This window comes from Streptomyces cinereoruber (assembly GCF_009299385.1).
Lineage (GTDB): Bacteria > Actinomycetota > Actinomycetes > Streptomycetales > Streptomycetaceae > Streptomyces > Streptomyces bikiniensis.
On the sequence record NZ_CP023693.1, the window covers coordinates 3467068 to 3524517 of the forward strand.

General features: G+C 72.2%; 47 protein-coding genes, 3 rRNA genes and 1 pseudogene (1 of these 51 only partly in view). 18 read left to right on the plus strand and 33 right to left on the minus strand.

Going from position 1 to position 57450, the window contains the following annotated elements; all coding sequences use genetic code 11:
* The 6 genes from CP977_RS15405 to CP977_RS15435 form a co-directional block, all read right to left on the minus strand.
* Positions 1–443: the 5' end (the start) of an MFS transporter gene (locus CP977_RS15405; RefSeq protein ID WP_152370307.1), read on the minus strand. 760 nt of this gene lie to the left of the window's left edge; 443 of the gene's 1203 nt are visible here — the first part of the coding sequence; it begins with the start codon at positions 441–443; the stop codon falls past the left edge of the window.
* Positions 444–499: 56 nt separating this feature from the next.
* Positions 500–1147, minus strand: coding sequence for an HAD family hydrolase (locus CP977_RS15410; protein WP_062754471.1), 648 nt, complete (start codon positions 1145–1147; stop codon positions 500–502).
* Between the two features lie 78 nt (positions 1148–1225).
* A 5S ribosomal RNA gene (rrf, locus tag CP977_RS15415) occupies positions 1226–1342 on the minus strand.
* Positions 1343–1424: 82 nt separating this feature from the next.
* A 23S ribosomal RNA gene (locus CP977_RS15420) occupies positions 1425–4547 on the minus strand.
* Positions 4548–4833: 286 nt separating this feature from the next.
* Positions 4834–6359 (minus strand): 16S ribosomal RNA (locus CP977_RS15425).
* The 16S, 23S and 5S rRNA genes sit together here, the layout of an rRNA operon.
* A 649-nt stretch (positions 6360–7008) precedes the next feature.
* The gene (locus tag CP977_RS15435) at positions 7009–8013 is read right to left on the minus strand and encodes a GlxA family transcriptional regulator (protein ID WP_152370309.1); all 1005 of its coding nucleotides are present in this window, start codon (positions 8011–8013) and stop codon (positions 7009–7011) included.
* A gap of 75 nt (positions 8014–8088) precedes the next feature.
* Between CP977_RS15435 and CP977_RS15440 the strand changes: the two genes are divergently transcribed.
* Positions 8089–8676 carry a cysteine hydrolase family protein gene (locus CP977_RS15440; protein WP_152370310.1) on the plus strand — a complete coding sequence of 196 codons (588 nt, stop codon included), beginning with the start codon at positions 8089–8091 and terminating at the stop codon, positions 8674–8676.
* Positions 8677–8721: 45 nt separating this feature from the next.
* Here CP977_RS15440 and proC read toward each other — a convergent pair whose 3' ends face one another.
* The 5 genes from proC to CP977_RS15465 form a co-directional block, all read right to left on the minus strand.
* On the minus strand, positions 8722–9531 hold the full coding sequence (gene proC, locus CP977_RS15445; protein WP_062754465.1) for a pyrroline-5-carboxylate reductase: 810 nt from the start codon (positions 9529–9531) through the stop codon (positions 8722–8724).
* A gap of 85 nt (positions 9532–9616) precedes the next feature.
* Positions 9617–10354 (minus strand): ABC transporter permease, encoded by a 738-nt coding sequence (locus CP977_RS15450; protein WP_062754463.1) that lies wholly within the window; start codon positions 10352–10354, stop codon positions 9617–9619.
* The gene (locus CP977_RS15455; protein ID WP_229991700.1) at positions 10351–11214 is read right to left on the minus strand and encodes an ABC transporter ATP-binding protein; all 864 of its coding nucleotides are present in this window, start codon (positions 11212–11214) and stop codon (positions 10351–10353) included. Before CP977_RS15455 ends, CP977_RS15450 begins: the two co-directional genes overlap by 4 nt.
* A 55-nt stretch (positions 11215–11269) precedes the next feature.
* Positions 11270–11845 (minus strand): hypothetical protein, encoded by a 576-nt coding sequence (locus CP977_RS15460; protein ID WP_062754461.1) that lies wholly within the window; start codon positions 11843–11845, stop codon positions 11270–11272.
* 151 nt (positions 11846–11996) lie between these two features.
* The gene (locus tag CP977_RS15465) at positions 11997–12302 is read right to left on the minus strand and encodes an SH3 domain-containing protein (RefSeq protein ID WP_062754459.1); all 306 of its coding nucleotides are present in this window, start codon (positions 12300–12302) and stop codon (positions 11997–11999) included.
* Between the two features lie 137 nt (positions 12303–12439).
* Between CP977_RS15465 and CP977_RS15470 the strand changes: the two genes are divergently transcribed.
* On the plus strand, positions 12440–14572 hold the full coding sequence (locus CP977_RS15470; RefSeq protein WP_152370311.1) for a serine/threonine-protein kinase: 2133 nt from the start codon (positions 12440–12442) through the stop codon (positions 14570–14572).
* Positions 14573–14730: 158 nt separating this feature from the next.
* Here the strand turns inward: CP977_RS15470 and ilvD are convergent, their stop codons facing one another.
* From ilvD to CP977_RS15490, 4 genes are all read right to left on the minus strand, one after another.
* Entirely contained in the window at positions 14731–16584 is a 1854-nt protein-coding gene (gene ilvD / locus CP977_RS15475; protein ID WP_109186919.1) for a dihydroxy-acid dehydratase, read from the minus strand.
* A gap of 129 nt (positions 16585–16713) precedes the next feature.
* Complete coding sequence (locus CP977_RS15480) at positions 16714–17421, minus strand: TetR/AcrR family transcriptional regulator (RefSeq protein ID WP_079131150.1); 708 nt, start codon at positions 17419–17421, stop codon at positions 16714–16716.
* 16 nt (positions 17422–17437) lie between these two features.
* Positions 17438–18274 (minus strand): sugar phosphate isomerase/epimerase family protein, encoded by an 837-nt coding sequence (locus tag CP977_RS15485; RefSeq protein ID WP_183953370.1) that lies wholly within the window; start codon positions 18272–18274, stop codon positions 17438–17440.
* Between the two features lie 84 nt (positions 18275–18358).
* A complete protein-coding gene (locus CP977_RS15490) occupies positions 18359–19291 on the minus strand; it encodes a Ppx/GppA family phosphatase (protein WP_062754453.1) in 933 nt (310 codons plus the stop codon).
* Between the two features lie 40 nt (positions 19292–19331).
* On the opposite strand from CP977_RS15490, the gene CP977_RS15495 reads away from it, so the two are divergent.
* The gene (locus CP977_RS15495; RefSeq protein WP_062754451.1) at positions 19332–20192 is read left to right on the plus strand and encodes a DUF3109 family protein; all 861 of its coding nucleotides are present in this window, start codon (positions 19332–19334) and stop codon (positions 20190–20192) included.
* A gap of 4 nt (positions 20193–20196) precedes the next feature.
* On the opposite strand, the gene CP977_RS15500 is transcribed toward CP977_RS15495, so the two are convergent.
* Positions 20197–21978, minus strand: coding sequence for a BACON domain-containing protein (locus tag CP977_RS15500; protein WP_062754449.1), 1782 nt, complete (start codon positions 21976–21978; stop codon positions 20197–20199).
* A gap of 177 nt (positions 21979–22155) precedes the next feature.
* Here CP977_RS15500 and radA point away from each other — a divergent pair, with 177 nt between their 5' ends.
* The gene (gene radA / locus CP977_RS15505) at positions 22156–23559 is read left to right on the plus strand and encodes a DNA repair protein RadA (RefSeq protein ID WP_062754447.1); all 1404 of its coding nucleotides are present in this window, start codon (positions 22156–22158) and stop codon (positions 23557–23559) included.
* A 364-nt stretch (positions 23560–23923) separates the two neighbouring features.
* Positions 23924–25048 carry a DNA integrity scanning diadenylate cyclase DisA gene (gene disA / locus CP977_RS15510; RefSeq protein ID WP_030219534.1) on the plus strand — a complete coding sequence of 375 codons (1125 nt, stop codon included), beginning with the start codon at positions 23924–23926 and terminating at the stop codon, positions 25046–25048.
* A 46-nt stretch (positions 25049–25094) separates the two neighbouring features.
* Here disA and CP977_RS15515 read toward each other — a convergent pair whose 3' ends face one another.
* Positions 25095–25958 (minus strand): hypothetical protein, encoded by an 864-nt coding sequence (locus tag CP977_RS15515; protein ID WP_152370312.1) that lies wholly within the window; start codon positions 25956–25958, stop codon positions 25095–25097.
* Positions 25959–26181: 223 nt separating this feature from the next.
* Here CP977_RS15515 and CP977_RS15520 point away from each other — a divergent pair.
* The 6 genes and pseudogenes from CP977_RS15520 to cseC form a co-directional block, all read left to right on the plus strand.
* A pseudogene (locus CP977_RS15520) lies at positions 26182–26805 on the plus strand (phosphatase PAP2 family protein); the annotation flags it as partial.
* 408 nt (positions 26806–27213) lie between these two features.
* Positions 27214–28149 (plus strand): HhH-GPD family protein, encoded by a 936-nt coding sequence (locus tag CP977_RS15525; RefSeq protein WP_062754443.1) that lies wholly within the window; start codon positions 27214–27216, stop codon positions 28147–28149.
* 159 nt (positions 28150–28308) lie between these two features.
* A complete protein-coding gene (locus tag CP977_RS15530) occupies positions 28309–28881 on the plus strand; it encodes a SigE family RNA polymerase sigma factor (RefSeq protein WP_062754441.1) in 573 nt (190 codons plus the stop codon).
* Complete coding sequence (locus tag CP977_RS15535) at positions 28869–29660, plus strand: hypothetical protein (RefSeq protein WP_229991701.1); 792 nt, start codon at positions 28869–28871, stop codon at positions 29658–29660. The genes CP977_RS15530 and CP977_RS15535 overlap by 13 nt, the downstream gene beginning before the upstream one ends.
* A 67-nt stretch (positions 29661–29727) precedes the next feature.
* Complete coding sequence (gene cseB / locus CP977_RS15540; RefSeq protein WP_030219519.1) at positions 29728–30429, plus strand: two-component system response regulator CseB; 702 nt, start codon at positions 29728–29730, stop codon at positions 30427–30429.
* On the plus strand, positions 30426–31745 hold the full coding sequence (cseC, locus tag CP977_RS15545; protein ID WP_062754439.1) for a two-component system sensor histidine kinase CseC: 1320 nt from the start codon (positions 30426–30428) through the stop codon (positions 31743–31745). Before cseB ends, cseC begins: the two co-directional genes overlap by 4 nt.
* Before the next feature lie 69 nt (positions 31746–31814).
* On the opposite strand, the gene CP977_RS15550 is transcribed toward cseC, so the two are convergent.
* Positions 31815–33398 carry an MDR family MFS transporter gene (locus CP977_RS15550; protein ID WP_152370313.1) on the minus strand — a complete coding sequence of 528 codons (1584 nt, stop codon included), beginning with the start codon at positions 33396–33398 and terminating at the stop codon, positions 31815–31817.
* Positions 33399–33502: 104 nt separating this feature from the next.
* Here CP977_RS15550 and CP977_RS15555 point away from each other — a divergent pair, with 104 nt between their 5' ends.
* Entirely contained in the window at positions 33503–34060 is a 558-nt protein-coding gene (locus tag CP977_RS15555; RefSeq protein WP_062754435.1) for a TetR/AcrR family transcriptional regulator, read from the plus strand.
* A 20-nt stretch (positions 34061–34080) separates the two neighbouring features.
* On the opposite strand, the gene CP977_RS15560 is transcribed toward CP977_RS15555, so the two are convergent.
* A complete protein-coding gene (locus CP977_RS15560) occupies positions 34081–34788 on the minus strand; it encodes a M23 family metallopeptidase (protein ID WP_062754433.1) in 708 nt (235 codons plus the stop codon).
* A gap of 572 nt (positions 34789–35360) precedes the next feature.
* Between CP977_RS15560 and CP977_RS15565 the strand changes: the two genes are divergently transcribed.
* Positions 35361–38015: an NACHT domain-containing protein gene (locus tag CP977_RS15565; RefSeq protein WP_152370314.1), complete on the plus strand. Its 2655-nt coding sequence runs from the start codon at positions 35361–35363 to the stop codon at positions 38013–38015.
* A gap of 76 nt (positions 38016–38091) precedes the next feature.
* Here CP977_RS15565 and CP977_RS15570 read toward each other — a convergent pair whose 3' ends face one another.
* Positions 38092–40614: an ATP-dependent Clp protease ATP-binding subunit gene (locus CP977_RS15570; protein WP_152370315.1), complete on the minus strand. Its 2523-nt coding sequence runs from the start codon at positions 40612–40614 to the stop codon at positions 38092–38094.
* A gap of 486 nt (positions 40615–41100) precedes the next feature.
* Here CP977_RS15570 and CP977_RS15580 point away from each other — a divergent pair, with 486 nt between their 5' ends.
* Positions 41101–41691 carry an SCO3374 family protein gene (locus tag CP977_RS15580; RefSeq protein ID WP_062754427.1) on the plus strand — a complete coding sequence of 197 codons (591 nt, stop codon included), beginning with the start codon at positions 41101–41103 and terminating at the stop codon, positions 41689–41691.
* On the opposite strand, the gene CP977_RS15585 is transcribed toward CP977_RS15580, so the two are convergent.
* The 10 genes from CP977_RS15585 to CP977_RS15630 form a co-directional block, all read right to left on the minus strand.
* The gene (locus CP977_RS15585) at positions 41670–42005 is read right to left on the minus strand and encodes a histone-like nucleoid-structuring protein Lsr2 (RefSeq protein ID WP_062754425.1); all 336 of its coding nucleotides are present in this window, start codon (positions 42003–42005) and stop codon (positions 41670–41672) included. The two genes, CP977_RS15580 and CP977_RS15585, sit on opposite strands and share 22 nt — an antisense overlap.
* Before the next feature lie 245 nt (positions 42006–42250).
* Positions 42251–42796, minus strand: coding sequence for an amino-acid N-acetyltransferase (locus CP977_RS15590; protein WP_062754423.1), 546 nt, complete (start codon positions 42794–42796; stop codon positions 42251–42253).
* 9 nt (positions 42797–42805) lie between these two features.
* The gene (locus CP977_RS15595) at positions 42806–43237 is read right to left on the minus strand and encodes a BlaI/MecI/CopY family transcriptional regulator (RefSeq protein ID WP_079131147.1); all 432 of its coding nucleotides are present in this window, start codon (positions 43235–43237) and stop codon (positions 42806–42808) included.
* Positions 43238–43385: 148 nt separating this feature from the next.
* Positions 43386–43565, minus strand: a complete 180-nt coding sequence (locus CP977_RS15600; protein WP_062754418.1) for a hypothetical protein — start codon at positions 43563–43565, stop codon at positions 43386–43388.
* A gap of 14 nt (positions 43566–43579) precedes the next feature.
* Positions 43580–44152, minus strand: a complete 573-nt coding sequence (locus tag CP977_RS15605) for a hypothetical protein (protein WP_183953374.1) — start codon at positions 44150–44152, stop codon at positions 43580–43582.
* Between the two features lie 133 nt (positions 44153–44285).
* Positions 44286–45092, minus strand: coding sequence for a type III pantothenate kinase (locus CP977_RS15610; RefSeq protein ID WP_062754413.1), 807 nt, complete (start codon positions 45090–45092; stop codon positions 44286–44288).
* The gene (gene nadC / locus CP977_RS15615) at positions 45092–46123 is read right to left on the minus strand and encodes a carboxylating nicotinate-nucleotide diphosphorylase (RefSeq protein ID WP_152370316.1); all 1032 of its coding nucleotides are present in this window, start codon (positions 46121–46123) and stop codon (positions 45092–45094) included. The genes CP977_RS15610 and nadC overlap by 1 nt, the downstream gene beginning before the upstream one ends.
* Before the next feature lie 79 nt (positions 46124–46202).
* Entirely contained in the window at positions 46203–47879 is a 1677-nt protein-coding gene (locus CP977_RS15620) for an L-aspartate oxidase (protein WP_152370317.1), read from the minus strand.
* Positions 47876–49105 (minus strand): pantoate--beta-alanine ligase, encoded by a 1230-nt coding sequence (gene panC, locus CP977_RS15625; protein WP_152370318.1) that lies wholly within the window; start codon positions 49103–49105, stop codon positions 47876–47878. Before panC ends, CP977_RS15620 begins: the two co-directional genes overlap by 4 nt.
* Positions 49102–50067 (minus strand): Rossmann-like and DUF2520 domain-containing protein, encoded by a 966-nt coding sequence (locus tag CP977_RS15630; RefSeq protein WP_152370319.1) that lies wholly within the window; start codon positions 50065–50067, stop codon positions 49102–49104. Before CP977_RS15630 ends, panC begins: the two co-directional genes overlap by 4 nt.
* A gap of 125 nt (positions 50068–50192) precedes the next feature.
* Between CP977_RS15630 and CP977_RS15635 the strand changes: the two genes are divergently transcribed.
* Positions 50193–51398: a threonine aldolase family protein gene (locus tag CP977_RS15635; RefSeq protein ID WP_062754405.1), complete on the plus strand. Its 1206-nt coding sequence runs from the start codon at positions 50193–50195 to the stop codon at positions 51396–51398.
* A 55-nt stretch (positions 51399–51453) separates the two neighbouring features.
* Here CP977_RS15635 and CP977_RS15640 read toward each other — a convergent pair whose 3' ends face one another.
* Positions 51454–51732, minus strand: coding sequence for a hypothetical protein (locus tag CP977_RS15640; protein WP_229991702.1), 279 nt, complete (start codon positions 51730–51732; stop codon positions 51454–51456).
* Positions 51733–51879: 147 nt separating this feature from the next.
* On the opposite strand from CP977_RS15640, the gene CP977_RS15645 reads away from it, so the two are divergent.
* The gene (locus tag CP977_RS15645; RefSeq protein ID WP_062754403.1) at positions 51880–52968 is read left to right on the plus strand and encodes a DUF5937 family protein; all 1089 of its coding nucleotides are present in this window, start codon (positions 51880–51882) and stop codon (positions 52966–52968) included.
* Between the two features lie 44 nt (positions 52969–53012).
* Here CP977_RS15645 and CP977_RS15650 read toward each other — a convergent pair whose 3' ends face one another.
* Positions 53013–53693 carry a response regulator gene (locus CP977_RS15650; protein WP_062754401.1) on the minus strand — a complete coding sequence of 227 codons (681 nt, stop codon included), beginning with the start codon at positions 53691–53693 and terminating at the stop codon, positions 53013–53015.
* A 22-nt stretch (positions 53694–53715) separates the two neighbouring features.
* Complete coding sequence (locus CP977_RS15655) at positions 53716–54918, minus strand: sensor histidine kinase (RefSeq protein WP_062754399.1); 1203 nt, start codon at positions 54916–54918, stop codon at positions 53716–53718.
* A 246-nt stretch (positions 54919–55164) separates the two neighbouring features.
* On the opposite strand from CP977_RS15655, the gene CP977_RS15660 reads away from it, so the two are divergent.
* A complete protein-coding gene (locus CP977_RS15660) occupies positions 55165–56163 on the plus strand; it encodes an SAM-dependent methyltransferase (protein ID WP_152370320.1) in 999 nt (332 codons plus the stop codon).
* A gap of 131 nt (positions 56164–56294) precedes the next feature.
* Positions 56295–57437, plus strand: a complete 1143-nt coding sequence (locus tag CP977_RS15665) for an NADH-quinone oxidoreductase subunit D (protein ID WP_062754395.1) — start codon at positions 56295–56297, stop codon at positions 57435–57437.
* Positions 57438–57450 lie beyond the last annotated feature (13 nt).

Below are 57450 nucleotides of genomic sequence, written 5' to 3' on the forward strand. Positions count from 1 at the left end.
GCCCCGACGATCCCGCCGAGGCTGTACGAGGCGTGGAAGCCGAGCATGATGCTCCGCCCGTACGCCCGCTGGAGGCTCACGCCCAGCATGTTCATGGACGCGTCCAGGGCGCCCACGGCGAGCCCGAAGAACCCGAGGGCGACGGCGGCCTGCCACAGCTCCGTACCGGCGCCGACGGCGAGCAGGGCCAGGAGGACGAAGGGCTGCGACCAGCGCAGTACCACGGCCGGCCCCACCCGGGCGACGACCTTCTCGGTCACCACGCTCGCCACTCCGGCGAGGATCGGCACGGCGGCCAGGAAGGCGGGCAGCAGGGCGTCGGATATCCCGTACCGGTCCTGGATCGCGGGTATCCGGGTCACGAGCAGGGCGAAGGTGACCCCCTGCACGAAGAATCCGAACGCCAGGGATCCCCGCCCACGCCGCAACCGCGCATCCGTCATGGCGGCACAGCGTACGACCGAAAACTACCCCTGGGTAGGCCTGGGCGGCGGGGAGATCACATCCCCAGAATCATGGGGAGCTCGTCCATCCTCCGGAAGAACCCCCGGGCCCCGGCGAGCTTCTCCTCGGGGGTCATCGCGGTGAACCCGTACACGTCCATCCCGGCGGCCATCGCGGCCTGCACGCCGAGCCGGCTGTCCTCGACGACCACGCACCGCCCGGGCTCGACGCCCATCCGCGCGGCGGCGTGCAGGAACAGGTCGGGTGCCGGCTTGCCCCGGCCGACGTCCTCGGAGCTGAAGACGTTCTCGTCCCGGAACCAGGCGTCGAGCCCGGTCTTCCGGTGCCCGACCCTGATCCGCTCGTGACTCCCCGAGGAGGCCACGCAGTACGGAACACCGGCCGCGACGAGCCGCTTCAGCACGTCCTCGACTCCGGGCACGGCTTCCAACTCGGCCCGGAACGCGGCGAAGACGCGCGCGTGGAAGACGTCGTCGAAGTCCGCGGGCAACCGCTGCCCGGTCCGCTCCTCGACCAGGTCGTGGACGCGGTGCATGGCGGACCCCATGTAGTCCCGCAACGAGTCCTCGTACGAGGTGGGGTGTCCGAGCTCCGTCAGGTAGCCGGCCAACAGGGTGTTGGAGATCGGCTCGCTGTCCACCAGCACACCGTCGTTGTCGAAGATGACCAAGTCGTATCGCATGGCACCAGCGTAGAACTGGTCCGGAACGCAAAAATGCCTCAACCCCCGGACAATGTCCGGGGGTTGAGGCTAAAAATTGTTCGGCGGTGTCCTACTCTCCCACAGGGTCCCCCCTGCAGTACCATCGGCGCTGAAAGGCTTAGCTTCCGGGTTCGGAATGTAACCGGGCGTTTCCCTAACGCTATGACCACCGAAACTCTATGAAGTTCACGAACCGCCGCACCCCGCAGGGGGCGTGTTCGTTGCTTCAGAACTAACACAGTGGACGCGAGCAACTGAGGACAAGCCCTCGGCCTATTAGTACCGGTCAGCTCCACCCCTTACGGGGCTTCCACATCCGGCCTATCAACCCAGTCGTCTACTGGGAGCCTTACCCTCTCAAGGAGGTGGGAATACTCATCTCGAAGCAGGCTTCCCGCTTAGATGCTTTCAGCGGTTATCCCTCCCGAACGTAGCCAACCAGCCATGCCCTTGGCAGGACAACTGGCACACCAGAGGTTCGTCCGTCCCGGTCCTCTCGTACTAGGGACAGCCCTTCTCAATATTCCTACGCGCACAGCGGATAGGGACCGAACTGTCTCACGACGTTCTAAACCCAGCTCGCGTACCGCTTTAATGGGCGAACAGCCCAACCCTTGGGACCGACTCCAGCCCCAGGATGCGACGAGCCGACATCGAGGTGCCAAACCATCCCGTCGATATGGACTCTTGGGGAAGATCAGCCTGTTATCCCCGGGGTACCTTTTATCCGTTGAGCGACGGCGCTTCCACAAGCCACCGCCGGATCACTAGTCCCGACTTTCGTCCCTGCTCGACCCGTCGGTCTCACAGTCAAGCTCCCTTGTGCACTTACACTCAACACCTGATTGCCAACCAGGCTGAGGGAACCTTTGGGCGCCTCCGTTACCCTTTGGGAGGCAACCGCCCCAGTTAAACTACCCATCAGACACTGTCCCTGATCCGGATCACGGACCGAGGTTAGACATCCAGCACGACCAGAGTGGTATTTCAACGACGACTCCACCATGACTGGCGTCACGGTTTCACAGTCTCCCACCTATCCTACACAAGCCGAACCGAACACCAATATCAAACTGTAGTAAAGGTCCCGGGGTCTTTCCGTCCTGCTGCGCGAAACGAGCATCTTTACTCGTAGTGCAATTTCACCGGGCCTATGGTTGAGACAGTCGAGAAGTCGTTACGCCATTCGTGCAGGTCGGAACTTACCCGACAAGGAATTTCGCTACCTTAGGATGGTTATAGTTACCACCGCCGTTTACTGGCGCTTAAGTTCTCAGCTTCGCAACCCCGAAAGGTCACTAACCGGTCCCCTTAACGTTCCAGCACCGGGCAGGCGTCAGTCCGTATACATCGCCTTACGGCTTCGCACGGACCTGTGTTTTTAGTAAACAGTCGCTTCTCGCTGGTCTCTGCGGCCACCCCCAGCTCAGGAAGCAAGTTCCTTCACCAGTGATGGCCCCCCTTCTCCCGAAGTTACGGGGGCATTTTGCCGAGTTCCTTAACCATAGTTCACCCGAACGCCTCGGTATTCTCTACCTGACCACCTGAGTCGGTTTAGGGTACGGGCCGCCATGAAACTCGCTAGAGGCTTTTCTCGACAGCATAGGATCATCCACTTCACCACAATCGGCTCGGCATCAGGTCTCAGCCTTGATGTGTGACGGATTTGCCTATCACACGGCCTACACCCTTACCCCGGGACAACCACCGCCCGGGCTGGACTACCTTCCTGCGTCACCCCATCGCTTACCTACTACAAGTCTGGTTCGTCGGCTCCACCACTCCCCTTTGCCCGAAGGCTCCGGGGCGGCTTCACGGACTTAGCATCGCCTGATTCGATATTGGGCGTTTCAAAGCGGGTACCGGAATATCAACCGGTTGTCCATCGACTACGCCTGTCGGCCTCGCCTTAGGTCCCGACTTACCCTGGGCAGATCAGCTTGACCCAGGAACCCTTAGTCAATCGGCGCACACGTTTCTCACGTGTGTATCGCTACTCATGCCTGCATTCTCACTCGTGAACCGTCCACAACTCGCTTCCGCGGCTGCTTCACCCGGCACACGACGCTCCCCTACCCATCACAGCCTCCGTTGGGAGTACATGCTGCAATGACACGACTTCGGCGGTACGCTTGAGCCCCGCTACATTGTCGGCGCGGAATCACTTGACCAGTGAGCTATTACGCACTCTTTCAAGGGTGGCTGCTTCTAAGCCAACCTCCTGGTTGTCTCTGCGACTCCACATCCTTTCCCACTTAGCGTACGCTTAGGGGCCTTAGTCGATGCTCTGGGCTGTTTCCCTCTCGACCATGGAGCTTATCCCCCACAGTCTCACTGCCGTGCTCTCACTTACCGGCATTCGGAGTTTGGCTAAGGTCAGTAACCCGGTAGGGCCCATCGCCTATCCAGTGCTCTACCTCCGGCAAGAAACACACGACGCTGCACCTAAATGCATTTCGGGGAGAACCAGCTATCACGGAGTTTGATTGGCCTTTCACCCCTAACCACAGGTCATCCCCCAGGTTTTCAACCCTGGTGGGTTCGGTCCTCCACGAAGTCTTACCTCCGCTTCAACCTGCCCATGGCTAGATCACTCCGCTTCGGGTCTTGAGCGTGCTACTAAAAGCGCCCTGTTCGGACTCGCTTTCGCTACGGCTTCCCCACACGGGTTAACCTCGCAACACACCGCAAACTCGCAGGCTCATTCTTCAAAAGGCACGCAGTCACGAGACACAAGCAAGCTTGTGTCCGACGCTCCCACGGCTTGTAGGCACACGGTTTCAGGTACTATTTCACTCCGCTCCCGCGGTACTTTTCACCATTCCCTCACGGTACTATCCGCTATCGGTCACCAGGGAATATTTAGGCTTAGCGGGTGGTCCCGCCAGATTCACACGGGATTTCTCGGGCCCCGTGCTACTTGGGTGTCTCTCAAACGAGCCGCATGAATTTCAGCTACGGGGGTCTTACCCTCTACGCCGGACCTTTCGCATGTCCTTCGCCTATCCATACGGTTTCTGACTCGCCTCACAGCCGGCAGACTGTGAAAGAGAGATCCCACAACCCCGCATGCGCAACCCCTGCCGGGTCTCACACGCATACGGTTTGGCCTCATCCGGTTTCGCTCGCCACTACTCCCGGAATCACGGTTGTTTTCTCTTCCTGAGGGTACTGAGATGTTTCACTTCCCCTCGTTCCCTCCACATGCCCTATGTGTTCAGGCATGGGTGACAGCCCATGACGACTGCCGGGTTTCCCCATTCGGAAACCCCCGGATCAAAGCCTGGTTGACGGCTCCCCGGGGACTATCGTGGCCTCCCACGTCCTTCATCGGTTCCTGGTGCCAAGGCATCCACCGTGCGCCCTTAAAAACTTGGCCACAGATGCTCGCGTCCACTGTGTAGTTCTCAAACAACGACCAGCCACCCACCACCTCACCGCACGCGGTGAGTTCACTGGGGCCGGCATCCACGAAGGTGACGACCAGACGGCCGTACCCTCAGACACCCAACAACGTGCCAGGCACAGTCCGTTCCTCGAATCCCGTGTTCCACGCCGAAGCAGTACTAGCGGTTTCTCGTCCCTGACTGTGCCAACTAATCAACGTTCCACCCATGAGCTGACCGTGCAGAACGTTCGTCTGCATCCGGTGCTGTGCTCCTTAGAAAGGAGGTGATCCAGCCGCACCTTCCGGTACGGCTACCTTGTTACGACTTCGTCCCAATCGCCAGTCCCACCTTCGACAGCTCCCTCCCACAAGGGGTTGGGCCACCGGCTTCGGGTGTTACCGACTTTCGTGACGTGACGGGCGGTGTGTACAAGGCCCGGGAACGTATTCACCGCAGCAATGCTGATCTGCGATTACTAGCAACTCCGACTTCATGGGGTCGAGTTGCAGACCCCAATCCGAACTGAGACCGGCTTTTTGAGATTCGCTCCGCCTCGCGGCATCGCAGCTCTTTGTACCGGCCATTGTAGCACGTGTGCAGCCCAAGACATAAGGGGCATGATGACTTGACGTCGTCCCCACCTTCCTCCGAGTTGACCCCGGCGGTCTCCTGTGAGTCCCCATCACCCCGAAGGGCATGCTGGCAACACAGGACAAGGGTTGCGCTCGTTGCGGGACTTAACCCAACATCTCACGACACGAGCTGACGACAGCCATGCACCACCTGTATACCGACCACAAGGGGGGCACCATCTCTGATGCTTTCCGGTATATGTCAAGCCTTGGTAAGGTTCTTCGCGTTGCGTCGAATTAAGCCACATGCTCCGCTGCTTGTGCGGGCCCCCGTCAATTCCTTTGAGTTTTAGCCTTGCGGCCGTACTCCCCAGGCGGGGAACTTAATGCGTTAGCTGCGGCACCGACGACGTGGAATGTCGCCAACACCTAGTTCCCAACGTTTACGGCGTGGACTACCAGGGTATCTAATCCTGTTCGCTCCCCACGCTTTCGCTCCTCAGCGTCAGTAATGGCCCAGAGATCCGCCTTCGCCACCGGTGTTCCTCCTGATATCTGCGCATTTCACCGCTACACCAGGAATTCCGATCTCCCCTACCACACTCTAGCCTGCCCGTATCGGATGCAGACCCGGGGTTAAGCCCCGGGCTTTCACACCCGACGTGACAAGCCGCCTACGAGCTCTTTACGCCCAATAATTCCGGACAACGCTTGCGCCCTACGTATTACCGCGGCTGCTGGCACGTAGTTAGCCGGCGCTTCTTCTGCAGGTACCGTCACTTGCGCTTCTTCCCTGCTGAAAGAGGTTTACAACCCGAAGGCCGTCATCCCTCACGCGGCGTCGCTGCATCAGGCTTGCGCCCATTGTGCAATATTCCCCACTGCTGCCTCCCGTAGGAGTCTGGGCCGTGTCTCAGTCCCAGTGTGGCCGGTCGCCCTCTCAGGCCGGCTACCCGTCGTCGCCTTGGTAGGCCATTACCCCACCAACAAGCTGATAGGCCGCGGGCTCATCCTTCACCGCCGGAGCTTTCCACCCGCCGAGATGCCTCGGCAGGTCGTATCCGGTATTAGACCCCGTTTCCAGGGCTTGTCCCAGAGTGAAGGGCAGATTGCCCACGTGTTACTCACCCGTTCGCCACTAATCCACCCCGAAGGGCTTCATCGTTCGACTTGCATGTGTTAAGCACGCCGCCAGCGTTCGTCCTGAGCCAGGATCAAACTCTCCGTGAATGTTTACCGGATATCCGGTGAGACACTCGCGTTGAGCGGGACAGCCAGACCGGAATAAGGCCGGCTGTCCACAGCGTCCTCGCTGTGTGTGCCACCCCGAAGGGGTGGACTTTTTCAAAGGAACCTCGACCATCCGAAGATGGACGGGGTATCAACTAATCTGGCGTTGATTTTTGGCACGCTGTTGAGTTCTCAAGGAACGGACGCTTCCTTCGTACTCACCCTCTCGGGCTTTCCTCCGGGCTTTTCCCTTCGGTCCTGCGTTTCCGACTCTATCAGATCTTTCCGACCCGATTTCCTCGGTGCTTTCCGGCCCCTTTCGCTTTCGCTCCGGGCCCTTCCGGCGGTTCCGACTCTATCAGATCCTTTCGGCGTCTGATTCCCAGTCAGCGGGAGTTGTCTTTCCGGCTGTTGGGCCGTTCCGACGAGTGAGACTTTAGCGGATTCCCCGCCTCCGACGCTAATCGGGGGCCGGCGTCCAAACCTTCGAACGCGGATTCCTCATTTCGCAAAAACGCGCGGAAAGCATGACGGCGCGGCAAAGCGCTGTCGGCTTCTGTGGTTCTTGCGGAATGGCTGTCCGGGGCCGACCGGGGTCGGTGCTCACGTCGGACAACTCGGAGAACACTACGGAGGCGGGGAGGTCGTGTCAAGCCTGGTCCGGGGCCCGGTGGCGGAAGGCGTTGCGGTAGGCGCGGGGGCTGGTGGAGAGGTGGGAGGCGAAGTGCTGGCGCATGGTGACCTCGCTGCCGAAGCCGGCGCGGCGGGCCACCTCGGGGAGGGGGTGGTCGGTGAGCTCCAGGAGCTTCTGGGCGGCGGCCACGCGCTGGGTGATGAGCCAGTGCAGGGGGGTGGTGCCGGTGGTGGCCTGGAAGTGGCGGGCGAAGGAGCGGGGGGACATGCCGGCGACGGCGGCGAGGCCCGCGACCGTGTGGGGTTCGGAGAGGTGGGCCAGGGCGTGGGCGCGTACGGCGGCGAGGGCGTCGGCGTCGCGGTCGGCGCGGGGGGTCGGGTGCTCGATGAACTGGGCCTGGGTCCCCGTACGGAAGGGGGCCGTGACCATGGAGCGGGCCACCGTCGCGGCCGCTTCGGCGCCGTGGGCCGTACGGACGAGGTGGAGGCAGAGGTCGATGCCCGCCGCGGTGCCGGCCGAGGTCCAGATGCCGGAGTCCTCCACGAAGAGGGCGTCGGGTTCGACCCGTACCGCCGGGTGGCGGGCGGCGAGGGTGCGGGCCAGGTGCCAGTGGGTGACCGCGCGGCGCCCGTCGAGGAGGCCGGCTCGGGCCAGGACGAAGGCGCCCGCGCAGAGGGAGGCCACCGGGACGCCGGTGGAGTGGGCGCGGCGGAGGGCGTCGAGGACCGGGGGCGGGACGTCGGCGTCCGGGTCCTCGATGCCGGGGACGATCACGAGGTCCGTGGGGGTGAGGTCGTGCAGCCAGGTCAGGGGGCGGTCGGGAGTCAGGGTGAGGCCGCCCCGGAGGCGTACCGGGGTGTGCGGGTCGGTGGCCGCGCGGTGGAGGGCGAACGGGGGGACGCCGCGGAGGGCGCGGTCGCTGCCCCAGACCTCGGTGATGACGGAGACGTCGAAGGCGCGGACGCCCGGGAAGGCGAGGAGCGCGATGCGCTGGGGGTGGGGTTCCGGGGGCGGCGCCATGGGTGGCAGTAAACCATCGGTCGGTGGCATTCCACCCTCTGGGGCGCGAGGCCCGGCGGCGGAAGGATCGTCGGCATGGAGATCGCGGAGAACGCAGCGCTGGTGGTCGTGGACGTGCAGAAGGGCTTCGAGGAGGAGTACTGGGGGAGGCGGAACAATCCGGAGGCGGAGCGGAACATCGCCGTGCTGATCGATCTGTGGCAGGAGACCGGGCGGCCGGTCGTCTTCGTGCGGCACGACTCGCCGGAGGGGTCGCGGTCGCCGCTGCGGGCGGGGCACGGGGGGAACGACTTCAAGGACTTCGTGGAGGAGCGGCGGGGGAAGGGCTCCGGGCCCGAGCTGCTCGTGGTGAAGTCCGTGAACTCGGCGTTCTACGGGGAGCCGTCCCTGGACGCGTGGCTGCGGGGGCACGGGGTCGGGCAGATCGTGGTCGTCGGGATCCAGACGAACATGTGCAACGAGACGACGGCCCGGATGGGCGGGAACCTCGGATACGACGTGGTGTTCCCGCTGGACGCGATGCACACCTTCGACCTGGAGGGGCCGTACGGCTGGACGGCGGGCGCGGACGAGCTGACGCGGGCGACGGCCGTCTCCCTGCACGGGGGCGGGTTCGCGAAGGTGGTGGGCACGGAGGACGTGGTGCGGGGGGCCTCCGCCTGATCCCGAGCCGCCGGGGTTCGGTGGCCCCGGCGGCGGCGCGGGCCGTCAGCCGTTGCCGGAGGCGAGCTCGCGGCTGCGGTCGCGGGCCGCTTCGAGGGCGGCGATGAGGGCGGCCCGTACGCCGTGGTTCTCCAGCTCGCGGATGGCGCTGATGGTGGTGCCGGCCGGGGAGGTGACGGCCTCGCGGAGCTTGACCGGGTGCTCGCCGCTGTCGCGGAGCATCACGGCGGCGCCGATGGCGGCCTGGACGATGAGGTCGTGGGCCTGGGCGCGGGGCAGGCCGAGGAGGATGCCGGCGTCGGTCATGGCCTCGACCAGGAAGTAGAAGTACGCGGGGCCGGAGCCGGAGAGGGCGGTGGCGGCGTCCTGCTGGGACTCGGGGACGCGGAGGGTCTTGCCGACGCCGCCGAAGATCTCCTCGGTGTGGGCGAGGTGGTCGGGGGTGGCGTGGCTGCCGGCCGAGATGACGGACATGCCCTCGTCCACCAGAACGGGGGTGTTCGGCATGACGCGGACGACGGGGGTGCCGGCGGTGAGGCGTTCCTCGATGAAGGAGGTGGGGATGCCCGCTGCCGCGCTGACGACGAGGCGGTCGGCGGTGACGTGCGGGGCGAGCTCGTCCAGGAGGCGGCCCATGTCCTGGGGCTTGACGGCCAGGATGAGGGTGTCGGCGCGCTTGGCGGCCTCGGCGTTGGTGACGGTCTCGACGCCGTAGCGGGTGCGGAGCTCCTCGGCGCGCTCGGCGCGGCGGGCGGTGACCAGGAGGTTCGCGGGGCGCCAGCCGGCGCGGATCATGCCGCTGAGGAGCGCTTCACCGATCTTGCCGGTGCCGAGGACTGCGACGGTCTGGGTCATGGCTCTGTTCACCTCGCCGGAGGGGGTACGTGTCGTCATCCTCGCACCGGGGGTCGTGGTGGTGCGGTGGGTGTCCGAGGGGCGGTCAGGCCGTGCGGCGGCGGAGGGTGGCGGCGCCGAGGGCGAGGACGAGGAGGGCGGAGCCGGCGACGACGAGGACGTCGCGGACGAAGGCACCGGTGACCTCGGGGTGGCGGAGGACCTCGTTCATGCCGTCGACGGCGTACGACATGGGCAGGACGTTCGAGACGGCTTCGAGGGCGGGGGCCATGCGGTCGCGCGGGGTGAACAGGCCGCAGAGGAGGAGCTGGGGGAAGATCACGGCCGGCATGAACTGGACGGCCTGGAACTCGGACGCGGCGAAGGCGGAGACGAAGAGGCCGAGGGCGGTGCCGAGGAGGGCGTCGAGGAGGGCCACCAGGAGCAGGAGCCAGGGGGAGCCGACGACGTCGAGGCCGAGGAACCAGAGGGCGAGGCCGGTGGCGAGGGCGGACTGGACGACGGCGAGGAGTCCGAAGGCGAGGGCGTAGCCGGCGATGAGGTCGCCCTTGCCGAGGGGGAGGGCGAGCAGGCGTTCCAGGGTGCCGGAGGTGCGTTCGCGCAGGGTGGCGATGGAGGTCACCAGGAACATCGTGATGAGCGGGAAGATGCCGAGGAGCGAGGCGCCGATGGTGTCGAAGGTGCCGGGGCTGCCGTCGAAGACGTACCGGAGCAGGAAGAGCATCACGCACGGCACGAGGAGCATGAGGGCGATCGAGCGCGGGTCGTGGCGCAGCTGGCGCAGGACGCGGGCGGCGGTGGCGAGGGTGCGGGCGCTGCTCATGGCCGGGGCTCCTGGTTCTGGTGCTGATCCTGGTTCTCGCGGGAGGCGGCCGCGTCGACCAGGTGGAGGAAGGCCTCTTCGACGGTGGGGGTGTCGTTGCGGCGGCGGAGGGCCTCGGGGGTGTCCTCGGCGAGGATCTCGCCCTCGCGCATGAGGAGGAGCCGGTGGCAGCGCTCGGCCTCGTCCATGACGTGGGAGGAGACGAGGAGCGTGGTGCCGCGGTCGGCGGCGACGCGGTGGAAGAGGTCCCACAGGTCGCGGCGGAGGACGGGGTCGAGGCCGACGGTGGGTTCGTCCAGGACGAGGAGTTCGGGGGCGCCGAGGAGGGCGACGGCGAGGGAGACCCGGCTGCGCTGGCCGCCGGAGAGCCGGCCGGCGAGGGAGTCGGCGCGGGAGGTGAGGTCGACGTCGGCGACGGCCCGTTCGACGGCGGCGCGGCGCTCGTGGCGGTGGGCGCGGCCGGGGAGGAGGACGGCGGCGAAGTGGTCGAGGTTCTGCCGGACGGTGAGGTCGTCGTAGACGGACGGGGCCTGGGTGACGTAGCCGATGCGGGAGCGCAGGGCGGGGTCGCCGGCGGGGCGGCCGAGGACGGTGAGGGTGCCGCCGACCTTGGCCTGGGTGCCGACGATCGCGCGCATGAGGGTGGTCTTGCCGCAGCCGGAGGGGCCGAGGAGGCCGGTGATGCGGCCGGCCGGGACGGTGAGGTCGAGGCCGCGCAGGACGGTGCGGTCGCCGCGGACGGCGGTGAGGGAGCGGGCGGTGATCGCCGCGGGGGTGGGGTCGGTGGTTTCGAGGTCGTCGGCTTCGGTGTCGTCGGCTTCGGACCGGTCGCCGCTCCCGTCCGCCGAATAATTCATCATGTGATGAATAGTGGGCCTGGGGGTGCCGGCCGTCAAGCTTCCGGAAGGTGTCGGGTTACTTGCCGCGCTTGGGCTTCCTGCGGGCTGCCGGGTTGCCCGTGCGGGAGCCCCGGCGCTTCTCGTAGCGGGCGAGGGCCGCCTCGTACTCGGCGCGGTGCAGCTTCTCGCCGGGCGCCTCGGTCAGGCAGCGGGCGGCGTACGCGAGGAGCGAGCCGATGAAGCCGATCGCCTTGAGGCTGCGCAGGGAGTCCTCGCGGGCCGGGTCGTCCGGCCGGCGCTGGAAGCCCTCCCAGGTCTTGCGGCAGGCGATGGCGCTGCAGACCGCGAACATGACGATGACCAGGCCGTTGACGAGGCCGCCGGTGTTCGCGATCTGCAGGCCCTGGAAGGCGAAGCGCAGCACGAAGCAGGCCGCGACGGCGGCGGCGAGCGCACCGGCGGCCAGGCCGGCGCGGCGCAGTGCGTAGTGGCCGCTGTGGTCGACCCAGGTCGTGCCGAAGAAACGGATCTCCTCGGGGCGGGGTCCGGCGGAGGGGCCGCCGGTGGCGGCGGTCTTTCCGGCGGCGCTCCCGGCGGTCTTTCCGTCCGCCGTGCCGCCTGCCGTACGCGGGGTCTGCTCGTCGTCGCTCACGAGGTCGATTATCCCCGGGCGGCGTCCGGGCAGGTCGGGCGCGGCGCCGTGCCACGGAGCCGTCGCGGCCCGTGCGCGCGCGGGAGTCGGGGACGTGCCCCCGGGGGCGGTGCCGTCCCGGGGGCCCGTCGTGCCGGTGGCGGTCCCGGCGTCAGCCGCAGCGGGGGGCCATGTAGCCGTCGCTGCCGGTCCTCACGTACGCGTCCGAGACGAACTCGTCGCTCGCGATGTTGTCCCAGATGTTCGAGGTGCCGTACGGGCCGGCGACCCGTTCGCCCGGCGTCTGGCAGTAGATCGGCACGCTCGCGCCCAGCGGGAGCGTGCGCACGATGCCGTACTTCGTGCCCGGGCCGGAGCGCACGTTGACCCGGTAGCCGGGTGCGATCGGATAGCGCGTGACGCTCATGGAGACCACCTCGTCCGGTTCCGCGGTGGTGCTCGACTCTTCGACAGCCATGACGGCCTCCCCCGTTGGAATTCGCTCTCTGCGACGCGCAGGCTAGCAAGCCCCTCCGACATCGCACGCACCATGGAATAGGCTCCGTGCGTCGCGCACGCGCGCGGACTCGACGGGGAACCACACGGGGGTGGGCGATGCCGCCGTTGCGCGATGCCGGTGCCGACCGGGAAGCAGAAGGACCCGAGTACGCGGGCGCGTACCGCCTCCAGGCCCGTCTCGGCGCGGGCGGCATGGGCGTGGTCCACCTGGCCACCTCTCCCTCCGGGCTGCGGCTCGCGGTCAAGGTCGTGCACGGGCAGTACGCGGAGGACCCGGAGTTCCGGGCCCGCTTCCGTCAGGAGGTCGCGGCCGCGCGCCGGGTGAGCGGCGCCTTCACCGCGCCCGTCGTGGACGCCGACCCCGACGCCGTACGCCCCTGGATGGCGACGCTGTACGTCCCCGGCCCCACCCTCGCCGACCAGGTGAAGCGGAACGGGCCCCTCTCCCCCGCCGGGCTGCGCCGGCTGACGGCGGGGCTCGCGGAGGCGCTGCGCGACATCCACCGGGCCGGGGTGGTCCACCGGGACCTCAAGCCGAGCAACGTGCTGCTCACGGACACCGGGCCGAAGGTCATCGACTTCGGCATCTCGCGGCCGGTGGACAGCGACCTGCACACGGAGACGGGGAAGCTGATCGGGTCGCCGCCCTTCATGGCGCCCGAGCAGTTCCAGCGTCCCCGGGAGGTCGGTCCCGCGGCGGACGTGTTCGCCCTCGGGTCCGTGCTCGTGCACGCCGCGACCGGGCACGGCCCGTTCGACTCCGACAGCCCGTACATCGTCGCGTACCAGGTCGTGCACGACGAGCCCGATCTGACGGGCGTTCCGGACGACCTCGCCCCGCTGGTCGCGCGCTGCCTCGCCAAGGAGCCGGCGGAGCGCCCGTCCCCGGCCGAGATCATGGCGGCGCTGCTGCCGCCCTCGTACGAGGCGACGGCGTTCGTGCCGTCGCAGCGGCGGGCCCCCTCCGCGCCCGCTCCCGAGCCCCGGCCCCCGGCCTCCTGGGAGGCGGACACTCCGGTACGCATGACCACGAACCGGCCCCGGCGCCGGTGGCCGCCCCACCGGGCCGTCACGGCCGCCGCGCTCCTCGTCCTGGCCGGCGGCGCGGTCTTCGCCGCCGTCCCGTCCGGCGGGGGCGATCCCGCGCCGGAGCCGCGCCGGACCGGGGCCGCCGGGGCGTTCGCCGGGTGGCAGACCCCGCTGCAACAGGACGGCGACCCCGCCGCGCCCGCCTGCGCGTACGTCGGCGACGCCCTCTTCTGCTCGGGCCGGGGCATCGGCGTGGCGCGGCTCGACCCCGCGACCGGCCGCACGCTTTGGTCGCGGCCGGCGCCCCCCGGCGAGAAGCACTCCGCGCCCGTGCCGCTCTCCGGCGGCCTGCTCGGCGTCGTCTCCGACGACGACCGCCTGCGGGCGTACGGGACCGACGGCGCTCCCCGCTGGGACACGGGCGCGTCCGGACGCCACGGCGGCGTGCGGGGAGCGGGCGACACGGTCCTCACCGGCGGTTCGGGCACGGTGAGAGCCGTGGACGGCGCGACGGGGGAACTCCTCTGGGACCACGCGCTGCGCGGCCACTCCGCGCCGCGCCTCGGCCAGTACGCGCCGGAGACCGGCCTCCTGCCCGTCTTCGAGAACTCGGCCGGCGGGACCCACACCCTCGTCAGCGCCCTGCGCCCTAGGAGCGGCGGGATCGCCTGGCAGGAGCGCCTGGACGGAGACCTCGTCCCGGTGGGCACGGGTGCGGACGGCGTCCTCTTCCTGCGGTCCGTGAACCTCGACTCGCGCACCGACGCCGTCGTCGTCCACGACCCCGCCTCGGGGTCCACCCGGCGCGTCCCGCTGCCGTCCCTCCTCGACGAGCCCCGGTTCGCCGTGCGGGGCACGACCGTCTACCTGCTGACGCCGACGGGCCGGCTGACCGCCCTGGACACCGCCGCTCCCGGCGGCCGCGTCCGCTGGGAGCTGGAGACCGCCGCCGGCACCGTGTCCGTCCCCGTCACCGGCCCCGGCGACCGGCTCTACTTCTCCGCCTCCGACGGGCGGCTGCTCGCCGTCGACACCGCGCGCGGCGCCCTCCTCGGGCAGACCCGGCCCCGGCTGCGGGACGGCAGGCTCGGGTACGCGACGACCGTCCCCGCGCCGGTCGTCGCCGGGGACCGGGTGTTCGGGACGGCGCCGGACGGGTCCGTGTTCGCGGTGGACGCGGGCGATCCGGGGGCCTGGTGAGCCCCCGTCTCCGGTAGACCTCCGTACGCGTACGCGTGGAGGGGTCGGCCGCCTTCCGGGAGCCGGTGTACGGGTCGCGCTTCCGTACGCGTACGCGTGAGGGGGCCCGGAGCTTCGAAAAGCCCCGGGCCCCCTCGCGTACGTCCGTCCCGCCGGGATCAGCCCAGCTTGGTCACGTCCCGGACCGCGCCCTTGTCGGCGCTCGTCGCCATCGCCGCGTACGCCCGCAGCGCCGCCGAGACCTTGCGCTCGCGGTTCTTGGGCGCGTACACCCCGCCGAGGGCCTCGCGGCGGGCGGCGAGGACGTCGTCGCCGACGAGCAGGTCGATCGAGCGGTTCGGGATGTCGATGCGGACCCGGTCGCCGTCCTCGACCAGGGCGATGACGCCGCCCGAGGCCGCCTCCGGGGAGGCGTGGCCGATGGAGAGGCCCGAGGTGCCGCCGGAGAAGCGCCCGTCGGTGACCAGGGCGCAGGTCTTGCCCAGGCCCCGGCCCTTGAGGAAGGAGGTCGGGTAGAGCATCTCCTGCATGCCGGGGCCGCCCTTGGGGCCCTCGTAGCGGATGACGACCACGTCGCCGTCCTTGACCTGCTTGTTGAGGATCTTCTCGACGGCCTCCTCCTGCGACTCGCAGACGACCGCCGGGCCCTCGAAGGTCCAGATGGACTCGTCGACGCCGGCCGTCTTCACGACGCAGCCGTCGGCGGCGAGGTTGCCGTGCAGGACCGCGAGGCCGCCGTCCTTCGAGTACGCGTGCTCGGCGTCGCGGATGCAGCCGCCGGCCGCGTCCGTGTCGAGGGCCTCCCAGCGCTCGGACTGGGAGAAGGCGGTGGCGGAGCGGACGCAGCCGGGGGCCGCGTGCCACAGCTCGACGGCCTCCTCGGTCGGGGAGCCGCCGCGCACGTCCCAGGCGTCCAGCCACTCCTTGATGGAGCGGGAGTGGACGGAGTGGACGTCCTCGTTGAGCAGGCCGGCGCGGTAGAGCTCGCCGAGGATGGCGGGGATGCCGCCGGCGCGGTGCACGTCCTCCATGTAGTACGTGCGGTCCTTGGCGACGTTCGGGGCGACCTTGGCCAGGCAGGGGACGCGGCGCGAGACCTCGTCCATGTCGGGCAGGCCGTAGTCCAGCTCGGCCTCCTGGGCGGCGGCGAGCAGGTGCAGGATCGTGTTGGTGGAGCCGCCCATGGCGATGTCGAGGGCCATGGCGTTCTCGAAGGCGGCGCGGGTCGCGATCGAGCGGGGCAGGACGGAGGCGTCGTCCTCGTCGTAGTACCGGCGGGTGATGTCCACGACCGTGCGGGCGGCGTTCTCGTAGAGGGCGCGGCGGGCGGTGTGGGTGGCGAGGACCGAGCCGTTGCCGGGGAGGGAGAGGCCGATGGCCTCGGTCAGGCAGTTCATCGAGTTGGCGGTGAACATGCCGGAACAGGACCCGCAGGTCGGGCAGGCGTTCTCCTCGATGCGGAGGATGTCCTCGTCGGAGATCTTGGGGTTCACGGCGTCGGAGATCGCGTCGACCAGGTCGAGCGTGCGGACCGTGCCGTCGACGAGGGTGGCGCGGCCGGACTCCATGGGGCCGCCGGAGACGAAGACCGTCGGGATGTCGAGGCGCAGGGCGGCCATCAGCATGCCGGGGGTGATCTTGTCGCAGTTGGAGATGCAGATCAGGGCGTCGGCGCAGTGCGCCTCGACCATGTACTCCACGCTGTCCGCGATCAGGTCGCGGGAGGGCAGGCTGTAGAGCATGCCGCCGTGGCCCATCGCGATGCCGTCGTCCACGGCGATGGTGTTGAACTCGCGGGGGATGGCCCCGGCGGCCGTGATGGCCTCGGAGACGATCCGGCCGACCGGCTGGAGGTGGGTGTGGCCGGGGACGAACTCCGTGAAGGAGTTGGCGACCGCGATGATCGGCTTCCGGCCGATGTCCGCGCCGGGTACACCGGAGGCGCGCATAAGGGCGCGTGCGCCCGCCATGTTGCGGCCGTGGGTGACAGTGCGGGACCTCAGCTCGGGCATCGTCGCTCGCTCCTCGTGACGGGTGTGCTTGCCTTCGAGCGTACGCCGCCGGACCAAGATCTGGACAGCGCGTCCGCATGGCGGACAGGGTGTTCAGCTTTCGGTCAGGTGTCCGGGGAGGCGGACCCGTCAGCTCTCGGTCAGGTAGCGCTGGAGGGTCGGGGCCACCTGGGCGACGATCGCCTCCGGGTCGGCGGAGGCCAGCGGCTCGACCCGGATCACGTACCGCAGGATCGCGATCCCGATCATGTGCGAGGCGGCCAGCTCCGCGCGGAACTTCGGGTCCGGTACGTCGAGCTCGGCGGCGATCCGTTCCAGGAGCCGCCGCAGCACGAAGGTCCGCAGGACCGCGGCCGCCGCCTCGTGGGTCAGCGCGGAGCGCACGATCGCGAGGAGCGGGGCGCGGCTGGCCGGGTTCTCCCAGACGCCGATGAAGAAGCGGGCGAGGCGCTCGCCGATGCCGTCGCGGGGGCCGGAGACGATCGCCGGGACGACGGTCGCGGGCTCGAAGGAGACCTCGACGGCGGCGGCGAAGACCTCGTCCTTCGACCCGAAGTAGTGGTGCACGAGGGCCGGGTCCACCCCGGCCGCGCGGGCGATGCCGCGCACCGAGGCCTTGTCGTAGCCGCGCTCGGCGAACTGGTCGCGGGCCGCCTCCAGGATGCGGGCGCGGGCGCCCGGCCCGCTCTCCTCGGCGGTGCGGGAGGGGCGGCCGCGGCGGCGGGGGGCGGGGGCGGCCTGGGGGCCGGTACCGGATCCGGCCTCGGGTCCGGTACCGGTCTCGGGGCTCTGGCCGGTCGCGGGGGCGGGGCCGGCCCCGGGGTCCTGGGCGGTCACGGTTGCTCCGGTCCCGTCACGGGCGCGGGGTCCGGGAGGGGCGCCCGGCGGCGGAGGCGAGGTGGAGCCGGGTGAAGGCCAGGGCCTCCGCGAGGTCCGCCTCGCGCTCGGCGGCCGACATCGCGCGGCGGGTGTTGACCTCGATGACGACGTGCCCGTCGAAGCCGGTCACCGCGAGCCGCTCCAGGAGCTCGGCGCAGGGCTGGGTGCCGCGCCCCGGGACCAGGTGCTCGTCCTTGGCGGAGCCCCGGCCGTCGGCGAGGTGCACGTGGCCGAGCCGGTCGCCCATGCGGTCGATCATGGCGAGGGCGTCGGTGCGGGCGGTCGCGGTGTGCGAGAGGTCCACGGTGTAGTGCCGGTAGTCGTCCTTGGTGACGTCCCACTCGGGGGCGTACGCGAGCATCTCGCGGTCCTTGTACCGCCAGGGGTACATGTTCTCGACCGCGAACCGCACGTCGGTCTCGTCCGCCATCCGCCAGATGCCGCTCACGAAGTCGCGGGCGTACTGGCGCTGCCAGCGGAACGGCGGGTGCACGACGACCGTGGAGGCGCCGAGCTTCTCGGCCGCCGTCCGGGCCCGCTGGAGCTTGACCCACGGGTCGGTGGACCAGACGCGCTGGGTGATGAGGAGACAGGGGGCGTGGACGGCCAGGATCGGCACCCGGTGGTAGTCGGAGAGCCGGCGCAGGGCCTCGACGTCCTGGCTGACGGGGTCGGTCCACACCATGACCTCGACGCCGTCGTAGCCGAGGCGCGCGGCGACCTCGAAGGCCGTCGCCGTCGACTCCGGATAGACCGAGGCCGTCGACAGGGCGACCTTCGCATCCGGGACGCGCACCACTGGTTCTGCCACGCAGACAGGGTACGGGGCGGGCCGGGGCGCCGGAGGGTGGTTCGGGTCACGCCGGGCCGCCCCGGAGCCGTGAACGCCCTCCGCTCACTCCTCCGGCAGATGGTCCAGACGGCGCAGGATGACGCCCTCGCGCAGGGCCCAGGGGCAGATCTCCAGCTCCTCGACGCCGAGGAGGTCCATCGCGCCCTCCGCGACGAGCGCGCCCGCGAGGAGCTGGCCGGCGCGGCCCTCCGAGACGCCCGGCAGGGCCGCGCGCTCGACGACGGTCATCCCGGCCAGGCGCGGCACCCACTCCTCCAGGGACCTGCGGGTCAGGATCCGCTGGACGTGCAGGCCCTCGCCCGAGCCGGCCGCCCCCGCGATCCTGGCGAGCTGCTTGAAGGTCTTGGAGGTGGCGACGACGTGGTCGGGGCGGCCGAAGCGGCTGAACTCGCCGACCGTGCGGGCGATCTGCGCGCGCACGTGGCGGCGCAGCGCCTTCACGTCGGCGCTGTCGGCCGGGTCGCCCGGCAGCCAGCCGGCGGTCAGCCGGCCCGCGCCGAGCGGCAGGGAGACGGCCGTGTCGGGGTCCTCGTCGATGCCGTACGCGACTTCGAGGGAGCCGCCGCCGATGTCGAGGAGGAGGAGCTTGCCGGCGGACCAGCCGAACCAGCGGCGGGCGGCGAGGAAGGTGAGGCGGGCCTCCTCCTCGCCGGTGAGGACCTGGAGGTCGATGCCGGTCTCGTCCTTGACCCGGGCCAGGACGGCGTCGGCGTTGACGGCCTCGCGGACGGCGGAGGTCGCGAACGGCAGCACCTCCTCGCAGCCCTTGTCCTCGGCGGCGTGGAGCGCGTCCCGGACGGTCGCGACCAGCCGTTCGACGCCGTCGGGGGCGATCGCTCCCCGCGCGTCGAGGAGTTCGGCGAGGCGCAGTTCCGCCTTGTGGGAGTGGGCGGGCAGGGGGCGGGCGCCGGGGTGCGCGTCCACCACCAGGAGGTGCACCGTGTTCGAACCGACGTCGAGGACTCCGAGTCTCATGGGCGGAACGCTACTGCGCGCGCCGCATACGCTGGAGAGCGTGCCAAAGACGAAAAAGGCGAAGCAGGACAAAGACAGCGCCCGTGCGGTGGACGTGAGCGCCGCCAGGGCGGTCAAGGGCGCCGGGAAGCGGGGCAAGGACGTGGAACCGGACGAGAAGGGGCTGGACTTCGCGCGCGCGTGGGTCGAGTTCCCCGACCCGGCCGACGAGGAGCAGGTCTTCCGCTGCGACCTGACCTGGCTGACCTCGCGCTGGACGTGCGTCTTCGGCAGCGGCTGCCGGGGCATCCAGGCGGGCCGGGCCGACGACGGCTGCTGCACGCTGGGCGCGCACTTCTCCGACGAGGACGACGAGAAGCGGGTCGCGGAGCACGTGGCCCGGCTCACGCCGGAGCTGTGGCAGTTCCACGACGTCGGTACGGAGACGGGCTGGACGCAGCTCGACGAGGACGGCGACCGGCAGACCCGCCGCTGGGAGGGCTCCTGCATCTTCCAGAACCGTCCCGGTTTCGCGGGCGGCATGGGCTGCTCGCTGCACATCCTGGCCCTGAAGGAGGGCCGGGAGCCGCTGGAGACCAAGCCGGACGTGTGCTGGCAGCTGCCGGTGCGCCGGACGTACGACTGGATCGACCGGCCCGACGACACCCGGGTGCTCCAGGTGTCGATCGGGGAGTACGACCGCCGGGGCTGGGGCCCGGGCGGCCACGACCTGCACTGGTGGTGCACCTCGGCCACCTCGGCGCACGGCGCCGGAGAGCCGGTGTACGTCACGTACCGGCCCGAGCTCACCGAGATGATGGGCGAGGAGGCGTACGGGGTCCTTGCCGGGCTGTGCGAGGCCCGGCTCGCCTCGCAGCTGCCCCTCGTGGCCCCGCACCCGGCGGACCCGCCGCGGGCCTGAGGCCTCAGGGGGACGGGGCCGGTTCCTCCGTCTCCGGCGGCGGGGTCGTGCCCGGGTCCGTGGTCGGCGGCGGGGGCTCCTCGGTCGTGGGCGGCGGGGTGGTCGGCTCCTCCGTCGTGGGCGGCGGGGTCGTCGGCGGGGGTTCCTCCGTCGTCGGGGGCGGGGTGGTCGGCGGTTCGGTCGTCGGCGGCGGGGTCGTGGGCGGGGTGGTCGGCTCCGTCGTGGGCGGCGGGGGCGTCGGCCTCGGCGGCCGGGGGACGTCCGGGCCCGGGTGGAAGACGGGCCCCGTCCCGGACCCGGTGATGCGCACCACCGCCCCGGAGGGGTTCACCCCGACCCGGGCGCTCCACCCGTCCACCGGTTCGCGCCCGTGGTCGACGCGGACCTCGATCGTGATCCGCTCGCCGGGGCGGAGCGTGCCCGAGGCGCGGCTCACGTAGATCCAGGGCGCGTCCGTCCACAGCGACCAGGCGACGGGCGAGCCGCCGGCGGCGGTGAGCGTCAGGAGGGTCAGGTCGCCGTGGCCGCGCGCGGCGACCGTGACCCAGCCGGGGGCGGCCTCGCCGGGCTTCGGGGGCGTTCCGGGGCCGGTGGGGCCGCCGGGGCTGACCACCTCGACGGAGACGTCGGGGGAGCGGCTGCCCCGGGTGAAGCGGGGCTCGGGGGTGGCACGGGCGCTGCCCGCGTTCTCGTACCGGTCGTAGGGGCGCCCGTCCGGGCCGGCCCCGTCGTCCGTCTCGCGGGCGCTGACCCGGCCCCCGTCGTGGGCGGCGGTGTCGGTGGTGCCCCGGTAGGAGGTCCACAGGGCGAGGACGGGGGCGGCGACCACGGCCGCGACGACGGTGGTGGTCACCGCGCGGGCCCGCATCCGGTCGCGGCGGGCCGTGTGGTCCTTCGGGTCCATGGGGAAGCCGGTGGGCGCGAACCGGGGGGCGCCGGCACGCGCGCGGGGCACGTGCAGCATCGCCATGTACGCGGCGGCCCGGGGCGCCTCGACCAGCGGCAGCCGGTCCGGGGGGAGGGCCCCGGCTCCGGGCCAGGGCCCGGCGGCGCCCACCCGCTCGGCGGCGCGGCGGCAGCGGGGGCAGTCGTCCACGTGCCGGACGAGCTCGGCGCGCAGGGTGGCCGAGAGGAGCACCCGGTGGTCGCCGGTGAGCCGGGCGACGGTGGGGCAGCTGCCGGTCTCGACGACGGCGAGGGCGGCGCGGGTGCGCTCGACCTCGCAGCCGGCGGTGGCCAGGAGCTCGCGGGCGGCGAGCGGGTCGAGGGAGAGGACGGCGGCGACCTGGCGGTGGTTGAGGCCGTGGCGGACGGCGAGCTCCAGGGCCTCGCGCTGCTCGGGGGTGGTGCCGGCCGCCTCGGGCCAGGCGAGGAGGGCGAGTTCGGCGCGGTGCCGCTCGGCGGTCTCGGCGGAGACCCGGGGCGGCTCGGGCGGGGTGACGGCGGGGCGGCCGGTGTGGGCGCCCTGGCGCTTGCGGCGCTGCTCGCCGAGGGTGCGCAGACAGGCCCAGCGGGCGAGGGCGTACAGCCAGGCCGTGCGGCCGTCCTCGTCGGAGGGGCAGCGCCCGTGGTGGCGCTCGGCCACGGCGAGGACGTCGCCGAGGACGGCGGTGGCCGTGTCGTGGTCGCAGAGCACGGAGAGGCAGTACGTGAAGAGGCCGTCGAGGGCGGCCTCGTAGCGGGCGGGGGGCCGGCGGCCGAGCGTGCGCGGTCCCTGGCCCGTGGCGCGGTGCGCCCGGTGTGCGCCGGTGGTGCGTGCGGGGGTTTCCAGCCTGCTGCTCGTCACTGGGCGACCGTAGGCAGGAGCGGCGGCGTTCTTCGTACCGGTCGCGCACTTCTCATCCCTACGGGTGAAGGTATCGCTCGAAAGAGGACGGGGGTCCGGCGTCCGGTGGACGGGGTGTGCGGGCTCCGGTCGCGGGGCCGGGGCCCGTTGTCGGTGGCGGCGGCTACGGTGGGGCGCATGGCTGCCCGTACGAAATCCGCCAAAGAGCGCCCGTCCTACCGCTGCACCGAGTGCGGCTGGCAGACGGCCAAATGGCTCGGCCGCTGCCCCGAGTGCCAGGCCTGGGGGACGGTGGAGGAGTACGGCGCGCCCGCCGTCCGGACGACCGCCGCGGGCCGGGTCTCCACCGCCGCGCTTCCCATCGGGCAGGTCGACGGCCGGCAGGCGACCGCCCGCTCGACCGGCGTGGACGAGCTGGACCGGGTCCTCGGCGGGGGGCTCGTGCCCGGTGCCGTGGTGCTGCTCGCGGGCGAGCCGGGCGTCGGCAAGTCGACGCTGCTGCTCGACGTGGCGGCGAAGGCGGCGAGCGACGAGCACCGCACGCTGTACGTCACCGGCGAGGAGTCCGCGAGCCAGGTGCGGCTGCGGGCCGACCGGATCGGCGCGATCGACGACCACCTGTACCTGGCGGCGGAGACCGACCTGTCGGCGGTCCTCGGGCACCTGGACGCGGTGCAGCCGTCGCTGCTGATCCTGGACTCGGTGCAGACCGTGGCCTCGCCCGAGATCGACGGCGCGCCCGGTGGCATGGCGCAGGTCCGCGAGGTCGCGGGGGCGCTGATCCGGGCCTCCAAGGAGCGCGGGATGTCCACGCTGCTGGTCGGCCACGTCACCAAGGACGGGGCCATCGCGGGCCCCCGGCTCCTGGAGCACCTGGTCGACGTGGTGCTGAGCTTCGAGGGCGACCGGCACGCGCGGCTGCGGCTGGTCCGGGGCGTGAAGAACCGGTACGGGGCGACGGACGAGGTCGGCTGCTTCGAGCTGCACGACGAGGGGATCACGGGGCTCGCCGACCCGTCGGGGCTCTTCCTGACCCGGCGCGACGTGGCCGTGCCGGGCACGTGTCTGACGGTGACCCTGGAGGGGCGCCGGCCGCTCGTCGCCGAGGTCCAGTCGCTGACGGTGGACTCCCAGATCCCCTCCCCGCGCCGGACCGTCTCCGGTCTGGAGACCTCCCGGGTGTCGATGATGCTGGCGGTCCTGGAGCAGCGCGGGCGGATCAGCGCGCTCGGCAAGCGGGACATCTACAGCGCGACCGTGGGCGGCGTGAAGCTCTCCGAGCCGGCCGCCGACCTGGCGATCGCGCTCGCGCTCGCCTCCGCGGCGAGCGACACCCCGCTGCCGAAGAACCTGGTGGCGATCGGCGAGGTCGGGCTCGCGGGCGAGGTCCGGCGGGTGACGGGCGTGCAGCGGCGCCTCGCGGAGGCGCACCGCCTCGGCTTCACGCACGCGCTGGTCCCGACGGACCCGGGGAGGGTCCCGCCGGGCATGAAGGTGACGGAGGTCGCGGACATGGGCGACGCGCTGCGGGTCCTGCCGCGCGGGCGGCGCGCGAAGGCGCCGGAGGGCGCGGAGCAGTAGGACGGGGCGGGGGCGGGCCTGGACCCCGCGCCCCGGGGCGGTGGGGGCTTCCGCGAGGTGCCGGGGAGGCGCCCGGCGCGGGTCCGGACAAGGAGGCGGCAAGGGGTTGGCGCCGGTTCGGACAAGGGGGCGGCAAGCGCTCGACGCCGGTTCGGGCAGGGGGCCGGCAAGGGGTCGGTAAAGGTTCCGGCAAGGGGTGGGCATGGTGTCCCGTGGGGCTTCCCGTGAGGGGAAGGGTTGGTTTCGGTGCCGGGTGGGGACCCCTTTCGCACCACCCGCGTTCGGTCGGGGGCGGAGGGCGGCGGGGTGGTGTCGCTAGACTTTGCCCTGGTCTCGCCCATCCGTACGAGCCGGAGGAATCCAGTTGGCAGCCAAGGACGGGGCAGCAGCTCCCGGGAAGTCCGGCGCGGGCTCCGGCAGTGACGCGCTGATGCGGGCCGCTCTGAGCGCGGTCGCGCCGGGTACCGCCCTGCGCGACGGCCTGGAGCGGATCCTCCGGGGAAACACGGGCGGGCTCATCGTGCTCGGCCTGGACAAAGCGGTCGATTCGATGTGCACCGGCGGCTTCGTGCTGGACGTCGAGTTCACCGCCACCCGCCTGCGCGAGCTGTGCAAGCTCGACGGCGCGCTCGTCCTCGACAAGGACATCACCAAGATCCACCGGGCGGGCGTCCAGCTGGTCCCGGACGCCTCCATCCCCACCGAGGAGACCGGCACCCGCCACCGCACCGCGGACCGGGTCTCCAAGCAGTGCAACTTCCCGGTCGTCTCCGTCTCCCAGTCGATGCGCCTGATCGCGCTGTACGTGCACGGCGAGCGCCGGGTCCTGGAGGAGTCGGCCGCGATCCTGTCCCGCGCCAACCAGGCGCTCGCGACCCTGGAGCGGTACAAGCTCCGGCTCGACGAGGTGGCGGGCACGCTCTCGGCCCTGGAGATCGAGGACCTGGTCACGGTCCGGGACGTCACCGCCGTCGCGCAGCGCCTGGAGATGGTCCGCCGGATCGCCACCGAGATCGCGGAGTACGTGGTCGAGCTCGGCACCGACGGGCGCCTCCTCTCGCTCCAGCTGGACGAGTTGATCGCGGGCGTGGAGCCGGAGCGCGAGCTGGTGATCCGGGACTACGTGCCGGAGCCGACGGCGAAGCGCTCGCGGACGGTCGCGGAGGCGCTCACCGAGCTGGACGCGCTCACCCACACCGAGCTGCTCGAACTCCCGGTCGTGGCGCGGGCCCTGGGCTACAGCGGCTCGCCCGAGACCCTCGACTCGGCGGTCTCGCCGCGCGGCTACCGGCTCCTCGCGAAGGTGCCGCGGCTGCCGGGCGCGATCATCGAGCGGCTCGTGGAGCACTTCGGCGGGCTGCAGAAGCTCCTCGCGGCCAGCGTCGACGACCTCCAGGCCGTCGACGGCGTCGGCGAGGCCCGTGCCCGCAGCGTCCGCGAGGGCCTGTCCCGGCTCGCGGAGTCCTCGATCCTGGAGCGGTACGTCTGAGGACGTACGGGGCCGGTGCAGTCCTTGAGGACGTACGGAGGCCGGTTCAGTCCTTGGCGAGCGTGAACGAGGCCGGGAGGATCTTGACGCCCGGCATCGCGGCCTCCACCAGGTAGGTTCCGGGGCCCGCCCTGCCCGCCGGGGCGGTGGCGCACTGCGGGGCGCTGCGCCCGCGGTCCCACTCCACGGTGTGGGTGACGGTCGCCCCCGCGGGGAGGCTCAGCAGGAGCGGGGTGCCGGGGCGCGGGCAGTGGGCGGAGGACCAGACCTCGTCGTCCTTGGCGTCGCTGATCGTCAGGACCGCGCTGCGGGGCCCGAAGTCGGCCTTGCAGTCGGTGGCCGAGGTGTTCTTCGCGACGAGCTGGAAGCGGGGCTTCTCCCCCGTCTCGTAGGTGACCTTGACGGACTTGAGCGTCAACTGGACCGCTCCGGCAGGGCAGTTGGGGATCGGGGAGTCGGCCGGGAGCTGCCGGCCCGCGCCGGTGCCCGCGCCGCCGTCGCCGGAGCCGTCACCGTTCCCGTCGGGGACGCCCGGCCCTGCGGAGTCCGCACCCCCGGAGCCCGTGCCCGCGTCCGTACCACCGGAGCCGGAGCCGGAGTCGGAGCCCGAACCGCCCGGTTCCGCGCCGCCGTTGCCGCCGGAGGCCCCGTCCTCCTCGTCCGACTCGTCGCGCCCGCCGGGCTGTTGGCTGATCGCGGGACCCGAACCGGAGGGGCCGGGCGTGATCGAGGGCGGGGTGGGCGACGAGCCGTTGGCGGAGTCGTTCGGCTTCTCGCCGCCTCCGCCCCCGGACGTCACGGCCCACACGGTGAGCAGGGCGAGGAGTGCGATCAGGCACAGCGCCACCGCCCTCCGACGCCAGTAGATGGTGGAGGGAAGCGGCCCGACCGGATTGCGCAAAGATCCCACGACCCGAACCTTACGAGAGATCGCGCCCAACTCCCGCCCCACCCGCCGCCCGAGACCTCAAGTTTTGCCGATGATCACACCCTTCTTTCCGGGAACTTTTTCCGGGTCCGCGAGTGAAAACGGGTCCAACCGGAGCGAATCGGCACCCCCCACTTTCGTCGGGGGTCGTTCTGGCCGATGGCCCGGGGCGAGGCGCCCGGGATTCCGGTTAGCGTCGTGCCCCATGGACACCCTCCTCGACCTCTCCGACCGTCTGTACCTCGACGTCGCCGACCTCGCCCACGCCACGCCGCACTGGTTCCAGCTGCTCGCCGAGGTCTGGACCGAGGCCGGACTGCTGCTCTTCGGCGTGCTCTTCCTGGCCGGCTGGTGGCGCACCCGCGACGGTTCGAGCCGGGCGATGTCGCTCGCGCTGCTCGCCCCGCTCGCCACCGCCTTCGGCTACGTGGTGAGCGAGTCGGTGAAGTCGCTGTTCGACGAGGAACGTCCGTGCCGCGCGGTCGCCGGGGCGCCCGCCTCGCTGGTCACCTGCCCGCCCTACGGCGACTGGTCCTTCCCCAGCAACCACTCGGCCATCGCGGGCGCCGCCGCGATCGCGCTCGCCCTGTCCTGGCGCGGCATGGGCCGCTTCACCGTGCCGATGGCGCTGCTCATGGCCTTCTCCCGGGTCTTCGTCGGCGTGCACTACCCGCACGACGTGACGGTCGGCCTGCTCCTCGGCGCCCTGGTCGCCTTCCTGGTGATGCGGTTCGCCGAGCGGCCGGTGCGGTCCCTGGTCGAGACGGCCCGGTCGAGCCGGAACGCGCTGGTCGTGTGGTGCGCGGGTCAGGGACCCCGTACGCCCGCCCCCGCCCCGGCCGAGCCCTCCCTGTTCGACCCCGCTCCCCCGCACGGCACCGCCCCCGCCGCTCCGTACGGGTCCGCCCCCGCCTCCCCGTACGGGGACCCCGCCCCTTCGTACGGGTCCGCCCCCGCCACCCCCTACGGTTCCGCCACCCCCTACGGTTCCGCCCCCTCGTACGACCCGGCCCCTCCGTACGGCTCCGCGCCCGCGTACGGGTCCGCGCCCGCCCACGACCCCTCGGCCCCGTACGGGTCCGCCCCCGCTTCCCCGTACGGCGCCCCCGCCCCGTACGAGAACCCCGGCGCCTCCCCCGAGAACCCCGCCTCCCCCTACGGGGACCCCGGGCCGGGTCGGCACACGCCCTACGACGCGCGCTGATCCCTCCGGAACCGTGTCAGGATCGGTGGTGCCATGACTTCCATCGACACGCCCTCCGTCCCCGAGGCCCCCGGGATCCCCGGGGTGCCCGCCGTCCCCGCCGAACTGCACCGGCCCGTCCTCGCCTGGTTCGACCAGCACGCCCGCGACCTGCCCTGGCGCCGCCCCGAGGCCGGCGCCTGGGGGGTCATGGTGAGCGAGTTCATGCTCCAGCAGACCCCGGTCGTCCGGGTCCTGCCCGTGTACGAGCAGTGGCTCGCGCGCTGGCCCCGCCCGGCCGACCTGGCCGCCGAGGCCCCCGGCGAGGCGGTCCGCGCCTGGGGCCGGCTCGGCTACCCGCGCCGGGCGCTGCGGCTGCACGCGGCGGCCACGGCCATAACGGAGCGGCACGGCGGGGACGTGCCCAGCGACCACGGGCAGCTCCTCGCGCTGCCCGGCGTCGGGGAGTACACGGCCGCGGCGGTGGCCTCCTTCGCGTACGGGCAGCGGCACGCCGTCCTGGACACCAACGTGCGCCGGGTCTTCGCCCGGGCGGCGACCGGCGTCCAGTACCCGCCGAACGCCACCACGGCCGCCGAGCGGCGGCTCGCCCGCGCCCTGCTGCCCGAGGACGAGGAGACGGCCTCCCGCTGGGCCGCCGCCTCCATGGAGCTGGGCGCGCTCGTGTGCACGGCGAAGAACGAGGACTGCGGGCGCTGCCCGATCTCCGGACGGTGCGCCTGGCGGCTCGCGGGCAAGCCGGCGCACGACGGCCCGCCGCGGCGCGGCCAGACGTACGCCGGGACCGACCGGCAGGTGCGGGGGCGGCTCCTCGCCGTCCTGCGGGACTCGGCGGACCCGGTGGCGCGCGAGGCCCTGGACGCGGTGTGGGACGAGCCGGTGCAGCGGGCCAGGGCGCTGGACGGCCTGGTCGCGGACGGCCTCGTCGAGCCGCTGGACGACGGCTTCTACCGCCTGCCGCTCTCCTGAGTCCCCCTCTTCGAAACCCCTTCCGCCCCCGCTGTTACACAACCGATGGGTAGCCGTGCGTCCACCGACGGCTGCCCCGCACAGCCCCGTGACAACCGCTCCGTAGCGTCCTCCAGGACACGAGGGAACAAGCAGGTCACGGGGATGGAGGCGGTTCGGATGAGGCACGGTGAGGTGCTCGACTTCGAGGAGTACGTACGCACACGGCAGGACGCCCTGCTGCGCAGCGCACGCCGTCTCGTGGCCGACCCCGTCGACGCCCAGGACCTCCTCCAGACGGCCCTGGCCCGTACGTACGGCCGCTGGGACGGCATCGCCGACAAGTCCCTCGCCGACGCCTACCTGCGCCGGGTCATGATCAACACCCGGACCGAGTGGTGGCGCTCCCGCAAGCTCGAAGAGGTGCCGACCGAGCAGCTGCCCGACGCGAGCGTGGCCGACGCGACCGAGCAGCACGCCGACCGGGCCCTCCTGATGGACGTCCTGAAGGTGCTCGCGCCGAAGCAGCGCAGCGTCGTCGTCCTGCGCCACTGGGAACAGATGAGCACGGAGGAGACGGCGGCGGCGCTCGGCATGTCGACCGGTACGGTGAAGTCCACGCTCCACCGCGCGCTCGCCCGGCTCCGGCAGGAGCTGGAGAGCCGCGACCTCGACGCCCGCGCCCTGGGGCGGACCGGGGAGCGGGCGACCGTGCGAGGCGACGAAGGGGGGCGGGAGCGGTGCGCGGCATAGACGGCGGACCCGACGACGGGGCCGACGGCGGAAGACACGGCGGCCCCGGCGGGGGCCCCGCCTTCGACGGCCCCGGCTTCGACGGCTTCGGCGGCGGCGACCGGCTCCCGGCCGGGCGTCGCCGCCCTCGGCGTGCCGTCCGGGCGGCGGGCGCCGCGACGGTGGCCGGGCTCGCCGCCTTCGGCCTCTCCCTGGCGGCCTGCTCCACCGGCGGCACGGGCTCCCGCGACGAGGGCGCGGCCCGTACGGACGAGGTCGCCGCGACCGCCCCCACCTCCGCCGCCCCCTCGGGCACCCCGGGCCCCCGGTCGGCGGAGCGGGTGGACCCGATCGAGCTGCTGAAGGCCGATCCGAAGCTCAGCCGGCAGGTCAAGGCCGACCTGAAGCCGTGCGCGGCGGACTCGTACCCGGTGGACGCCTCGTACGGCAACCTCACCGACGCGCCCGCCCCCGACGTCGTCGTCAACGTGATGACCTGCGGTGACGGCATCGGCATCGGCACGTACGTCTACCGGAACCTGAGCGACGGGTACGAGAACGTCTTCGCGGCCGAGGACGCGGGGGTGTACTCCACGATCGACCGGGGCGACCTGATCGTCACCAAGCAGGTGTACGCGAAGGGCGACCCGGTCGCGTACCCCTCGGGCGAGGACGTGATCACCTACCGCTGGTCGGGCAACCGGTTCACCCAGCACGACTGGGTCCACAACGACTACAGCCGGTCGGTCGGCGAGGGCGAGGGCCTGGAGCCCGCGCCGAGCGAGCCCCCCGCGGGCTGATCCGCACCCGAAGAGACCCGGCCCCGAAGAGACACGTACGGCGCACGACCCCGAAGGAACACCCACGATGGCCGAAACCCATGTCCTGTTCGTCGAGGACGACGACGTCATCCGTGAGGCCACCCAGCTCGCCCTGGAGCGGGACGGCTTCCGGGTCACGGCCATGCCCGACGGCCTCTCCGGCCTGGACTCCTTCCGGGCGCGGCGGCCGGACATCGCCCTGCTCGACGTGATGCTGCCGGGCATGGACGGCGTCAGCCTCTGCCGCCGCATCCGCGACGAGTCCACGGTCCCGGTGATCATGCTGTCGGCGCGCGCCGACTCCATCGACGTCGTCCTCGGCCTGGAGGCCGGGGCGGACGACTACGTCACCAAGCCCTTCGACGGCTCGGTCCTGATGGCCCGCATCCGGGCCGTGCTGCGCCGCTTCGGGCACGCCGGCGGCGGCGAGGCCGGGGACGGGCCTGCGGACGGCGGGCTGCTGGTCTTCGGGGACCTGGAGGTCGACACCGAGGGCATGGAGGTCAGGAGGGGCGGGGCGCCGGTGGCGCTGACCCCGACCGAGATGCGGCTGCTCCTGGAGTTCTCGTCCGCGCCCGGCACCGTACTGTCCCGGGACAAGCTCCTGGAGCGGGTCTGGGACTACGGCTGGGGCGGCGACACCCGGGTCGTGGACGTGCACGTGCAGCGGCTGCGGGCCAAGATCGGCCAGGACAGGATCGAGACCGTCCGCGGCTTCGGCTACAAGCTCCGGGGTCAGGGCGGGTGAGGCCCTTTCCCCTGCGCACCGGGATCCGCTGGAAGATCGCCGTCGCCATCGCGGCGGTCGGCGCCCTCATCGCGGTCATCCTGAGCGTGGTCGTGCACAACGCCGCCCGCATCTCGATGCTCGACAACGCGCGCGAGGTGCAGATGGAGCGGCTGCTCTTCGCGCAGCGGCTGTACGAGTCGTCGAAGCCGAAGGAGCCCCGCTTCGGCACCAAGATCAACGATCCGGCGCTGCCGCGGGAGCTCGACCGGCTGATGCGGGACAACCGGCGCGGCACGTACGTGCAGGAGCACCGGCACGGCGGCCCGCCCGACGTGTGGGCGGCCGTGCCGCTCGCCAACGGCGACGTCCTCTCGCTCCACATCCCCTTCGCCGACCGCAGCGCGAAGATCATGGGCGATCTGGACCGGGCGCTCGTCATCGGCTCGGTCTCGGTGGTCTTCGGCGGGTGCGCGCTCGGCGTGCTCATCGGCGGCCGGCTCTCGCGGCGGCTGCGGAAGGCGGCCGTCGCGGCCGGCCGGGTCGCCCAGGGCAACACGGACGTGCGGGTGCGGGAGGCCGTCGGCGGGGTCGTACGGGACGAGACGGACGACCTGGCGTGGGCGGTGGACGCCCTGACCGACGCCCTGAACGAGCGGATCGAGGCCGAGCGGCGGGTCACCGCGGACATCGCGCACGAGCTGCGGACCCCCGTCACGGGGCTGCTCACGGCGGCCGAGCTGCTGCCGCCGGGGCGCCCGACGGAGCTGGTGCGGGACCGGGCGCAGGCGATGCGGACGCTGGTCGAGGACGTCCTGGAGGTGGCCCGGCTGGACAGCGCGTCGGAGCGGGCCGAGCTCCAGGAGATCGCGCTCGGGGAGTTCGTGGAGCGGCGGGTGCGGACCCTGGACCCGGAGGTCGTCGTCCGGGTCGTGCACGACTCCTGGGTGAACACCGACCCGCGCCGGCTCGAACGGGTCCTGGGCAATCTCCTCGCCAACGCGGCCAAGCACGGGAAGCCGCCGGTGGAGGTGACGGTCGAGGGCCGGGTGGTGCGCGTCCGCGACCACGGTCCGGGTTTCCCGGAGACCCTGCTCAGGGAGGGCCCGAGCCGGTTCCGTACGGGGTCGAGCGACCGCGCGGGCCAGGGCCACGGCCTGGGCCTGACGATCGCGTCGGGCCAGGCCCGGGTCCTCGGCGCCCGGCTGACCTTCCGGAACGTGGCCTCCGAGACGGCGCCGAACGGGGTGGGCGGGGCCGTCGCGGTCCTGTGGCTGCCGGACCACGCGCCGACGAACACGGGCAGTTTCCCGATGCTGCGGCTGCCGGAGCAGTAGCGGTCTCCGGTACGGCGGCGGGGCCGGTTCCTCTTCCGAGGGCCGGCCCCACCGTCGTACGCGCGCGTCTCAGACCTTCTCGGACACCTTCGCCTTCGCCGGGCCGTCCGCGTCCGCCTCGGGGGCGGCCTCCGGGCCCGCACCCCGCAGCGCCACCTCCTTGACGAGGAAGGCGAGGGCGAAGGAGAGGACGGCGACCGCCGCGGCGAGCAGGAAGGCGCTGTGGGTGCCGGCGGCGACCGCGTGCTGGTAGGCCTCGCGGAGCCGGGCCGGGAGCTCGGCGAGGCTCGCCGCGTCGAGCTGGGCGGTCCGCGCCGTCAGCTCCGAGCCGCCCCGGGCCGCCATCTCGTCCTGGACGCGGGAGGTGAAGAGCGCGCCCATGATCGCGACGCCGAAGGAGGAGCCGAGCGTCCGGAAGAGGGTGGTGGAGGAGGAGGCGACGCCCATGTCCTTCATCTCCACGCTGTTCTGGGCGACCAGCATGGTGATCTGCATGAGGAAGCCCATGCCGGCGCCGAGGACGGCCATCCAGATCCCGGAGACCAGGCGGGAGGTGCCGGTGTCCATGGTGGAGAGCAGGAAGAGGCCGGCCGTCATGAGGGCCCCGCCCGCGATGGGGAAGGCCTTGTACTTCCCGGTGTTGGTGGTGACCCGGCCCGCGACCAGCGAGACGACCATCATCGAGAGCAGCATCGGCAGGAGCAGCAGTCCGGAGTTGGTCGCGGAGGCGCCCTGGACGGACTGCTGGAAGAGCGGCAGGTAGAGGACCGCGCCGAACATCACGAAGCCGGCGATGAAGCCGATCAGGGACATCAGGGTGAAGTTGCGGCTGCGGAAGATGTGCAGCGGCACGATCGGGTCGCTCGCCCGGGTCTCCACCCACAGGAAGGCGAGGAGGGCGAGGACGCCGCCGACGGCGAGGCCGACGATGGTGGCCGAACTCCAGGCGTACTCGGTGCCGCCCCAGGTGGTGACCAGGACGATCGCGGTGATGCCGGCGGTCAGCAGCGCGGCGCCGGCGAAGTCGATCCGGGTGTCCTTGTTCCGCGGCTTCTTCGGCAGGTGCAGGACGGCGGTGACCATGGCGAGGGCGACGGCGCCGAGCGGCAGGTTGATGTAGAAGGACCAGCGCCAGCCCCAGTGGTCGGTGATGGTGCCGCCGACGAGGGGGCCGCCGATCATGGCGAGGGCCATCACGCCGGCCATCATGCCCTGGTAGCGGCCGCGCTCGCGGGGCGGGATGAGGTCGCCGATGATCGCCATCACGCCGACCATGAGGCCGCCGGCGCCGAGGCCCTGGACCGCGCGGAAGCCGATGAGCTGGCCCATGTCCTGGGCCATGCCGCTGAGCGCCGAGCCGATCAGGAAGATCACGATCGAGGTGAGGAAGACGCCCTTGCGGCCGAACATGTCGCCGAGCTTGCCCCAGAGCGGGGTGGAGGCGGCGGTGGCCAGGGTGTATGCGGTGACGACCCAGGAGAGGTGCTCCAGGCCGCCGAGCTCGCCGACGATCGTCGGCATCGCGGTGCCGATGATCATGTTGTCCAGCATCGCGAGGAGCATCGCGATCATGAGGGCGAGCAGGACGACACGGACGCTGCGTGCCGGTGGTGCCTCTCCCTCTACCGTTTGAACGTTCTGTCGCGTCGCCATGCCATTCCCTTACTTGCCGCCCGGCTAGTTACTACACTGAGGGACGGTAGGCCCGTAACTTGCCGGTCGTCAAGTAAGTTCTTTGGAAAGTGGAGGGCGCCCCCATGGCCCGAGGCAACACCCGTCAGCGCATCCAGGACGTGGCCCTCGAACTCTTCGCGGAGCAGGGCTACGAGAAGACCTCCCTGCGCGAGATCGCGGAACGCCTCGACGTCACCAAGGCGGCGCTCTACTACCACTTCAAGACCAAGGAAGACATCCTGATCGGGATCTTCCAGGACCTGACCAGGCCGATGGACGAGCTGATCGACTGGGCCGGGGAGCAGCCCCGCACGATCGAGACCAAGCGGGAGATCGTGCGCCGCTACCAGGTGGCGCTGCTCGCGGCGGCACCCCTCTTCCGCTTCATGCAGGAGAACCAGGCCGCCGTGCGCGAGCTGAGCGTCGGGCTCACCTTCAAGGAACGCATGATGGCGCTGACCCGCCTGCTGTACGACGACGACTTCCCCGTCAAGGAGAAGGTCCGCTGCGTCAGCGCGATCTTCACGCTCCACGCGGGCACGTTCTTCATGCTGAACGTCGAGGGCGACCCCGAGGAGAAGCACGAAGCCGTCCTCGAGGTCGCCCTCGATCTCATCGACGAGGCCCACCGGGCCTCATAGGTTCACAGCGGGTCGGCGGATCAGATGCCGACGCCGTGGGCACGCAGGAAGGCGGCCGGGTTCACGGCGGAGCCGTAGTTCGGGGTGGTGCGGATCTCGAAGTGCAGGTGGGGGCCGGAGGAGTTGCCGGTGTTGCCCGAGAGGGCGATCTTCTGGCCGGCGCCGACCTTCTGGCCGATCTTGACCTGGATCTTCGACAGGTGGGCGTACTGCGAGTACTTGCCGTTGGCGTGCTTGATCACGATGGCGTTGCCGTACGCGGGGCCGTCGCCGCCGCCGTACGGGCCGGCCTTCACGACGGTGCCGGCGCCGGCGGCCTTGACCGGGGTGCCGACCGGGACGGCGAAGTCCTGGCCGGAGTGCTTGTGGGCCCACATGGCGCCGCCCTGGTTGTAGCTGGCGCTGAGGGTGTAGGAGCTGACCGGCTTCACCCAGGCCGGAGCCTTCTTGGCGGTGACGGCCTTCTTGGTGGCGGTGGCCTTGACGGCGGTCGCCTTCACGGCGACGGTCTTCTTCGCGGCGGCGGCCTTCACCTGGGCGGCGAGGTGCGCCTGGGTCTCGGCCTGGGCGGCGACGGCGGCGGACGCGGTCGCGGCGGTCGGGACGACGGCCTTGCCCTCGGCGGCGAAGGCGGACCCTGCTCCGGCCACCAGCGACGCTCCCAGGCCGGCAGTGGCGAGAGCGACGGCGGCGACACGGGTGGCGGGGTTCATAACGCGCTTCGACATACGGGGGAAAACCTCCGGGGAGTACGGGACCCGACGCGCTTTCGCTGCGGCGTCGGGCTTGCTCATCCTTGGTAACCCGGACCCCCAGCCATCCCAAAACACCCCATCTACGACATGGCGTCGTAGCGATCACCCGGGAAGTTCAGCTCTTGACGACCGGGAGCGGGGGCTGCGAAATCGGACATAACCACCCAAGAAAACCGGTTTAACCGCACGTCTCGGGGCGCCGAACCGGCCAGGAGGCCGTTCCAGGACCGGGCCGGGACCCACAGGCACCCCCGGACCGCCTCTTCGTACCCGTACGTCCGAAATAAGCACCAATGTTCACCACTATTCCGGTTAGTACCCCTCGAAACCCCTGTGCGCCTTGTCACCAGAGGGGCGTTCCGGATGGGATCTGGGTCACGCGAAAAGCCATTCCCGGTGGGACCTGGGTCACGTGACGGGGGCCACTGAAAGGGGATCCGAAAGCGGGAAAAGGGGTCGGAAAGGGGCCTGGGTCACACCTCGGACGCCCCTCCGGACCCCTCCCCCACTACGCTGACCGCTTCGGGGAGACACAGGGGGTCACCATGGAACCGGCACTCATCGGCACACGCCTCGCCTCGGCCGCGATCGGCCCGCTCCTGAAGAAGCTCCTCGTGAGCGAGGGGCCCGGAGCGGGCCTCGTCCGCAAGGACGCCGAGGTGCGGCTCTCCGGCCTCGTCTCCTTCCGGGGCGAGAAGCGCACCCTCACCGAGAAGGACGTCCGCAAGCTGGCGGCCACCCTGGTCGAGCGCTCCCGGCGGGGGGACGGGGAGCCGCCGTTCCCCGCCGACGAGACCGGGGCCGTCACCGACGCCCTCGCCGCGAACCTGCTGGCCCTCGGCGACCTCGACATGGACGACGTCCAGGCCGTCCGCCTCGGCCACCGCGACCTCGCCCGCCGGCTGCGGGCCGCCGCCCCGGCCCCCGACGGCCTCTCCACCGACTCGGTCCTCTACCTGGAGACCATGACCGAGTGGGCCTGCCTCCACGTCCTGGAGTTCTTCACCAGCCGCTCCACCTTCATCGCCCGCAGCCTGGTGGAGCAGACCCGCGCCCAGGCCGAGCTCCTCGCGAAGATGGACGAGGTGATCCGCCGGACGCCGCCGGCGGAGACCCGGGACGAGGCCTTCGAACGCCGCTACCTGGCCCACCTCGCCAGGAAGCACGGCCGCCTGACCATCTACGGCGTCGACCTGCACCACTCGCCGGACGAGTGGCCGCTGGACACGGCGTACCTGTCCCTGGAGGCGACCGGCGGGGAGGGCGCGCCCGAGGCGCCCGGACGGCAGCGGGAACAGCCCTCCGTCCGCGCCGACCTCGCCCTCGCCCGCCACGACAAGGTCCTCCTGCGCGGCCTCGCGGGCTCCGGCAAGACCACCCTCGTCCAGTGGCTGACGGTCTCGGCGGCGGCGACCGGGGACCGGCCGGAGGGCATGGCGTACCTCCGGGGTCGCGTCCCCTTCGTCCTGCCCCTGCGCACCCTCACCCGCCACGGCGAACGGCTGCCCTCCCCCGACCGCTTCCTGTCCGCCGCCGGCTGCCCGCTCACCCCGCCCGAGGGCTGGACCGGCCGGGTCCTCGCGGCCGGCCGGGGCCTGGTCCTGGTCGACGGCATCGACGAGATCCCCGGGGCCGAGCGCGGCCGGGCCCGGGACTGGCTGCGCGACCTGCTCGACGCGTACGAGGGCAACCGCTGGCTCGTCACCTCGCGCCCCACCGCCGTACGGGACGACTGGCTGGCCCCGGACGGCTTCACCGAACTGACCCTCGCGCCCATGGCCCGCGCGGAGGTCGCCACCTTCGTACGCCGCTGGCACAAGGCCGCCGGGCCGGACGCGGCCGTGTACGAGCAGCCGCTCCTGGACTCCCTGCGCACCGCCGAGCACGTGGCCCAGCTCGCCACCAACCCCCTGATGTGCGGTCTGATCTGCGCCCTCCACCGCGACCGGCGCGGCTTCCTGCCCCGGGGCCGCAAGGCGCTCTACGAGGCGGCCCTGTCCCTGCTCCTGTCCCGGCGGGACCGGGAGCGGGACATGGGTACCCCGACCGGCCTCGTCCTGGACGAGGCCCCGCAGATCCAGCTGATCCAGCGCCTGGCGTACTGGCTGACGCTGAACGGGCGCACGCAGATGGACCGCGCGCACGCCGCGTCGATCGTCACCGAGGCCGTCCCGGCGGTCCCGGAGGCCTCGGCGTACCCCCCGGACCAGGTCTTCACCCACCTCCTCCACCGCAGCGGCCTCCTGCGCGAGCCGACGGCCGACACGGTCGAGTTCGTCCACCGCACCTTCCAAGACCACCTGGCCGCGAAGGCCCTCGTGGACCACTGGGACATCGGCGTCCTCGTCCGCCACGCCACCGACGACCAGTGGGAGGACGTGATCCGCATGGCGGTGGGCCACGCCCGGCCGCGCGAATGCGCGGAGATCCTGCGGGAGCTGCTGTCGGCGGCGGACGCGGCGGAGGACCGCCGGGTGCGGCTGCGGCTGACGCTGCTCGCGGCGACGGCGCTCGATCACGCGACGGAAGTGCCCCCGGCGATCCGGGAGGAGGTGCTGCGGCGGACGGAGGAGGTGATTCCGCCGCGGTCGCCCGAGGAGGCCCGGCAACTGGCGGAGGCCGGCCCCATGGTGCTGGACCTGCTGGCCGGACCGGAGGAGCTGACCGATGAGGAGGCGTACCACTCGGTGATCACCGCGACCCACATCACGACGGATGCGGCACTCCCCTACCTGGCGCGCTTCGTACGGCGCACTTCGCTGGAAGTCCGCTCGCAGCTCATCTGGTCGTGGCACCGCTTCGATCCCCGCTCCTATGCCGAGGAGATCGTGGCGCACCTCGACCCGAGCGATCTCATCTTCACCGTTCAGGACGATGACCAGGCCGAGGAACTGATCCGGCTCGGGCTGACCCCCTCGTACCTGAGCATCGAGAAGACGGTCTCCGAGGACCGGACGGCCATGCTCCTGTCCCTGTGCGACCCGGTCGTGCTGGGCCTGGAGCGCTCCGGTGGACTGTACGAACTTCCCCTCATGCCTCCGTCCGCCAGGCTGAGGCACTTGCATGTGTACGGCTCCGGTGGTGACGCCGTAGATCTGGAGCCGCTTGCCGCCCTGTCCCACCTGGAGACGGTGAGGGTCTACGGAAACGTAAGCGGCTCCGAGTGCCTCCCGCCTCGCGTCATGGTCACGCTCTTCTGAACGGAAAAGGGGCGGCCCCGGAACCGTTCAGGTTCCGGGGCCGCCCCTCACTACGCGCTACAGGCTCAGCGCAGCGTCACGCGTCCTTCGACAGGTTCGGCCCGGGGCCGCCCGCCGCCTCGACCGGCGGGACGTCCGGCAGGGCCGACTTCTCCTCGCCGCGGAAGGTGAACTTGCGCTCCTCGCCCTCGCCCTCCGTGTCCACGACCACGATGTGACCGGGGCGCAGCTCGCCGAAGAGGATCTTCTCCGAGAGCGTGTCCTCGATCTCGCGCTGGATCGTCCGGCGCAGCGGCCGGGCGCCCATCACCGGGTCGTAACCCTTCTTGGCGAGCAGCTCCTTCGCGGACTGGGAGAGCTCGATGCCCATGTCCCGGTCCTTCAGGCGCTCGTCCACGCGGCTGATCATCAGGTCGACGATCTGGAGGATGTCGTCCTGGGTCAGCTGCGGGAAGACGATGATGTCGTCCACACGGTTGAGGAACTCCGGGCGGAAGTGCTGCTTCAGCTCGTCGCTGACCTTCGCCTTCATCCGCTCGTAGTTGGACTTCGTGTCGCCCTGGGCCGCGAAGCCCAGGTTGAAGCCCTTCGAGATGTCCCTGGTCCCGAGGTTGGTCGTCATGATGATGACCGTGTTCTTGAAGTCCACGACCCGGCCCTGGGAGTCGGTCAGGCGACCGTCCTCCAGGATCTGGAGAAGGGAATTGAAGATATCGGGGTGGGCCTTCTCGACCTCGTCGAAGAGGACGACGGAGAACGGCTTGCGGCGCACCTTCTCGGTGAGCTGGCCGCCCTCTTCGTAGCCGACGTATCCGGGCGGCGAACCGAAGAGACGGGAAACCGTGTGCTTCTCGCTGAACTCCGACATGTCGAGGGAGATCATCGCGTCCTCGTCGCCGAAGAGGAATTCGGCGAGGGCCTTCGACAGCTCGGTCTTACCGACACCGGACGGGCCGGCGAAGATGAACGAGCCACCGGGGCGCTTCGGGTCCTTCAGACCGGCCCGCGTGCGGCGGATCGCCCGCGAAAGGCCGATGACGGCGTCCTTCTGGCCGATGACGCGCTTGTGGAGCTCGTCCTCCATGCGCAGCAGACGCGAGGACTCCTCCTCGGTCAGCTTGAAGACCGGAATGCCGGTGGCGGTCGCGAGGACCTCGGCGATCAGCTCGCCGTCGACCTCGGCGACGACGTCCATGTCGCCGGCCTTCCACTCCTTCTCGCGCTTGGTCTTCGCGGCGAGGAGCTGCTTCTCCTTGTCGCGCAGGGACGCGGCCTTCTCGAAGTCCTGCGAGTCGATCGCGGACTCCTTGTCGCGGCGGACACCGGCGATCTTCTCGTCGAACTCGCGGAGGTCCGGCGGCGCGGTCATCCGGCGGATGCGCATCCGGGAGCCGGCCTCGTCGATCAGGTCGATCGCCTTGTCCGGCAGGAAGCGGTCCGAGATGTACCGGTCGGCCAGGGTCGCGGCCTGGACGAGGGCCTCGTCGGTGATGGAGACCCGGTGGTGGGCCTCGTACCGGTCGCGCAGGCCCTTGAGGATCTCGATGGTGTGCGGCAGCGACGGCTCGGCGACCTGGATGGGCTGGAAGCGGCGCTCCAGGGCCGCGTCCTTCTCCAGGTACTTCCGGTACTCGTCGAGCGTGGTGGCGCCGATGGTCTGGAGCTCACCGCGGGCCAGCATCGGCTTGAGGATGCTGGCGGCGTCGATCGCGCCCTCGGCGGCGCCCGCACCCACGAGGGTGTGGAGCTCGTCGATGAACAGGATGATGTCGCCGCGGGTGCGGATCTCCTTGAGGACCTTCTTCAGGCGCTCCTCGAAGTCACCGCGGTAGCGGGAGCCGGCGACCAGGGCGCCGAGGTCCAGGGTGTAGAGGTGCTTGTCCTTGAGGGTCTCGGGCACCTCGCCCTTGACGATGGCCTGGGCCAGGCCCTCGACGACGGCGGTCTTGCCGACGCCGGGCTCGCCGATGAGCACCGGGTTGTTCTTGGTGCGGCGGGACAGCACCTGCATGACCCGCTCGATCTCCTTCTCGCGCCCGATGACCGGGTCGAGCTTGGATTCGCGGGCCGCCTGGGTGAGGTTGCGGCCGAACTGGTCGAGGACCAGGGACGTCGAGGGGGTGCCCTCGGCAGGACCGCCGGCCGTGGCGGCTTCCTTGCCCTGGTAGCCGGAGAGCAGCTGGATGACCTGCTGCCGGACCCGGTTGAGATCGGCGCCCAGCTTCACGAGGACCTGGGCGGCGACGCCCTCGCCCTCGCGGATCAGGCCGAGCAGGATGTGCTCGGTGCCGATGTAGTTGTGGCCGAGCTGGAGGGCCTCCCGGAGCGACAGCTCCAGGACCTTCTTGGCACGAGGGGTGAAGGGGATGTGCCCGGACGGGGCCTGCTGGCCCTGGCCGATGATCTCCTCCACCTGCTGGCGGACCGCCTCGAGCGAAATCCCGAGGCTCTCCAGGGCCTTAGCGGCGACACCCTCACCCTCGTGGATAAGGCCCAGAAGGATGTGCTCGGTGCCGATGTAGTTGTGGTTGAGCATCCGGGCTTCTTCCTGAGCCAGGACGACAACCCGCCGCGCGCGGTCGGTGAACCTCTCGAACATCGTTAATCGCTCCTCAGAGCGGTCAGTCAGTTAGGGGTCGATCCCCTCCCTGTCCTTCCGCAGCTTAGTCCCGCAAGCGGGGACCGCTCATTCCAACTGCCGACATCCGTCCGGATCACCCCCTTGTCCGTGGGGAGACCTGCTGCCGAACAGCCGACAAATGCTCCAACCCGATGGTGCGAGACGATGTTCCCGCAGGCCAAGTAGTTACCCGCGCCTTCAGTACGCCGATGGCGAACGTGAGACGCCGAGGCCCGCGAGGCCACCCCTCTCCACTAGGAATGTCTTACCCGTAAGCACCGACACTCCATGCCGTGCACCCCGGTTCCCTCCGCTACCAGCGAACACCCTTGCGCGCTCGAATGCACTCGTACGCCCCATCCCGGACACCTCGCGCGTCCGCCGGGGGACCGTGCGTCACCGCGCGGCGGGTGCCGGGCCGCTCCGGGGGCGTAACCAAGACGCCCTCCCGGGAGTTCCCCGGGCATGGCCCCCGTCGTCCCGTCCCCCCGCGCGCCGCTCGACGACGGTCCGGAGCGGTGGTACGAGGACGGGCTCGGCTGGGCGACGGTGGCGGGCCCGCCGCTGGCGCTGGTCACGGGGGTGCGCTTCGACGTCCTGGAGCTGCCCGCCGCGGCCGGCCGGGGCGTCCTGCGCCGGGTGGGCCCGGCGACCGGGCCGGTGGCCCTGGCCGGCTCCCGGATGCGGCTGCTCGTGGCCGCGGGGAGCGCGGAGGAGCTGCCGGGGCTGCTCGACTGGCTGGAGTGGGGCGGGATCGCCCTGGACCTCTCGGTGCTCGGGGTCGGCGGCCGGACGACCGCGCCCCTTCCCCCGGGGCGGGGCGGTTCCGGCGCGCCGGACGCCGCGGTGTGGCTGCGGGCCCCCGTGCCGGGCCGCGAGGTCGAGGCCTCGCTCCCGGCCCTGCGGGGCGCGCCGTGGGGCGGAGGGGGCGCCCCCTGCCTGGTGCGGCTCGTGGCCGCCGCCGCCGCCGAGTGCCACCGGGTGCGGCTGCTGAGTGCCCGGGCCCGGGGGCCGGTGGCCCAGCAGCTGTCGCCTCAGCGGTTCGCGTCCTCGTAGGCCGCCTTGATCTCGGCGGGCACGCGGCCGCGGTCGTTGATGTTGAGCCCCTGCTCCTTGGCCCACGCGCGGATCTTCGCGGTGTCGGGGCTGCCCGTCGCCGCGGCGCGGCCCTTGCCGCGGCCACCGGTGGTGCGGCCACCGGTGCGCCGGCCGCTCTTGGTGTACGGCTCGAGCAGACCGCGGAGCTTTTCCGCGTTGGCGGTGGTGAGGTCGATCTCGTAGGTCTTGCCGTCCAGCGCGAACGTCACGGTCTCGTCCGCCTCGACGCCGTCGAGGTCGTCGACAAGAAGGACCTGAACCTTCTGTGCCACCGGATTTCCTTTCATCGAAAATGCAGTACGCGGAAAGGAAACCGCTTTTGCCGGGAAAACACAAACCCCTGGGAGAGGTTCAGAACCCCGGCGGCGCGGGAAACGTGCGCGATTCGGACATAGGGTTCCGGGCGGGGTTCCCCGAGAGCTTCCGTACGGGTTCCGTACGGCTTCCCCACGGGTTCGGGGCGTCGTTCCGGGATCGGTTCGGGTCCGCTTCGGGTTCGGTTCGGGTCGCTTCCGGGTCAGAGGTGCAGAAGCATCCGGCTGTTGCCCAAGGTGTTCGGCTTCACTCGTTCGAGACCGAGGAACTCCGCGACTCCCTCGTCATAGGAACGCAGGAGCTCGCTGTAGACATCTCCGTCGACCGGCGTCTCGCCGATCTCGACGAAGCCGTGCTTCGTGAAGAAGTCGACTTCGAAGGTCAGGCAGAATACCCGCCGCACCCCGAGCCATCGGGCGGTGTGCAACAACTTGTCGAGCACCTGATGTCCCACGCCGGCTCCCCTGAACTCGGGATCGACGGCGAGCGTGCGCACTTCGGCGAGGTCTTCCCACATCACGTGGAGCGCTCCGCAGCCGACGACGACGGCGTCCTCGTCGCGTTCCGCGACCCAGAACTCCTGGATGGACTCGTAAAGCGTCACGGTCGCCTTGTCGAGCAGGATGCCGCGCCGGACGAAAGGATCGACGAGGCGCCGGACGGCGGCGACGTCACCGGTGCGGGCCCTGCGTACGGTGACGGCTTTGGCGGTGGCCGCGGAGGCGGCCGGGGAGTCGGACGACGGCATGGGGGGACGTTATCGCCCTTCGGACCCGGTTTCCCCGGCGCCCTCCCCGGGCGGGGCGGGCAGGGGCGCGGGGAGCGGGGTGTCCCGCTGGACGATCCGAATGGCGTCGTCGAGCGCTTCGCGCTGGTCCGGGGACATCATGCCGAAGAAGGCGACGAGGGCGGCGGCGGGATTGTCGCTGCGGCCCCAGTCCTCGTTCATCAGTGCGGCCGCGTAGGCGGCTCGGGTGGAGACCGCCGTATAGCGATAGGCGCGGCCTTCGACTTCCCTGCGGACCCAGCCCTTCTGGTGGAGATTGTCCATGACGGTCATGACGGTGGTGTAGGCGATGGACCGTTCCCGCTGGAGGTCCTCCAGGACTTCCCGGACGGTCACCGGGCGGTTCCATTGCCACACGCGCGTCATGACGGCGTCTTCGAGCTCTCCCAAAGGACGGGGCACAGCGCCACCATAGTGCGCGAAACGTCGGCAAGGGTCGATCGACGCCGAAAAACGGAGCGAAACAGCGTGAAACCGATCCGGGGCAAGCAAAAAGGACGCACGACCTCGTGAGGCCGTACGTCCCCGGTGGTGCGGAACCCCGGCGGGGTCAGGAGGCGGCGGAGCCGTCCGGCTGCCGGGCCGCCTCGGCACGGGCGAGGGCGGCGTCGACGGCCGCGTCCTCCTTGGCCTTGTTCGGACCGCCCTGGCTCTTGACGATCGTGACGACGAGGGCGATGAAGAACGCGGCCATCACGACGGGGGGCAGGAGCGCGGATACGTATTCCATGGCGACCAGGGTAGCTATCCGGCGGCCCGCTCCTCGGGCGGGGGCGGGGGAACGGGCCGCCGGCGCGGCGGGAACACCTCGGAGGGCTTGGGCACCGGGCGCTCCGCCGGGGCGGGCGGGGTCGGCTTGGGCTCGTCGGCCGCCGCGCGCCCGCCGGGCAGGGCGAGCAGCCGGGCCCTGGGGGCGCGGTCGGCGGCGGGGGCGGTGGCCTGGACGACCCGCGCCAGGCGCGCGCGTACGGAGCGCTCGGCGAGGCCCTGGCAGCGGGCGAGCAGTTCGGCGGCGGCGGGGTTGCGGCGCAGGGCCCGCAGGGCGGCGAGGTCGTCGGCCCCGGGGTCGTACCCGGCGGCCAGCGCGTCCCGGAGGAGCTCCAGGTAGCCGCTGAGGGAGCCCGGCAGGGCCTCGCGGTAGCGGGCCAGGTCGGCGAGGAGGAAGGCGCGCAGCCGACCGGCCTCGCGTACCGCCTCGTCCACGGATTCGGCCAGGCGCAGGCAGTCCTGGACGTCCTCGTGCTGAAGGGGGGCGGGCTGGAGGGCGATGGCAAGGGCGCGGCGGAGCACACGCAGCTCGTCCGCGCTGAACGCCATGCCGCCACGGGATCCGTATGGCGTGGGCATGGGCCGACGGTACGCGCTAATCGGACAATTTTCGCTTAGGGATCATTACGGCGCGCCGGGTGGCAGCCGTTCGGCCGCCCCCCTCCAGGGGCGGCCGCGCGGGTTACATGCGCGAGACGTTCCGCTCGTACACCAGGCGCAGGCCGATCAGGGTCAGCCAGGGCTCGTGCTCGTCGATCTCCGTGGACTCGCCGAGGACCATCGGGGCCAGGCCGCCCGTCGCGATCACGGTCACGTCGTCCGGGTCGCCCTTCGGGCCGACCAGTTCGCGCTTCATCCGGGCCACCACGCCGTCCACCTGGCCCGCGTAGCCGTAGATGATGCCGGACTGCATCGCCTCGACCGTGTTCTTGCCGATCACGTTCCGCGGGCGGGCCAGCTCGATCTTGCGGAGCATCGCCCCGCGCACGCCCAGCGCCTCCACCGAGATCTCGATGCCCGGCGCGATCGCCCCGCCCGCGTACTCGCCGCGCGCGGTGACCGCGTCGTACGTCGTCGCCGTCCCGAAGTCCACGACGATCGCCGGGCCGCCGTACAGCTCGATCGCCGCGGCTGCGTTGATGACGCGGTCCGCGCCGACCTCCTTCGGGTTGTCGGTGATGACCGGGACGCCCGTCTTGACGCCCGGCTCCACCAGGACCGCCGGCACGTCCCCGTAGTACCGGCGGGTGACCTCGCGCAGCTCGTGCAGGACCGAGGGGACCGTCGCGCAGATCGCGATCCCCTCGATGCCGTCGCTCAGCTCGACGCCGAGCAGCGGGTGCATGCCCATCAGGCCCTGGAGCAGGACCGCCATCTCGTCGGCGGTCCGGCGCGGATCCGTGGAGATCCGCCAGTGCTCGACGATCTCGTCCCCGTCGAAGAGGCCGAGGACCGTGTGCGTGTTGCCGACGTCGATGGTGAGCAGCATCAGGCCCGCACCTCGCGCAGGTCGAGGCCGATGTCGAGGATCGGGGAGGAGTGGGTGAGGCCGCCGACCGCCAGGTAGTCGACGCCGGTCGCCGCGTACGCCGCCGCGTTCTCCAGGGTGAGGCGGCCCGAGGACTCCAGGACGGCGCGGCCCGCGACCAGGGCCACGGCCTCCTCCGTCTCGCCCGGGGTGAAGTTGTCGAGCAGGATCAGGTCGGCGCCCGCGTCCAGGACCTCGCGGACCTGGTGCATCGTGTCGACCTCGACCTCGATCGGCACGTCCGGGAACAGCTCGCGCACGGCCTTGAAGGCCTCGGCGACGCCGCCGGCCGCCACCACGTGGTTGTCCTTCACCAGGGCCGCGTCGGACAGCGACATGCGGTGGTTGACGCCGCCGCCGCAGCGGACCGCGTACTTCTCCAGGGCGCGCAGGCCCGGGGTCGTCTTGCGGGTGTCGCGGACCTTGGCCCTCGTGCCCTCCAGGGCGTCCGCCCACGCGCGCGTGGCGGTGGCGATGCCGGAGAGGCGGCACAGGAGGTTGAGCGCGCTGCGCTCGCCGGTGAGCAGGTCGCGGGTGCGGGCGGTGACGCTCAGGAGCTTCTGCCCGGCCTCGACGCGCTCGCCGTCCTCGACGTGCCGCTCGACCTCGAACGCGTCGGCGCAGACGATCGACAGGACCGCCTCCGCGACCCGCAGGCCGGCCACCACGCCGGCCTCGCGGGCGGTGAAGTCGGCGGTGGCGACGGCGTCCTCGGGGACGGTCGCGACGGTCGTCACGTCCACCCCGCCGTCGAGGTCCTCCGCGATCGCCAGGTGGGCGATGTCCTCCACCTGGACCGGGTCGAGGCCGGCGTCGGCGAGCAGCTCGGCGAGCGCCGGGTCGAGCCCGCACTCGAACTCCTGGTCGCCGCAGCCGCAGCCGTCGCCGCAGCCGCCGGCCTCCTCGGAGTCCCCGGGGGCCGACTCGAAGGTGCTGATCTGGATGAGGGGGACGTCCACGGGCTCGGGACGGGCTTCCTCGGGCGTGCTCACTTGCGGCTCCCTGGGGGCGTCGGCGGTGGGGGGTGGAAGGGTCGGGCGGTGGGGACGGAGTCGGGGGTGGCGGTGGGGCTCAGACGGTGCGCGGGAAGTCGTACGTGTCGGTCGTACGGACGTCGAGCGTCCGGTCCGGCTCCAGGCGTACGACGAGGTGCCGGCGCCAGTGCGCGTCGTCGCGCTCCGGGCGGTCCTCGCGCCAGTGGCAGCCGCGGGTCTCCTCGCGGCGGCGGGCGGCGGCCACCAGGACCCGGGCGACGCACAGCAGGTTGGTGGTCTCCCAGGAGTCCACGCCCGGCTCGGCGGCCTTGCTGTCGTCCGTACCGCCCGCCACGGCCTCCTCGTGCAGCGCGTCGAGGGCGGCGGCGGCCTCCCGCAGGCCGGCCTCCGAGCGCAGCACCCCGGCGCCGTTCGTCATGATCCGCTGGATGCGGGTCCGGGCGTCCGTCGCGGGCAGCGGCAGGACCACCGGGACCGGGTGGGGCACCGGGGCGCCCGCCGCGCGGGGGGCCGCCGCCACGATGTCCTCCACGATCCGCTCGGCGAAGACCAGGCCCTCCAGGAGCGAGTTCGAGGCGAGCCGGTTGGCGCCGTGGACGCCCGTGCAGGCCACCTCCCCGCACGCGTACAGGCCGGGGACGGTGGTCCGGCCCCGCAGGTCGGTGCGGACGCCGCCGGAGGCGTAGTGGGCGGCCGGGGCCACCGGGATCGGCTCCGTCACCGGGTCGAGGCCGTGGGCGCGGCAGGCGGCCAGGATCGTCGGGAAGCGCCGCTCCCACATCTCGGCCCCGAAGTGCCGGGCGTCCAGGTACATGTGCTCGGTGCCGTGCTCCCGCATCCGGCGCGTGATCGCCTTGGCGACGACGTCCCGGGGCGCCAGCTCGGCCAGCTCGTGCTGCCCCAGCATGAAGCGGACCCCGTCCGCGTCCACCAGGTGCGCGCCCTCGCCCCGTACCGCCTCGGAGACCAGCGGCTGCTGGCCCTCGGCGCCCGCGCCCAGGAAGAGCACGGTCGGGTGGAACTGGACGAACTCCAGGTCGGAGACCTCGGCCCCGGCGCGCAGCGCGAGCGCCACCCCGTCGCCGGTCGAGACCGCCGGGTTGGTGGTGGCCGAGAAGACCTGCCCCATGCCGCCGGTGGCGAGGACCACCGCGGGCGCGTGGACCGCGCCGACGCCGTCGTGCTGGCCCTCGCCCATGACGTGCAGGGTCACGCCCGCCGTACGCCCCTCGGCGTCCGTGAGGAGGTCCAGGACGAGGGCGTGCTCGATCGTGCGCACGCCCCGGTCCCGTATCGCCTCGACCAGGGCGCGGGAGATCTCGGCGCCGGTCGCGTCCCCGCCCGCGTGGGCGATCCGGCGCCGGTGGTGGCCGCCCTCGCGGGTCAGCGCGATCTCGCCCTCGGAGGTCTTGTCGAAGTCGGCGCCGGTCTCGATGAGGCGGCGGACGGCGTCCGGGCCCTCGGTGACGAGGGTCCGCACGGCCCGCTCGTCGCAGAGCCCGGCGCCCGCGACGAGGGTGTCGTCGAGGTGCTGCTCGGGGGTGTCGCCCTCGCCGAGCGCGGCGGCGATGCCGCCCTGCGCCCAGCGGGTGGAGCCGTCGTCGAGCCGGGCCTTGGTGACGACGACCGCACGGAGCCCGGCGGCGGTGCAGCGCAGGGCGGCGGTGAGGCCGGCGACACCGGAGCCGACCACGACGACGTCGGCGTCGATGGCCCAGCCCGGCTCGGGGGCGTGCAGCCGTATTCCGGTCACGTGGCGGCTCCGAGGGTCGGGGATTCCGGGCTCGGGGGCCCGAAGCTCAGGGGGATGTTGTCGATGAGCCGCGTGCTCCCCACGCGCGCGGCGACGGCGAGGACCGCCTGCCCGGCGTGGTCGTCGGTGACCTCGGTGAAGTCGGCCGGGTCCACGAGGGCCAGGTAGTCGAGGGTCAGCGGCGGCTCCGCCTTCGCCGCCTCGTCCAGGACCGCGCGGGCGGCGGCGCGCACGGCTCCGGGGCCGGCGCACTCGGCGGCCTGCGCGACCGCGTGGGCGTCGGCGGCGGCCCGGGCCTCGCCGAGCCGGGAGAGCGCCTCGGCCCGGTTCTCGGCCCGGTCCCGCCCGTTCGGCAGGGCGTCGGCCCGCGCGCGCAGCGCCTCCTGGGCGGCGAGCCGCTCCTGGCCGGCGAACAGCGCGCGGGACAGCGCGAGGGCGGTGCGGCGCTCCCCGGCCGACAGGTAGCGGTTGCGACTGGAGAGGGCCAGGCCGTCCTCCTCGCGGACGGTCTCCACGCCGACGACCTCTACCGGGAAGTTCAGGTCCCGGACCATGCGCCGGATCAGGGCCAGCTGCTGGGCGTCCTTCTGCCCGAAGAAGGCCAGGTCGGGGGCGGTGAGGTGGAGCAGCTTGGCGACGACGGTCAGCATGCCGTCGAAGTGGCCGGGCCGGGAGGCGCCTTCGAGCCGCTCGCCCATGGGGCCGGCGGTGATCCGGACCTGCGGCTCGCCGCCCGGGTAGACCTCGTCCACGGAGGGCGCGAAGACGACGCTCGCGCCCGCGCCGAGGGCCAGCTCCAGGTCGGCGTCCAGGGTGCGGGGGTAGCGGTCGAGGTCCTCGCCCGCGCCGAACTGGAGCGGGTTGACGAAGACGGTGACGACGACGAAGCCGTCCTCCCCCACGCGCGCGCGTGCGGCGCGGATCAGGGTGGCGTGGCCCTCGTGGAGGGCGCCCATGGTCATGACCACGGCGTTGCGCCCGGGGGCACCGTGCCGGGCGGCGGCGTCGCGGAGGCCTTGGGCGGTGGGGACGAGGCGGTCGGGCCGGAGGCCGGGCCGGGCGGGGGGCTCGGTGGACGCGGGGGTCCCGGGGGGCGTGGGGGACGCGGGAGCTCCGGCGGACGCGAAGGTCCCGGCAGAGGCGGAGGTCCCGGCCGACGCGGAAGCTCCGGCAGAGGCGGACGCCCCGGCGGGCGCCGGGTCGTGGCCGCGGGCGGGCAGGCTCATCGGTCGTCTCCTTGCGGCCCGTCGGCGGTCCCGGTCGGGCCGGTCGCGCCCGTCGGGGGCTCGGCGAGCACCCCCAGCAGGTCCTCGGCCAGCTCGGGCTTGAGCAGGCCGTGCGCGAGCGCCCGGTCGGCGGTCGTACGGGCCATCGCCAGGTAGCCGGTGACCGTACCGGGCGCGTGCTTGCGCAGCTCGGCCACGTGCGCGGCGACCGTGCCGGCGTCGCCGCGCGCGACGGGGCCGGTCAGGGCCGCGTCGCCGGACCGCAGCGCGTTGTCGAGGGCGGCGCCCAGGAGGGGGCCGAGCATCCGGTCGGGGGCGGCGACCCCGGCCTTGCGGAGCAGCTCCATCGACTGGGCCACCAGGGTGACCAGGTGGTTCGCGCCGAGGGCGAGGGCCGCGTGGTAGAGCGGGCGGGCCTCCTCGGCGATCCACTCGGGCTCGCCGCCCATCTCGATCACCAGGGCCTCGGCGGCGAGCCGCAGCTCCTCCGGCGCGGTCACCCCGAAGGAGCACCCGGCGAGCCGCTGCACGTCCACGGCGGTGCCGGTGAAGGTCATGGCGGGGTGCAGGGCGAGCGGCAGGGCGCCGGCCCGGCGGGCGGGGTCGAGGACCCGCGCCCCGTACCGCCCGGAGGTGTGCACGAGCAGCTGCCCCGGCCGTACGGCCCCGGTGTCGGCGAGGCCCTCGACCAGGCCGGGCAGGGCGTCGTCGGGGACGGTGAGCAGGACCAGGTCGGCGAGGGCGAGGACGCGCGCGGGCTCCACGACCGGCACGTCCGGCAGGAGCGCGGCGGCGCGGCGCCGCGAGGCGTCGGAGACCGCCGAGACGGCGACGGGGCGGTGTCCCGCGAGGCGGAGGGAGGCGGCGAGGGCGGGGCCCACCCGGCCGGCGCCGACGACACCGACGGTGAGCCGGGCGGGTCGGTCCTCGGCTCGGGGCTCTGGCGCTGATGGTGCGTTCACGGTGGGGACGGCCTTCCGTTCCAGTCCTCGGCGGGTACCGGACGATTTCTGGTCATGCTACGCCAGCGGTGGGCGCCCTTCCGTGGCTGTCCACAGGGTGTGGGTGGCGGTGTGATGATCGCCCCATGGAAACTGCGGAACCTGTGGAAACCGGTAGTCCCGTGGATCCCGGCGACGAGGAGGCCGCCCGGCTCCACCGGGCGGAGGTGTGGGGCGGGGCCGCGCGGAAGCTGTGGCACGCCCCCGTGGACGGCACGGTCGGGGAGCGGCTGCGCGAGCTGGCCGGATGGGCGGAGGCCGCCGGACACGGCGGTGCGGCGCCCGACGCGTACGGCGACGGCCTCGTGGAGACCCTGGAGCGGCGGGTCGCGGAGGAGCTGGGCCTGCCCGACGCCGTCTTCTTCCCGACCGGCACCATGGCCCAGCAGGTGGCGCTGCGCTGCTGGGCCGGGCGCACCGGCGGCCCCGTCGTCGCCCTCCACCCGCTCGCCCACCCCGAGGTCCACGAGGGCGGGGCGCTCGGGGCCGTCTCCGGGCTCCGCACCACGCACCCCACCGACGCGCCCCGGCCGCCGACGGCCGAGGAGGTGCGGGACCACCCGGAGCCGTTCGGGACGCTGATGCTGGAGCTGCCGCTGCGGGACGCCGGCTTCGTGCTGCCCACCTGGGAGGAGCTGGTGGAGGTGGTGGAGGCGGCCCGGGAGCGGGACGCGGTCGTCCACTTCGACGGGGCGCGCCTGTGGGAGTGCGCGACGCACCTCGGCCGGGGGCTCGCGGAGATCGCGGGGCTCGCCGACAGCGTGTACGTGTCGTTCTACAAGTCCCTCGGCGGGCAGTCCGGGGCCGCGCTCGCCGGGCCCGAGGACGTCATGGAGGAGGCCAGGGTCTGGCGGCACCGGTACGGGGGCCGGGTCTTCCAGCAGTACCCGGCGGCGCTCTCCGCGCTCCGGGGCCTGGACGTCGAGCTGCCCCGGCTGCCCTCGTACGTGGCCCACGCGCGCGTGGTGGCCGACGCGGTCCGGGAGGCGCTCGCGGAGGCGGGCACGGGCTGGTTCCGGGTCCACCCCGAGGTTCCGCACACCCACCAGTTCCAGGTCTGGCTGCCGTACGCCCCCGAGACCCTGACGGCCGCCGCCCTCGCCCAGACGGAGGCCACCGGCACCGTCCTCTTCCGCCGCTGGTCCGCCCCGGGCGCGGGCGGCCCGCCGGGGGTCGCCCGGACGGAGCTGACGGTGGCGGGCCCGGGCCTGGAGTGGACGGCGGAAGACGTACGGGAGGCGGTACGGGACTTCCTGTCGCGACTGCCGGGGGCGACCGGTTCAGGGGGCTGACGGGGGCAGGGGGCGGGGGCTGACGGGCGCCCCGGCGATTCGGCGGCCCGGCGCCTCAGTCGGCCGGGCGGCGGCACGGCGCCGGGGCCGGGGCCGTACGGGACGGGCCCGACCGGCTCGCGCCGAACAGGGCCGCGCCGAACAGAACCGCGCGGCTCAGGGCCGTGCGGAGGCCGCCGCGGGCCGGGCGGCCCGCGAGGACCCGTGCGAAGCGGTGCCGGTCCCGGGCCGCCCGCAGGACGGCGAGGTCGTGGGTGCCGGGCGCGGGCGGCGGCGGATCGCCGAGCCGGGCGGCGCGGGCGGTGTCGAAGAGGTACTGGTGCGTCGCGTTCACGCCCCCACCGTGCGCCGCTCCCCGGCGCCCCGGCCCGCGGATTGACGGGCCCCGTCAAACGGCGGCCGGGCCCGCCCGTCGGCGCCGTTTGACGGCTCCCGTCAATCGGCGCGACACCGCCCCCGGTCCGTCCCGCACCATGGCACGGTGAGCGTGACCATCGACATCACCGGACTGCCGCACGAGCGGATCTCCTTCTGCCCCTCGCCCCTGGCCGAGCTGGGCGCCGCCCTGCACGCCCTGGCGGAGCCGGCGCACCACGCCCGGCTGCACGCCTGGACCACCACCACGGCCGCCGCGCTGAAGCCGGAGCTCGCGGACCGGCTCCACGAGGCCGACTTCATGTGGCGCTCCACCCGGTCCGACATCCTGCTGCCCGCCCACCCCCGCGAGACCCTCGCCGAGGAGCTGGACGACCTCGACCGGATGGACGACGAGAAGTACGTGGGCGCGGCCCTGGAGATCTCCTGCAGCAGCCGCTACACGCACGGCGCCCCGTCCCCGCTCGTGGACGAGCGGATGCGCCGCCGCGCCCTCGACCTGGCCGCCGCGCGCGGCCCGCGCCAGGCCGCCTTCGTGGAGCGGATGCTCGCGGACCCGCCCGGCACGCGCGCGTGGGTCCGGCGGCTCCTGGAGGACTGCGACGAGGCGTTCTTCGCCGACACCTGGCGCCGCGTCCGGGTCCAGCTCGCCGCCGACGCACGCCACAAGACCGAGCTGATGCGCCGCAAGGGCCTGGCCGAGGCCGTCGCCGACGCCTCCTCCGCGATGGCCCTGGAGGAGGACGAGCAGGGCTCCCGGATCGTCGTGGACAAGCTGGTCCAGGGCCGCACCGACGCCGAGGGCACCGGCGTGACGTTTCTGCCGACCGCCTTCGGCTGGCCGCACCTCTTCGCGCTGCACGCGCCCGGCTGCCAACCGGTGGTCCAGTACCCCGTGCCCACCCGCGACCTCGGCGGCGGCGCCCCCGTGGAGGCGGTCAAGCTGCGCCTGGAGGCGGTCGCCCACCCGATGCGGATGCGGCTCTGCCGCAGCCTCGCCCGGGGCGCGTACACGACGAGCGAGCTGGCCGACGCGTACGGCATCACCCCGCCCGAGGTCTCCCGCCACCTCGCGGTCATGAAGAAGGCCGGCCTGGTCACCACCCAGCGGCGCGGCCGGTACGTCCTGCACCAGCTCGACGTGGCCGTCACCGCCCGCCTGGGCAGCGACTTCCTGGAGTCGGTGCTGCGATAGAGAGCGGCACTACCCGAAAAGGCGCCCCCGGAAGGGAGGCCGTCCTACGCCGCCCCGCCGCCGCCCCCGGCCCTGACCAGCCCCGACTCGTACGCGAGGACCACGACCTGGACCCGGTCGCGCAGGCCCAGCTTGGTGAGGATGCGGCCCACGTGCGTCTTCACCGTCGCCTCGGAGAGGACGAGCCGGGCGGCGATCTCGCCGTTCGACAGGCCCTGCGCGACCAGCATCATCACCTCCCGCTCCCGGTCCGTCAGACGCCCCAGCTCCTTGCGCTCGGGCTCCCGGCCCGTCGACGGCAGCATCGGCGAGAAGCGGTCGAGGAGCCGCCGGGTGGTCGAGGGGGCCACCACCGCGTCCCCGCTGTGCACCGAGCGGATCGCGCCCAGCAGCTCCCCCGGCGGCACGTCCTTCAGCATGAAGCCGCTCGCCCCCGCCTTCAGGCCGGAGAACGCGTACTCGTCGAGGTCGAAGGTGGTCAGGATCAGCACCTTCGGCGGGTCCGGCTGGGCGCAGATCCGCCGGGTCGCCTCCACCCCGTCGAGGCGCGGCATGCGCACGTCCATCAGGACGACGTCCACCTCCGTGGACCGCAGCACCTCCAGGGCCTCGGCGCCGTCGCCCGCCTCCGCCACGACCTCCATGTCCGGCTGGGCGGCGAGCACCATGCGGAAGCCGGTGCGCAGCAGCACCTGGTCGTCTACGAGCATCACGCGAATGGGCATGGGAGCGGTTCCTTAGGGGTCGTCAGTGGGCGGGCTTGAGGGGGAGCAGGGCGCTGATCCGGAAGCCTCCGCCCGGACGCGGGCCCGCGTCCAGGGTGCCGCCGACCATGCCGACCCGCTCCCGCATGCCGATCAGACCGTGGCCCCGCCCGTCGGCGCCCCCGTCCTCGTACATCTCCTGCGGCGCCCCCCGGCCGTCGTCCTCCACGAGCAGCCCGAGGCCGTCGTCGAAGTAGACCAGGCGGACGCTGGCGCCCACGTCCGGGCCGCCGTGCTTGCGGGTGTTGGTCAGGGCCTCCTGCACGATCCGGTACGCGGTGAGCTCGACGCCGCTGGGCAGCGGGCGGGGGCTCCCCTCGATCGCGAAGTCGACGGTGAGGCCGGCGCCCCTGACCTGCTCGACCAGGTCCTCGATCTGGCCCACGTCGGGCTGCGGCACGTACTCCCCGGCCTCCTGGTGCTCCCCGGTGCGCAGGATGCCGAGGAGCCTGCGCATCTCGGCGAGCGCCTGCCGGCCGGTGGTGGAGATGGTCTCCAGGGCCTGCTTCGCGGTCTCCGGGGAGGAGTCCATGACGTAGGCGGCGCCGTCGGCCTGGACCACCATCACCGACACGTTGTGCGCGACGACGTCGTGCAGCTCGCGGGCGATCCTGGCCCGCTCGGCGGCGACCGCGACCTTGGCCTGGGCCTCGCGCTCCTGCTCCAGGCGGGAGGCGCGCTCCTCCAGCTGCGCGAAGTAGGCGCGGCGGGTGCGCAGGGAGTCGCCGAGGACCCAGGCGAGGGCGAACGGCACGGTCATGATGATCGTGAAGAAGACCTTGGCGGGGCCGGAGGCGGGGTCCTCCACCGGCCATCTGAACTGGGCGAGCGTGGCGGCGCTCAGTCCGCCGGCGAGGGCGAGGCGGGACGCCCAGCGCGGTCCGTCGTGCACCGCGACCGTGTAGACGATCACGAACATGGCGAAGTCGGCCAGGAACGGTTCCAGGTCGAGGGCGAGCTGGGCCAGGCCGAGGGCGACGGTGAGCAGCAGCATCCGCTCCGGGGCCCGCCGGCGCAGCGCCAGGACCAGGGAGAAGAGCGCGGCGACGACCCCGTACGCGACGGGGTGGTCGACCGACGGGTAGGTCGACCCCACCCACAGCAGGGAGAACCCGAAGAGGACGAGGGCCCAGAAGCCGTCGACGCCCGTCGGGTGTCTGCGGAGGAAGTCGTAGAGGCGCTGCACGTCACCCAGCGTAGGGAAGGGGAAAGGTCCGGGGATCAACCGCGGGGCCGATCCTTGGCTCGGGGACCGTACTCCCCGAGGTGGAGACGGGGGTGGGGGGCGGGGGGGCGGGGGGCCCGGCGGAGACCGAGGGGCCCGGCGGAGACCGAAGCGTCCTGGGCTAAGGCCGACGCGACCCGGGCGGGGGTCGGGGCCCGGGCGGGGGCCCGGAGGCCCGGGCAGGGGTCGAGGGGGAGACTGTGGTTCGTGACGGATGAGACGTGGCGGGGGTGGCGGGAGGCCACGGAGCGGGCGCTGTACGGGCCCGGGGGCTTCTATCTGCGGCCCGAGGGCCCCGCGGGGCACTTCCGCACCTCGGTGCACGCCTCCCCGCTCTTCGCGGGGGCCGTGGCCCGGCTCCTGGCCGAGGTCGCGGAGGAGCTGGGGACGGACGAGGTCGACCTCGTGGACGTGGGCGCGGGGCGCGGGGAGCTGCTCGCCGGGGTGCTCGCGGCGACCGCCGGGAGCGGTCTCGCCGTACGGGCGTACGCGGTCGAGCGCGCCGGCCGCCCGGACGGGCTCGACCCCCGGGTGGAGTGGACGGACCGGCCGCCGCGCGGGGCGCGGGGGCTGCTCTTCGCGAACGAGTGGCTGGACAACCTTCCGGTGGACGTCGCCGAGGCCGACGCGGCGGGCACGGTCCGGTACGTGGAGGTGCTGCCCGACGGTGCGGAGCGGCTCGGCGCGCCCGTCTCCGGCGCGGACGCGGAGTGGCTGGAGCGCTGGTGGCCGCTGCGGGAGCCCGGCGCGCGGGCCGAGATCGGGCGGCCCCGGGACGAGGCCTGGGCGGCGGCGGTGGCGTCCCTGGCGGCGGGCCGCGCGGTGGCCGTGGACTACGCGCACGTACGGGGCTCCCGGCCGCCCTTCGGTTCCCTGACCGGGTTCCGCGCGGGCCGCGAGGTGCCGCCGGTCCCGGACGGCTCCCGCGACCTGACGTCCCACGTGGCGCTCGACGCGTGCGCGGCGGCCTCCTCCGGAGGGGCGGACACGGAGCTGGTCACGCAGCGGGAGGCGCTGCGGCGGCTCGGGGTGACCGGGGACCGGCCGCCCCTCGCGCTCGCCTCCACCGACCCCGCCGGGTACGTCCGGGCCCTCTCCTCGGCCGGCGAGGCGGCCGAGCTGACCGCCCGGGGCGGCCTCGGCGACTTCCTCTGGCTGACCCGGCGGGTGCCGGGGCCTCCGGCCCGCGGACAGGCGGACGGCTGAGGCCCACCCGACGGCCCGGCGGACGCCCGGGACCCGCCCGGCGCCCCCGTGGGCGCCCCGGGTCCGCCCGGTCCGTGGCCCCGGGGCGGACGGGCCGTGGGGGCGGGGCCCGTACGGGAGATACTGGCCGCATGACGGAGACGACGGTCGGAATCGGCGGCGCGGCGGAGAGCACCGACATGGTGCTGAACATCGGGCCGCAGCACCCCTCGACCCACGGCGTGCTCCGGCTCCGGCTCGTCCTCGACGGCGAGGTGATCCGGTCGGCCGAGCCGGTGGTCGGCTACATGCACCGGGGGGCCGAGAAGCTCTTCGAGGCGCGGGACTACCGGCAGATCGTCATGCTGGCCAACCGCCACGACTGGCTGTCCGCGTTCTCCAGCGAGCTGGGCGTGGTGATGGCCGTCGAGCGGATGCTGGGCATGGAGGTCCCGGAGCGCGCGGTGTGGGCCCGTACGCTCCTCGCCGAGCTGAACCGGGTCCTCAACCACCTCATGTTCCTCGGCTCGTACCCCCTCGAACTGGGCGGGATCACCCCGGTCTTCCACGCCTTCCGGGAGCGCGAGGAGCTCCAGGCGGTGATGGAGGAGGCGTCCGGCGGCCGGATGCACTACATGTTCAACCGGGTCGGCGGCCTCAAGGAGGACCTGCCCGCCGGGTGGACGGGCCGGGTGCGGCAGGCCGTCGCGGACGTGCGCTCGCGGATGGACGTGTACGACCGGCTGGTCCTCGGCAACGAGATCTTCCGGGGCCGTACGCGCGGGATCGGGGTCCTGTCGCGGGAGGCGGTCCACGCGTACGGGGTGTCGGGGCCGATCGCCCGCGCCTCGGGCGTCGACTTCGACCTGCGCCGCGACGAGCCGTACCTCGCGTACGGGGAGCTGGCGGACGTGCTGCGGGTGGCGGTGCGGGAGGAGGGCGACTGCCTGGCCCGGTTCGAGTGCCTGCTCGACCAGACGCACAACTCCCTGGGCCTGGTGGACGCCTGCCTGGACCGGATGGAGGAGCTGCCGCCGGGGCCGGTCAACCAGCGGCTGCCGAAGGTCCTGAAGGCGCCGGAGGGGCACACGTACGCGTGGACCGAGAACCCGCTCGGCGTGAACGGCTACTACCTGGTGTCGAAGGGCGAGAAGACCCCGTACCGGATGAAACTGCGCTCGGCGTCGTTCAACAACATCCAGGCGCTCGCCGAGCTGCTGCCGGGGACGCTGGTCGCCGACATGGTGGCGATCCTGGGCTCGCTCTTCTTCGTCGTCGGCGACATCGACAAGTAGAGCAAGTAGGGCA

What these genes read in the sequence shown, in the direction of transcription:
- CP977_RS15410 (WP_062754471.1), bottom strand. Translation starts at nt 1,147, where the DNA reads ATGCGATACGACTTGGTCATCTTCGACAACGACGGTGTGCTGGTGGAC.
- CP977_RS15435 (WP_152370309.1), bottom strand. Translation starts at nt 8,013, where the DNA reads ATGGCGCCGCCCCCGGAACCCCACCCCCAGCGCATCGCGCTCCTCGCC.
- CP977_RS15440 (WP_152370310.1), top strand. Translation starts at nt 8,089, where the DNA reads ATGGAGATCGCGGAGAACGCAGCGCTGGTGGTCGTGGACGTGCAGAAG.
- proC (WP_062754465.1), bottom strand. Translation starts at nt 9,531, where the DNA reads ATGACCCAGACCGTCGCAGTCCTCGGCACCGGCAAGATCGGTGAAGCG.
- CP977_RS15450 (WP_062754463.1), bottom strand. Translation starts at nt 10,354, where the DNA reads ATGAGCAGCGCCCGCACCCTCGCCACCGCCGCCCGCGTCCTGCGCCAG.
- CP977_RS15455 (WP_229991700.1), bottom strand. Translation starts at nt 11,214, where the DNA reads ATGATGAATTATTCGGCGGACGGGAGCGGCGACCGGTCCGAAGCCGAC.
- CP977_RS15465 (WP_062754459.1), bottom strand. Translation starts at nt 12,302, where the DNA reads ATGGCTGTCGAAGAGTCGAGCACCACCGCGGAACCGGACGAGGTGGTC.
- CP977_RS15470 (WP_152370311.1), top strand. Translation starts at nt 12,440, where the DNA reads ATGCCGCCGTTGCGCGATGCCGGTGCCGACCGGGAAGCAGAAGGACCC.
- ilvD (WP_109186919.1), bottom strand. Translation starts at nt 16,584, where the DNA reads ATGCCCGAGCTGAGGTCCCGCACTGTCACCCACGGCCGCAACATGGCG.
- CP977_RS15490 (WP_062754453.1), bottom strand. Translation starts at nt 19,291, where the DNA reads ATGAGACTCGGAGTCCTCGACGTCGGTTCGAACACGGTGCACCTCCTG.
- radA (WP_062754447.1), top strand. Translation starts at nt 22,156, where the DNA reads ATGGCTGCCCGTACGAAATCCGCCAAAGAGCGCCCGTCCTACCGCTGC.
- CP977_RS15525 (WP_062754443.1), top strand. Translation starts at nt 27,214, where the DNA reads ATGACTTCCATCGACACGCCCTCCGTCCCCGAGGCCCCCGGGATCCCC.
- CP977_RS15530 (WP_062754441.1), top strand. Translation starts at nt 28,309, where the DNA reads ATGAGGCACGGTGAGGTGCTCGACTTCGAGGAGTACGTACGCACACGG.
- cseB (WP_030219519.1), top strand. Translation starts at nt 29,728, where the DNA reads ATGGCCGAAACCCATGTCCTGTTCGTCGAGGACGACGACGTCATCCGT.
- CP977_RS15550 (WP_152370313.1), bottom strand. Translation starts at nt 33,398, where the DNA reads ATGGCGACGCGACAGAACGTTCAAACGGTAGAGGGAGAGGCACCACCG.
- CP977_RS15555 (WP_062754435.1), top strand. Translation starts at nt 33,503, where the DNA reads ATGGCCCGAGGCAACACCCGTCAGCGCATCCAGGACGTGGCCCTCGAA.
- CP977_RS15560 (WP_062754433.1), bottom strand. Translation starts at nt 34,788, where the DNA reads ATGTCGAAGCGCGTTATGAACCCCGCCACCCGTGTCGCCGCCGTCGCT.
- CP977_RS15565 (WP_152370314.1), top strand. Translation starts at nt 35,361, where the DNA reads ATGGAACCGGCACTCATCGGCACACGCCTCGCCTCGGCCGCGATCGGC.
- CP977_RS15570 (WP_152370315.1), bottom strand. Translation starts at nt 40,614, where the DNA reads ATGTTCGAGAGGTTCACCGACCGCGCGCGGCGGGTTGTCGTCCTGGCT.
- CP977_RS15580 (WP_062754427.1), top strand. Translation starts at nt 41,101, where the DNA reads ATGGCCCCCGTCGTCCCGTCCCCCCGCGCGCCGCTCGACGACGGTCCG.
- CP977_RS15590 (WP_062754423.1), bottom strand. Translation starts at nt 42,796, where the DNA reads ATGCCGTCGTCCGACTCCCCGGCCGCCTCCGCGGCCACCGCCAAAGCC.
- CP977_RS15600 (WP_062754418.1), bottom strand. Translation starts at nt 43,565, where the DNA reads ATGGAATACGTATCCGCGCTCCTGCCCCCCGTCGTGATGGCCGCGTTC.
- CP977_RS15605 (WP_183953374.1), bottom strand. Translation starts at nt 44,152, where the DNA reads ATGGCGTTCAGCGCGGACGAGCTGCGTGTGCTCCGCCGCGCCCTTGCC.
- CP977_RS15610 (WP_062754413.1), bottom strand. Translation starts at nt 45,092, where the DNA reads ATGCTGCTCACCATCGACGTCGGCAACACGCACACGGTCCTCGGCCTC.
- panC (WP_152370318.1), bottom strand. Translation starts at nt 49,105, where the DNA reads ATGAGCCTGCCCGCCCGCGGCCACGACCCGGCGCCCGCCGGGGCGTCC.
- CP977_RS15635 (WP_062754405.1), top strand. Translation starts at nt 50,193, where the DNA reads ATGGAAACTGCGGAACCTGTGGAAACCGGTAGTCCCGTGGATCCCGGC.
- CP977_RS15650 (WP_062754401.1), bottom strand. Translation starts at nt 53,693, where the DNA reads ATGCCCATTCGCGTGATGCTCGTAGACGACCAGGTGCTGCTGCGCACC.
- CP977_RS15665 (WP_062754395.1), top strand. Translation starts at nt 56,295, where the DNA reads ATGACGGAGACGACGGTCGGAATCGGCGGCGCGGCGGAGAGCACCGAC.